Genomic DNA, 55916 nt, shown 5'->3' on the forward strand with positions numbered 1-55916 from the left:
TCTTACGCATCATTGTCTCCCTCTATTCGGAGAGCCGCCTCATTATTCTGAGGATCGTCTCGCTCTATCCGCGTAGCTAGAGGAGAAATCAGTCGTGTAAATGGCGCGTTTATGGGATGTTGCTACGTAAACACGCCAACTATCATTTATGCCAGGGTTTGTTTTACGCAAGCTTGCGACTACCTTTACATTGCCTTTACGCAATTTCGGATCGCAATACGCTTCTAGACTTGCCTGGATAAGCGCGAACTTTCTCGCAAGTCCCAGGCCATGCTGGGGGGAAGGCCAAACTCCTTTTTGAAGGAATGACTGAAGGCGCTCAGATCGGAGAAGCCGAGAAGCACCGACACTTCGGTTGCGGAATGATTGCCGCTCTCCAGCATCGTCTTGGCGAACTCCATCCTCAGCTTGCGGTGATAGCTGGCTGGAGGGACGCCGAAGACCGCGGAGAAATAGCGTGACAGATGGAAGCTCGAAAGGCCGGCGACATCCGACAATTCCGCGAGGGAAATGGCGCGGTTGGTGATTGCATGAAGGTGCGCCCTTGCCATTTCCAGGCGATTGAGGACCTCACGGCGCGTCACTACCCGCTTGAGGCTGAGTTGCTGCATGTGGGTGGAGATGTCTTCCCGCGCTCCCTGCAGAACCGCCGCGGCCGCGGCGGCCAGCGCAGGCGCGTTCGCTTCCCAATTTTGCGGATCCCGGTGCGCGTGCATGGCCGCGTTCACGAAGTCCGAACCCAGCGGCGTGCTCAGCAAGGATCGTATCGCCGTGCGGCCGAGCAGCGAGGATTGCGCCGGGGTGGCTGATCCGGTGGGCAGATAGATACAAAGGCCGCGCGTTTCCTGAACGCGAACCGTCGCTTCATAGCAGTCCCCGCGATCGACCAGCAGCAGCCTGCCGGGGGTCAAGCGATAGGTGCGGCCGTCGACGCGGTATACTTCCTCGCCCTCGAGCAGCAGCTTCAGCGACGGGGCGCCGCCTGTCATCATCGATTCACCCCGTCCGAGGTGCGACAGGACCACGCGTGGCCGCTCGACCGAGGCAAGCGGAGCCGCGGAATGTTTTGACATTCGAACGGCATCGACGCGCATGCAAACTCCCTATCACCGACTTTAGCCGCAGTTGCGCAGCGCGTGGATGAACGCTGGATTACAAAGGGCTAAATCCGCAAGTTTGAGCAAGCCGAAGCAAGAAATTCCTGCTTTTTGCGCGTCTAACGCCCGCTTTCTGTCCGGAAGCGGACAGTCGAGCGGCTCGGAATTTGTCCGATCTTGCGTGATGTCTCCGCAGCCCCGCCGCCAGCGCGAATCCGCAATTCGCAACAACCCCAGCCTCCCGACCCACCCCTAGGCCGAAAGATCGGTGATCCCGATGCAAGGTGTGGAAGTCAATGAACGCGCTCGGACGAATATATCAGCCCGAAGATCTTGAACGTCCGTCGATCCGGCGCGGCAGGCTCACCTTGATCTTCGATCCGCTCGAAATCTGGCTGGGGGACATTCAGGTCAAGCTCTCGCCGCTGGAGAGCGAGTTGATGCTGGTCCTCATGCAGCGCGGGCGCGCAAATTGGGAAACGGTCGACGGCGCCCTGCGCGGCGGCGCATGCAGCGCAACGATCAGGGACGTCCTAGTGCACAGGATTCGCCGCAAGTTCCACGCAGCCGGGGGCAATGATCCTATCGAAACTGTGCGCGGCTGGGGCTTGAAACTGCGCGTCCCACCCGATGATGAGCAGTCTACCAGTGTCTGGATCGGTGTGCGGACTCCGGCCTTCTAAGCCCTCGTTTATTTCACTCGCACGCGGAAGCGGATCGAGAAATTAGTCCCGGCCAGCTGGCTTCCCCCCAGCCGCACGCGGATATTGGTGACGCGGCTGTCGCAGCCATTGGCGTCGCGTGCTCATCGCGTTGGCCGATGGGCGTTCGAACAAGCAGATCGCCGGCGAACTCGGCGTCACCGAAGCCACCATCAAGGCGCATCTATCCGCTACGTTTCGCAAGCTGGGCGTCCAGAACCGGGCGCAGGCGCTGCTGGCGGTGCAGCCCATATTTCAAAACCGCGTTGTGATTCAGAGTTGAGGCCGAAAGTCGGTTCGCTGCGTCGGCTCTTGGTCCCGCCCCGCGCGGCATTCGCCTTGATTCAAGTTAGCCGCAGCAACCAATCCTGCTCCTCATGTTTTCATCGGGCATCGCCACCAGGCGCAACGAGAGGAGAAAGCATGTCGGACGACAAGAACGATCGCGGGCCGCAGGACTCGTCGCGGATCGCGATGGGCGAGGACTATGAGGTCACCTATTGGACCAAGCGCTTCGGGGTTTCGCGTGAGCGGCTCCAGGAAGCTGTCGATGCCGCCGGCAGCGGCGCAGAAGCCGTCGAGCAGTATCTGAAGCGCTGAGCGCGGCGCGGCAGGTCGGCCGAAAGCTTCAGCCGCGGTGTTTTGGCGCTCGCGCCCGCCGGCCGCCCGCTCGCCTTTTTCCTCCGTGAAGAGAATTCAATGACCGATATCCGAGACGCGCATACCGAGCAGCCGAGCCTGAAGGGCCGGCGGGCGATCATCACCGGCGGGACCACCGGGATCGGGCGCGCAATCGCAGTGCTGCTGGCGTCCGAAGGTGTGGACGTCTTCATTTGCGGGCGCGATCCGCAGCACCTTCAGGACGCACTGGAGCGCATTCGTGAAGTAGGGAAGGGCGACGGCTTGAGCCTCGATCTGGCCGAGCCCGATGCCGTCGATCGCTTTGTGAGCGCGGCGCGCGCTTATTTCGGCGATTTCGACATCGCCATCGTCAATGCGGCCATTCCCGCCCAGGGCCTCACGACGATGAGCGCAGACGAACTACGCTATGCCATTGCCGTCGATTTCACAGCCTATCTCGCCACCGCCCATGCCGCTGCCGAGGTGCTGAAGGACAAGGGCGACATCGTCCTGATCGGCTCGGTCTCCGCGCATCTGCTGGGCGCGGAAAGCAGCGTCTATTCGGGAATGAAGGCCGGCATCGCAGGTTTTGCCGAAGCGATCCGCCGCGAGCTGGCGCCAAAGGGCATCAAGGTCGGCTTTATCGAGCCGGCCAAGACCGGCGCCGACTTCCAATATGAGAGCTTCACTGCCGAGGAGCAGGCCGAGGAAATCCTCAAGGAGGCGATGCTGCGCGCCGAGGACATCGCCGTCGCCGCACACTTCATGCTGACCCAGCCGCGCCGCTCCAACGTCCAGCAAATCGTCGTCGCCCCGCGCGCCCGAGGTGACGAGTGAGCGAATTCGCCGTCGATCGGCTCGTGTTCGGGCCGGATGATGTCGATCTGTCGCAATCGCCGATTGCCGGGCATCTCGATGCCGAAACCTATGTTCTCGGCGCCTTCAATCCCGGGCTGACGCGGCTGCCCAACGGCAATCTGCTGATGATGGTGCGCGTGGCGGAGGCGCTGCGCCACCCGATACGCGACGGCAAGGTCCATGCAATCCGCTGGACCGACGGGCGCTACGTACTCGATGCCTGGCCGCTCGAACTCGCCAACACCGCGGACCCGCGCAAATTCCTGCTCCATGGCGGCGGCTGGAAGATCATGGCGCTGACATCGCTCTCCTGGCTGCTCCCGGTTGAGTTGACTCCGAATGGGCTGGAAGTGGTCCGCGTGCATTACGATCGCCCGATCGCGCCGCAGGGCGATTGGCAATGCTATGGCGTCGAGGATGCGCGGATCAGCCGCGTCGGCGACGAATGGCTGATGACCACCTGCTCGGTCAGCCCCGAGCGGCATTCGACCACGCTATACGTGTCGAACGACGGCCTGGATTGGCGCTTCGACGGCATCGTGCTCGATCACCAGAACAAGGACATGCTGATCTTCGAAGGCAAGGTCGGCGGGCAATATTGGGCCCAAACCCGGCCGCTCGGCGATCTCTATTTCGCCTATCCGCCGGGCAGCGAGTGGCGCGCCGGGCCATCGATAAATCTCGCGACTTCACCCGATGCTCGCCATTGGCGCCCGCATTTGAAGCCGGGGATACGTCCACACGCCGGCACCGTCGCCACCGCGCGGATGGGGGGAGGGACCCCGCCGATCCTTACCGATGACGGCTGGCTGACCCTGTGGCACGGCGTTGAGCCCAAGGAGATCGTCGGCATCTATCGCACCTATTGGTCGATCCTCGATTGCGACGATCCCTCGCGGACCGTGCGCACCGATCATGCGCCGCTGCTCGAAGCGGCGCCCGATCTGACTCAGCCGCTGGAAGACAAGATGTACGTCCGCGACGTCGTCTTCACGACCGGCATCGCCGATGCGGGGGATCATTATGTCCTCGCGTCGGGAGAGGCGGATCTCGCCTGCCGGATCACGCACATCCCCAAGAGCCGCTTCGCCGCCTGAGGCTTACCAGCGCTGGACCCGACGGTTCTGCCGGTCGATCGACATCAGGATGCCCAGGCAGATCATGAACGTCATCGTCGCAGTGCCGCCGAAGCTGATCAGCGGCAGCGGCACCCCGACGACGGGCGCCAGACCCATCACCATCGCCATGTTGATCGCGACATAATAGAATATCGTGGCGGAGAGCGCGGCGGCGGTAAGCCGCGCGAAGCGGCTGGTCGAGCGGACGCTGACGCCGATGCCCCATTTGATCAGCAGCCCGAACGCGACGATCAGGAACACGCCGCCCATCAGGCCCCATTCCTCCATCATCGTCGCCAGCGCGAAATCGGTATGCCCTTCGGGCAAATAATCGAGGTGGCTCTGTGTGCCGTTGAGGAACCCCTTGCCGAACCATCCGCCCGATCCGATCGCGATCTTGGACTGGCTGATATGATAGCCGGTGCCCAGCGGATCGCTCTCCGGGCTCATGAAGGTCAGCACGCGCTTGCGCTGATAATCGTGGAGCACATAATTGACGATGATCGGGATCGACACCGCCATCGCCAGCGCGCCGCCGATGAAGAGGCGCAGCGGAATGCCGGCGAGGAACATCACCGTGATCCCCCCGGCGACGATCATCAGCGCCGTGCCCAGATCGGGCTGGAGCATCACCAGGCCCGCGGGCAGTCCGATCAGCACCACAGCGGGCCAGATCGCCCCGAAGCGGCGGATTTCACCCGCCGGCAGCATCTCGTAGAAGCGGGCGCAGGCCAGCACGATCACCGGTTTCATCAGTTCGGAGGGCTGCAACCGGATGATGCCGAGATCCAGCCAGCGCTGGCTGCCCCCCGCGACCGCACCAAGCAATTCGACCCCGATCAGCATCACCAGCGTGCCGATATAGGCAGGAAAGGCGCCGAAAGCCCAGACTTGCTCGGGGATGCGCGAGAGGACGATTGCCATGGCGAGGAAGATGAAGAAGCGTGTGCCCTGGTTAAACGCCCAAGGCCGGATATTCCCGCTCGCCGCCGAATACAGCACAAGCAGCCCGAACATCCCGATCGCGATGACGAGAAAGATCACGCGCCAGGGAAGCTGGGCGAGCTGTGCGGGGACGACGCCGGATGGGCCGATATTGGCGCTTTTCACTCGAGCGGCCCGGTGGCGTTGGTGACCGACGCGTCAGGCTCGATCGCGCTGACCGAGGCGTTGGATGCAGCGGAGACGACGTTCTGCGCCGCTTCGGCAGGATCTTCGGGCACGGGTGCTGCGGCCGCTGGTTGCGGCGCCTGGGCCGTCTTCCATGCCGCGGCGCGGGCCGCCATGCGCTGGTTGATATTGCCGCCCCAGCCGGCCTCGAGCGCGTGGAGCCGAGTCATCGCCTGGGGCCGATCGAACAGGAAGGTGAGCACGTCCTTGGCGATCGGCGCTGCGGCGCGGGCGCCGCCCATGCCATGCTCGATCACCACTGAAGCGGCGTAGCGCGGATTGTCGACAGGCGCGAAGCAGATAAACAGGCCATGGTCGCGATACTTCCATGCGCCGCCCTGGCCGCGATTGGCGTCCATGATCCGGCGGACCTGCGCCGTGCCGGTCTTGCCGCCCATACGCACATCGGGAATCTGCAGCTTGGACGCGCCGGCGGTGCCGTGACCGTTGACCACTTCGTCCATCCCGGCGCGGACGATCTCGACATGCTCGGGCGGGAAGGGCAGGGCAGGATAGGCCTTGGCCGCCTCCAGCAGCAAGGTCGGTTGTACCATCTTGCCCGAAGCCAGCCGCGCCGCCGACAGCGCCAGCTGGAACGGGCTGACCAGCACATACCCCTGACCGATCGCCGCGTTGAGCGTGTCCGACTGGGTCCATTCCTGCTTGTAGCGCTTGAGCTTCCATGCCTGGTCGGGGATCGTCCCGTATCGCTGCGATGGCAGAGGAAGCTCATATTCGGCCCCAAAGCCCAGTGCACGGGCCGCAGCGGCGATGCGATCGATGCCGATTTCGCGGCCGACGGTGTAGAAATAGGTGTTGCAGCTGCGCGCGATGGCCGTGTGCATCGTCATCGGCCCGTGCCGCCCCAGACAGCCATAGCGGCGATTGCCGAGCTGATAGCCGCCATTGCAATAGACCACGCGCGACGGATCGATCCCCGCGCTCAGCGCCGCCAGCGCGGTGGCAGGCTTGAAGGTCGATCCCGGCGGATAGAGGCCCTGGAGCGTCTTGTTCATCAGCGGGATGTGATCGTCCTCCGACAGCATTCGCCATTCGGAGCGGCTGATCCCGTCGGAAAAGGCATTGGGATCATAGGCCGGCATCGAGACCATCGCGAGGATCTGGCCGGTCATGCAATCGAACACGGTGACCGAGCCCGATTCGTCGCCCATGCGCCGCGCAGTATATTCCTGCAGCCCCGCATCGATGGTCAGCTTCACGGTATCGCCCGGGGAATCGGGCCGCGTCGCGAGTTCGCGCACCAGCCGGCCATGCGCAGTGACTTCGACGCGCTTGGCGCCGGGCGTGCCACGCAGCCGATCCTCCATCTGCTTCTCGAGCCCGTCCTTGCCGAGCTTGAAGCCGGGGGTGACGAGCAGCGGGTCCTTTTCCTTCTTGAACTGCTCGGCATTCGCAGTGCCGACATAGCCGACCAGGTGTCCGACTCCGGCCCCGAGCGGATAGTTGCGCGCGAAGCCGCGGGTAGGGGCCACACCCGGCAATTCGGGTAGGCGGACGCTGATCGCGGCGAAGCGCTCCCAGTCGAGATTCTCGAGCACCTGCACCGGCTGGAAGCCTGCCGCGCGCTTGAGATCGGTTTCGATCCGCGCGCGGTCCTCGGGCGTCAGCCCCAGGATTTTCTGCAGCGAATCGAGCGTCTTCTGCTTGTCCTCGACTCGGTCGGGGATAAGGTCGACGCGGAAATCGGTGCGGTTGTTGGCGAGCGGCGCGCCGTTGCGGTCCACGATCCAGCCACGGCGCGGCGGCGTCAGCGTCAGATTGACACGGTTGCTCTCGGCCATGAGTTCGATAGCGCTCGTTCTCGAATACCGAGAGATAGGCCATCCGCCCGGCGAGCACGAGCGCGACGCCGCCCTGCAATCCCCCCAGCACGAGTGCGCGCCGCGAGAAGCTATATGCCTGGGTTGCTTCGGTGATCCGGACCATTACCGCCGCTTTGTATCCCGATCGAGCCACGCGCAGAAGCGGGCAATCACGGGAAAAAGCGCGGCCGATATCAGGATCTGGAACAGCAGCGCGGTATCGACATGCGCATAGAAGGGCGCAGCGACCAGACGGCCGGCGATGAGGCAGAAGGCGATAGCGCCGCTGGCGATCAGCCAGTCCTGCCAAAAGTCACGCCACACCAATCGCGTATCGAACACGTCGATGACGAGCACGCAGATCGTCCAGAAACACATTGCATTGCCGAGCGGCTGGCCGCTCATCGCGTCGTCGAAGAAGCCGAGCAGCACCGGTGCCCAGACCTTCATCGAATCGCCGCGCACCAGCCGCCAGCCGAGCAGCATCATCAGCCCGAAAGGCGGCAGGAAGGGCACAGTGGCGACGACGGGGAGCAGCGTCACCATGGAGCCCAGCATTACCGAAAGCGGGGCGAGCCAGATCGCGCGCGAACGCTTTTCGCTGCGTCCGAGCGGGACCCACTCGATCGGGCTGCTCACTTCTTGGCCTTGGGCGGCGGCGTGGGAGTTGGCAGCGGCGGGAGGAAGCTCACCTGCACGAGCGCGAAATCGAGCGCGTCGGGATTGGCGGCGGGCTCGGCCACGGCGATGTCGCGCGCGGTGCGGATCACCCGCGCTACTGGGATATTGGGCGAGAAGATGCCCCCGGTGCCCGAAGTGATGAACGTGTCCCCTGGCTGGAAGATCATGGTGGCTACGCTTGCGGAGCGGATGTCCATCAGCCCGTCGCCGCGGCCCGCCGCGATGGCGGGCAGCCCGTCGCGCGTCCGGCGCACGGGTACGATACTCTCGGGATCGACGATCAGCAGCACGCGCGAAGTGTTCGGCCCGGTCTCGATCACCTGGCCAATCAGGCCTGTGGGCTCGCGGACCGGCTGGCCGGGCTTCACGCCCTGCCAATTGCCGGCATTGAGCGTTGCGTAGCGCCGCGTGCTCGAGGCCGAGCTATTGACCAGCCGCGCGATCACCACCGCATCGGTCGTCACGTCGCGCAGCTGAAGCATCTCGCGCAGCCGCCTATTTTCCTGGTTGAGCGTGCGTGCGCGGGAGACGATCGTCTCATTGTCGGCAAGCTGCTTGCGAAGCCGCTCATTCTCGGCGCGGACATTGACATAGCTGGAAATGCCTTCGGGCGCCCCCGCCACGCCACCGCGCATCCAGGCAAAGGCGGAGGAAACCGGCGTGGTGATCTCGGCGAAGAAAGCGCGCACCGCCGAATAGGCCGTAGGGTTGAAAGTGGAAAGCAGCAGCAAGGTTGCACCGATCGCCACACCGCCGACCGCCGCCACATATCCCAGGAATAGGCCGTATTGCGCCCGCCGCGAAAACCCCGGGCGCCGGTTTCTTGGCGGCGCCATATCCCCCTTGCCCTTCTTAGACCTGGATCAGCACGCCGCGGAACACTGGATCCTCCAGCGCGCGGCCGGTCCCCAGCGCGACGCAGGTCAGCGGGTTCTCTGCGATCGTTACCGGCAGGCCGGTCTCGTCGCGGAGCACTTCATCGATGCCCTTGAGCAATGCGCCACCGCCGGTGAGCACGATGCCCTGGTCGACGATGTCGGCGGCCAGCTCCGGTGCGGTGTTCTCCAGTGCGATGCGCACGCCTTCGACGATCGTGCCGACCGGCTCCGAAAGCGCTTCGGCGATCTGGCCCTGGTTGATCTGGATTTCCTTGGGCACGCCGTTGACGAGATCGCGGCCCTTGATGTGGATCGTAAGACCAATGCCGTCGAGCGGCGGCTTGGCGACGCCAACTTCCTGCTTGATCCGCTCGGCCGTGGCTTCGCCGATCAGAAGGTTATGGTTGCGGCGCACGTACGAGACGATCGCTTCGTCCATCTTGTCGCCGCCAACGCGGACGCTGGTCGAATAGGCCAGGCCGCGCAGCGAGAGCACCGCCACTTCGGTGGTGCCGCCGCCGATATCGACCACCATGGAGCCGATCGGCTCGGTCACGGGCATGTCTGCACCGATCGCAGCCGCCATCGGCTCCTCGATCAGGAACACCTGGCTGGCGCCGGCGTTCGAAGCCGCGTCGCGGATCGCGCGGCGTTCGACCGAAGTAGAACCGGAAGGCACGCAGATCACGATCTGGGGCCAGCGCATGAAGCGGCGCTGGCCATGCACCTTGCGGATGAAGTGGCTGATCATCTGCTCGGCCACGTCGATGTCCGCGATTACACCGTCGCGCAGTGGCCGAATCGCCTCGATCGAGCCGGGGGTCTTGCCCATCATCAGCTTGGCATCGTCACCGACAGCCTTGACACGCTTGACGCCATTGATCGTCTCGACCGCAACAACCGAAGGCTCGTTGAGCACGACGCCGCGCCCGCGCAAGTAAACGACCGTATTCGCGGTCCCCAGATCGATCGCCATGTCGTGGGACATCATTCGGAAGAAGCGCGAAAACACCATTTAAAGTCCCGTTCTGCCGCGTGCGGCTTTGGGCCGAAGCGGTTCGCAAAAATTCTATCCCGACCCATCCGTCGGCGGACAAGAAATCCGGCCTCGGCCTATCGGTTGTGGGTCGCGGGATGCCGTCGCTTGGGCTAGAGCTTGCCCCATGTCAATACGCCGTCTCCCCGAGCATCTTGTCAATCGGATCGCCGCCGGTGAGGTGGTCGAAAGACCCGCCAGCGCGTTGAAGGAACTTGTGGAAAACGCAGTCGATGCGGGCGCCACGCGTATCGCGATACGGCTGGCCGCGGGCGGCACCGAACTCGTCGAAGTGATCGATGACGGCTGCGGCATGTCCCCACCCGAAATGGCGCTGGCGCTGGAGCGGCACGCCACCTCCAAGCTTCCCGACGATGCTATCGACCAGGTGACGACCTTGGGCTTTCGCGGCGAAGCGCTGCCGTCGATCGCCAGCGTCGCGCGGCTGACGCTGGAGAGCCGGGTGCGCGGTGCGGAGGGCTGGGCGCGCACCATCGACAATGGCGATGTGGTGGCCGAGGGGCCCGCGGCGCTGCCCCCGGGCACGCGCGTGCGGGTCGAGGATCTGTTCGCCCGCGTCCCCGCCCGCCGCAAGTTCCTGCGCACCCCGCGCTCGGAATATGCCGCGTGCATGGACGTCGTGAAGCGCCTCGCAATGGCCCGTCCGGACATCGCCTTCTCGGTCGAGCATGACGGGCGGCGCGTGCTGCAGGTGCAGGGCGGCGAGACCCGCCCTGAGCGCGTGGCCGCGCTCACCGATCGCGCACTCCAGGAAAATAGCGTCGCAGTGGATTTCGAGCGCGAAGGGATCGCGCTCGGCGGCGTCGCGGGTTTGCCGACCTTCAATCGCGGCGTGGCGGACCACCAATATCTGTTCGTCAACGGTAGGCCCGTGAAGGACCGCCTGCTCGCCGGGGCGGTGCGCGGCGCCTATGCCGAAATGCTCGCGCGCGACCGGCACCCGGTGGTGGCATTGTTTCTCGAAGTCCCAGCGGACGCCGTCGATGTGAACGTGCACCCCGCGAAAACGGAAGTGCGCTTCCGCGATCCTGCATTGGCGCGGGGAATGATCGTAAGTGGCTTGCGGCGCGCGTTGGATGAGGCGGGCCACCGCAGCGTGCAACGCCCCAGCGCGTCCGCGCTGGGGATGTGGAGTAGCGAAACAGACCGTCTTCCCCGCGAAGGCGGGGATCCCGCTTCTTCCTTCTTCGGATACCAAGACAGCGGGACCCCCGCGTCCGCGGGGGCGACGTATGGTGTTCAGGAACGTCGCCCTCACTTCCTAGCACCCGCACCCCAAGGCCGAGCCGAACCCGCATATGCCCCGGTCCCCGAAACTAACGACTTCCCCCTCGGGGTAGCCCGCGGCCAGGTCGCCAAAACCTACATCGTCGCCGAAGCGCAGGACGGCCTGGTGCTTGTCGATCAGCACGCCGCGCACGAGCGCCTCGTGCTCGAACGCATGCGCCGTGCAATGGCCGGCGGCGGCGTTCCCAGCCAGCAGCTCCTGCTCGCCGAAGTCGTCGAGCTCGACGAACCCGCCTGCGACCGTCTCGAAGCCCGCATCGAAGAGCTTGCCGCCCTCGGCCTCGAACTCGAGCGCTTCGGTCCCCGGGCCATGCTCGTCCGCGCCACTCCGGCGGCCCTCGGCACAGGCGATGTCACCGGCCTCGTCACCGATCTCGCCGACGAGCTCGCCAGCTTCGACGAAGCGCTATCCCTGAAGGAGCGCCTCGATCACGTCGCCTCGACCATGGCGTGTCACGGCTCGGTCCGCGCGGGACGCATCCTCTCGGTCACCGAAATGAACGCGCTGCTCCGCGAAATGGAAGTCACGCCGCACTCCGGCCAGTGCAATCACGGCCGCCCGACCTGGGTAAAGCTCGCGCATGGCGATATCGAGAAGCTTTTCGGAAGGAAATGAACGACTTGGCCGATGTCGAACGTATCGGAACCTGGAACGAGGTGACGACAGGCGTCGCGCTCGACGCGATCGTTGGGGCGATGGTGGTCGATATATCTGACAGCGCCGCGACGGTGGTTACTCTCGTGGCGGATTATGTGTTCGAGCCGGGGGATGATCAGCAGGCGCGCACGCCAATTTTCTTGATGCCCGAGGTAGCTTTCGCTCCCGGCGTTGGAGCTGCAGCGACAGCGGAAGTCACCGGATGGCTCGAATTGAAGCAGGTGTCGTCACGCAGCAGAATTGAGTTCACCCTGACGGTGCGCTCCACGGATCCGGACGGCACCGACGAACCGGTGATGAGAATGCGGACCGTTGCCGTTCCGCTGGCTTAAGCACGTTGCCATCGCCCGCCCGAGTTACCTCGCTAACGGCGCAGCCCGCGATAAACGAAGGTCGATGCACCCTTGATGCCCACTGATAGGGCGGGGGCGCCGTTCGCTGTGCCACTCAGATCGACAACGCAGATGTGCCGGAAGCGGCGATGTTCGGCACAGCCAATCCCCGCGAAGCGATAATCCGCGGCGAACAGAAGCGCGCGATGTCCGCGGCCGGGAACGCCGTCGTCCACGATCAGGCTGCGCACGACCTGGTCGGCGCGATTGGCGCCATAATAGATGCCTTCGCCGACATAGATGTCGCCACCCCGGCGGCGGACGCGCTCGCCCGGGCCCATGCCATCGTCCGAGACATGGCCCGTAGCCCCGTTTGCGCCCCGGTCTTCGGCGTGATCTCGCGCGGCAAGCATCAGCACCTCGCCCATGCCGAGCGCGGGTAGCGGCGCCTGGTGCTCGAGGAAATCGATCGCCTCATCGACGGCATCGGTGCCTTCGTTGGTGTAGACGCCGTTCTCGTCGCCCGGGAGAAACAATACGCGGCCCTCGAACGCGTTACGATATTCGCGAAGCTGCTCGGCATATTCGCGCGGATACTGACGCGCGAAGTTGATCTCGGCGAGCACATCGTTCTGGAGCAGGCGGCGGCTCTCAGCCCGATCGTTGGCATGCGCAGGTGCGATCGCCAGGCAAGCCGCCGCGAGGGCAGCGAAACAGCGAAGGATCACGAAATTCCCCCCCGGGAATTGGCAGCGCGGATTGCGCCGCCATCGAACGTCTTATGCGTAGCGCACGCTTAACTGCTTGAGAAGGGAAGAGGATAGTGCGGGATTAACCCTAGGGCCTGCCATCCGGCCGGCGCCCCAGATCGGCGACGCACATCACGCGATAAATGCGATGCAGGCCGCAGGCCACGCCGGCATAGCGCATCTCGGCCGCAAACAGCGCCTTGCGGTGCCCGCGGCCCGGCACGTCATCGTCGACGATCAGCTGGCGCACGACTTCGACAGCGCTGGGAGGGCCATAGGTGATCACTTCGGCGACATAATTGCCCCCGCCGCGGCGCTGGACGCGGTCGCGCGGATTGGCCCCGTCCTTCGAGAAATGCCCCGTCCCGCCATGCGGGCCCTGTTCGGCGACATGATCGGCGGCGGCGCGCGCGAGCAGCTGCGAAGCTTCGATCGGGCCCAGCGGCGTCTGTTTCTCCAGGAAGCGGATTGCCTCGTCGACGGCCTTTACGCCTTCGCTAGTGCGCAAGCCTGAGGGGCTCCCCGGATAATAGACGATCTTGCCGCGGAAGAACTTGCGATAGGCGCGGAGCCGCTCGGCGTAACGCCGCGGCTGTGTGCGGGCCGAGTTGATCTCGGCAAGTATCTCGCGCGTCAGGGCAGGCTGGGCGGGAGCGGCTAGCGTCAGGAGCAGGGGGATCAACGGCATCCGGTCTGCCTTAGCCGCCGCCAGCGTGAACGCAGCCCGAACAAAAGATTAATGCTCCGTGCAACCAGCGCAGTGCGCGCACGTTTGATCTCGCAACTGCACCCCACAAGGCTTCCGGCAATGTCCAAGATGCTCCCCGTTTTCTTCGCCCTGATCCCGCTTGCGGCAGTCATCGGCGCTTGTGTCAGCTGCCCCTGAGCCGAAGCCACTGCGAGAGCAAAGAAAAGGGCCGCCCCGGTATCCCCGGAGCGGCCCTTTCTCTTTGCGCGAAACGCGTTGGGCTCAGCCCTCGGCGTTTTCTTCGCTGCCTTCGCCCGCGGCAGGAGCCGACTGGACTTCGGCGGTCGCGCCCGGCTCTGCATTGGGATCGTAATCCTCAACGAAGCCGGCCTCGTCCTTCTCGAACATCGTCGCCATCACGTCGACGCCCTGCGACTGCATCTCGGCCTCTTCAGGCGAGCGGGCGACGTTGACCTTGACGGTCACCGAAACCTCGGGGTGCAGCGCGATATTGACGTCGTACATGCCGATCGCCTTGATCGGCTTGTTCAGCACGATCTGGTTCTTGGCGATCTTGTGACCATCGGCTTCGAGCGCTTCGATCAGATCGCGAACCGCGACCGAACCGTAGAGCTGGCCGGTATTCGAGGCCTGGCGGATCAGCGTGACCGACACGTCCTTGAAGTTGCTCGCTTCCTTCTCGGCCTCGCCGCGGCGATTGGCGTTGTCGGATTCGATACGAGCACGATTGGCTTCGAAAACCTTACGATTGGCTTCGTTGGCGCGAAGCGCCTTCTTGTTCGGAAGCAGGTAGTTACGGGCAAAGCCGTCCTTGACCTTCACCACATCGCCGATGTGGCCGAGCTTCTCGACGCGTTCCAGCAGAATGACATCCATGGATCTGCTCCTTACTTAACGATGTAGGGCAGCAGGCCCAGGTGACGGGCGCGCTTGATGGCCTGGGCCAGTTCGCGCTGCTTCTTCGCACTCACCGAAGTGATGCGCGAGGGGACGATCTTGCCGCGCTCGGACACGAAGCCCTGGAGCAGACGGACATCCTTATAGTCGATCCGGGGAGCATCCTTCGCGGAGAAGGGGCAGCTCTTGCGACGGCGGAAAAAGGGACGTGCCATGATCTATATCTTCCTTATTCGCCGTTGCCGCCGAAGCCGCCTTCGTCGCGATCGCGACGACCACGGCGCTCGCGCTCTGCACCCTTGCGCATCATCACGGTCGGACCTTCTTCCAGCGTATCGACCTTGACGGTCATGTAGCGGATGACGTCTTCGTTAATCTGCGTCTGGCGTTCCAGCTCGGCGACCACGCCAGCAGGCGCGTCGATCTCGAGCATCACGTAATGTGCCTTGCGGTTCTTGGCGATGCGATAGGCGAGGCTGCGCAGGCCCCAGCTCTCGGTCTTGACGACCTTGCCGTTGTTGTCGGTGACGATCTTGGTGGCGGCTTCCGCCAGTGCGTCCACCTGCGCCTGTGCCAAATCCTGGCGCGCAAGGAACGTGTGCTCGTAAAGAGCCATGCCTTCTTCTCACTGTTGGCCGATCGCTGACGCCGTGACCATCACGTGCGCCCCTCCGGCTGTCGTCTCAAATGCAACGCGAGCAAGAAGCAGCGCTCCTCGCTCGCGAAGTGGGGCCTGTAGCGAGTGGGGAAGGGGATAGCAAGCACTCCGATCCTCCCTGGCACGGGGGGATTTTGCTAGTCCTTCCCCGGCTCCGCCGCGCGCAGATCGGTAATCACCCGCCCATCGGCCGTGAACCAGCCCTCGGGATCGTCCTCATCCTCGAGAATGATCGGCAGCGGATCGCCGATCGGGCCGCAATTCGGCCGTCGTGAGGAGGCGATGCACGTGAATTGCCCGCCGTCGAAGCGCACCATCACCCAGCCATTTCCCCCGCCGGGGAGCGGATAATCCGATCGCAGATCATAGACCTTGTTGCGCTTGAACCTTTTGGGAAATTCGGGGGCCGGAAACCGCTCGCCCGAAACGCCGCCGGGAAACCAGCTATACGATTCGAGCTCGGCGGCCGCAAAGAACGCGTCGCGGGGATCGCCATAAAGCTTGCCGCGCAGCGTCTCGATGCGGCCCTCGCGGCGCTGCGCTTCCCATTTCCTGCGGTTGATCTCGCGCAGGTCGCGCATGTGCATTGCAACGGTGTTGAAGCGGATATTGAAAGCGTTGGGGATGCCGTCAGCCGTAGTGATGTCCCCGGTGAATTCCTGGGCACCGCAAATACCCGTCCAGCGGCTGCCATCGGCCTGAAAGAGCTCGCAGCTGCCGTCGCCGACGCGGCGACCGGTGAGGGAGCCGATCTTGAGACCCTCGGGCCCGCGAAAGCCATCGACTGCATAGAAGAAGCCGATCACGCGCGGCCCATGAAACTCTAGCACTACCTTGACGCCGCCGCCGACAGTAGCCTTGCGGCAGCGCTGATCGCGATACGGGCAGGGGACATCCTTCGCGCCGCGAGGCTGCTCGGCGAGTACCGAGGAAGTGCCGGTATAATTGCCGAAATAGGCAACCTTGCCCTCGAAATCGTTTTCCAGAACACCGTCGCGCCCGTCCGGCGCGGCCAATGCAAGCGCGGGCATCCAGAGCAAGGCGAGCAGGGCGATCGTCGCGCGGATCATGGGGGGCATCCTCCGTCGGGTCGTTAACCATATCACTAACGGAGCCGAAACGAAGTGATTCTTGCGCATATATGAAAACGGCGGAGCCGAAGCCCCGCCGTTTTTTCTTAGTCTGCCTTGCCGGCGCTTAGCGCAGCATGTTGGCGAAGATCGCCGCGATCACGCCGCTGGTCACTGCGACCAGGACAGCATCGTTGCCCGACTGGACATAACGGTAGCCGCGCGGCGGGGCCTTGAGGCCGCGATGCTGGCGATAATCGATCTGGCGATAGTTGCGGGCATACCGGCTGTCGAACCGCTGGCCGCGCTGCCAATTGTTGCGATACTGGACCCGCGCGGGCTGGTAGACGGTCTTCTTGACCACCTTCACCGGTTGGTGGCGCTGCCCGTAATTCTGCGGGGCGGCAAGGGCCGGGGTGGCAACGAGCGAAGCGGCGACGGCCGCGAGCAGGAACTTCTTCATGACTGCAACTCCTCTTTAGGAACGCCGTCGTTGGCGTTGAACACTATCTAGAAGCCGGTTGTCGCAGACCCGTGCCGCAAACCCCGCAAAATGGTCGCAAAGTGTGGCGGATGCGAAGGCTGCGTTCAGCTTGCGGGGTTGCGTGGGGCACGACAACGGTTCTAACGCGCGGCCCTCACAAGGAGAGGTCAGATGCGCGCATTCATCTTCCCGGGGCAGGGCAGCCAGGCCGTCGGCATGGGCAAGGCGCTCGCGGATGCCAGCGCCGCCGCGCGCGAGGTTTTCCAGGAAGTCGACGAGGCGCTCGGGCAGTCTCTGTTTAAGCTGATGAGCGAAGGGCCCGAGGACCAGCTTGTCCTCACCGCGAACGCCCAGCCGGCGATCATGGCCAACGCCATTGCCGTGCTGCGCGTGCTCGAGCGGGAAGGCGGCATCCGTATGGCCGACAAGGCCGATTTCGTCGCGGGCCACTCGCTGGGCGAATATACTGCTTTGTGCGCCGCCGGCGCGCTGGACCTGTTGACCACCGCGAAGTTGCTGCGCATCCGCGGCGACGCGATGCAGGCGGCGGTGCCGGTGGGTCAGGGCGCGATGGCCGCCTTGCTCGGCGCCGATCTGGTAAAGGCGCAGGCGATCGCCGACGCCGCAGCCGAAGGCGAAGTCTGCACCGTCGCCAACGACAATGATCCTACTCAGGTCGTGATCTCGGGCGCCCGCGCTGCGATCGAACGCGCCATCGAGATCGCCAAGGACCACGGCGCCAAGCGCGCGCTCCTGCTGCCCGTCTCGGCCCCATTCCACTGCGCAATGATGCAGCCCGCCGCCGACGCGATGGAAAAGGCGCTTGGCGAAGTCGCGATCCAGGCGCCGCTTGTACCGGTCTATGCCAACGTCACCGCCGCACCAGTGAGCGACCCCGACACGATCCGCACGTTGCTGATCGAGCAGGTGACCGGCATGGTCCGCTGGCGCGAGTCGGTGAGCGCGATGTTCGACGCGGGCGTGGTCGACTTCGTCGAACTCGGCGGCAAGGTCCTCGGCGGAATGGTCAAGCGCATCGCCCCCGATGCATCGGTCACCAGCGTGGTGACGATGGACGACATCGAGGCTTTGGCGAAGAGCCTGTAAACTCGCCCGTCATGCTGAACTTGTTTCAGCATCCAACGTGCCACAAGCAACACCATCGCCCGGAGTGGGTTGGACCCTGAAACAAGTTCAGGGTGACGAAGATAGAAGGATCAAACCATGTTCGACCTCACAGGCATGACCGCTCTCGTCACCGGGGCTTCCGGGGGTATCGGTTCATCGATCGCCAAGGCACTGGCGGCGCAGGGCGCGCGGCTCGCGGTTTCGGGCAGCAATGCCGATAAGCTCGAAGCCTTCCGCGCCGAACTCGGCGGCGATCATGTCGCCGTCGTTGCCAATCTCTCCGATGCGGCATCGGTCGACGCCCTCGTCCCGCGGGCAGTCGACGCGCTGGGCGGCAGGCTCGATATCCTTGTCAACAATGCCGGCGTCACCCGCGACAATCTCGCGATGCGGATGAAGGACGAGGAGTGGGACACGGTGATCCGGGTCAACCTTGAGGCCGCATTCCGCCTGATGCGCGCCGCTGCCAAGCCGATGATGAAGGCACGTTTCGGCCGGATGATCTCGATCACGTCGGTAGTGGGCGCTACCGGCAATCCCGGCCAGGCGAATTATGCCGCATCGAAGGCGGGGCTCGTCGGCATGTCGAAGGCGCTCGCGCAAGAGCTGGCCAGCCGCAACATTACCGTCAATTGCGTCGCCCCGGGCTTCATCCGCTCTGCGATGACCGACGTGCTGCCCGAAGCCCAGAAGACGGCCTTGCTTACCCGCATTCCCGCCGGCGATCTCGGCACCGGCGAGGATATCGGCGCCGCCGTGGTCTACCTTGCCAGCAAGGAAGCAGGCTATGTTACCGGCCAGACCTTGCATGTGAACGGCGGGATGGCGATGCTCTGACTTCGAAACCCTGGGGGCAGGAGTGACAAATATGCGTGTTCTCGGACTGACTGCCCTCGCGACGCTGGTGATCGCGATGCCCGCGCACGCCGCGGACCTCGCCACCATCGACTGCGTCATCGGCAAGATCCAGCCCGCGCTGAAGGAGCAAATCGAAGGCGACGTGACTCGCAGCTTCACCGAAAACACGCCGCGCCCGACCTTCGATGCCGTGGTCAACAGTGGGCTTGCCGCCGCAGCCAAGGCCTGCGCGATCGAGCATAGCTGGTCGCAGGCTGCCGCCACAGCCGCGCGCGATTATGCGCTCGCCAAGCTCGGCATGCCGATCGCCGAGAAGTTCGTCGGCGAAAAGGGCTTCGAAGCCGCCGCGCTCGAAACCCAATTCGGCGAGCTGCCCGAGGAAACGCGCAACCGCCAGCTCACCAAGGAGGAGATGCAGCAGCTCGTCATCGCCTCCGTGCCCGAGGAAGCGAAGCAGACCCGCGAAAACGCGGCATTGCTCAACAAATACTATCTGATGCTCAGCACGGTGCAGTTCGCATCCTGGAATTTCTCTCAGGCTTGAGTGCCCGCACCGTTACGGAAACGACGCGCGGCCCCCTTGCAACGGCACCACCAGCAATCTACGTGCGTTCAGCAATATTAGAGCCCAGCTACAAAGGAAAACAGGGACCATGGCCAATCAGGAAGAGATCACCACCCGCGTGACCGCGCTCGTAGTCGATCACCTCGGCGTCGACGGCAAGGAAGTGACGCTGGCATCGAGCTTCATCGATGATCTGGGCGCAGACAGCCTCGACATCGTCGAGCTGGTCATGGCCTTTGAGGAAGAGTTCGGCGTCGAGATTCCCGACGATGCGGCCGAGAAGATCAGCACGGTGGGCGACGCCGTGACTTATATCAGCGAGCATCAGGAAGGCTGATCGCCGCCCAGACCGGTGCCCGCATGGGCCGCCAGTGACGTTCAGCGGCTCCCCGTCCCGGGCTCGTCTTGAGTTGGGCGGGGGGCCGTTTTGTTTATGATTAGCCACGGAGAAACGCGATGCGCCGCGTAGTCGTAACCGGACTTGGCCTCGTCACCCCGCTCGGTGCGGACGTCGAGACTGCCTGGAAGAACATCACCGCGGGCAAATCCGGCGCGGCCACGATTACGCGGTTCGATGCGACCGAATATCACAGCAATTACGCGTGCGAAGTGAAGCCTGCGGACCATGAATATGGCTTCGATCCGAGCAAGCGCGTCGATCACAAGGTCCAGCGCCAGGTCGATCCCTTCATCATTTACGGCATCGATGCTGCCGGCCAGGCGATGGAAGATGCCGGCCTGCTCGATCTGAGCGAGGAAGAGCGCTTCCGCTTCGGCGTCTCGATCGGCTCCGGCATCGGTGGGCTTCCGGGCATCGAGAGCGAATCGCTGGTGCTCCACGAAAAGGGGCCGAAGCGCGTCTCGCCGCACTTCGTTCATGGCCGGCTGATTAACCTGATCTCGGGCCAGGTCTCGATTAAATATGGGCTGATGGGCCCCAACCATGCTGTCGTCACGGCCTGCTCGACCGGCGCGCATTCGATCGGCGACGCCGCGCGGATGATCGCGATGGACGATGCCGACATGATGCTGGCGGGTGGCGCCGAAGCCACGATCTGCCCGATCGGCATCGCCGGCTTCGGCCAGGCGCGTGCGCTGTCGACCAATTTCCGCGACGAGCCGTGGCGCGCGAGCCGGCCCTGGGACCAGGATCGCGATGGTTTCGTCATGGGCGAAGGCGCGGGCATCATCGTGCTTGAGGAATATGAGCACGCCAAGGCGCGCGGCGCCAAGATCTACGCCGAAGTCGTCGGCTATGGCCTGTCGGGCGACGCCTATCACGTCACGGCGCCGCATCCCGAGGGCTCGGGCGCGTTCCGCTCGATGCAGATGGCGATAAAGAAGTCGGGCCTCGACCTGTCCGAGATTGATTACATCAACGCGCACGGCACTTCGACGCCGCTCGGCGACGAGCTCGAACTGGGCGCGGTTCGCCGCCTGTTCGGCAACAATATCGAGACGCTGTCGATGAGCTCGACCAAGTCGGCGATCGGGCATCTGCTCGGTGGTGCCGGCGCGGTCGAGAGCATCTTCTGCATCCTCGCGATGCGCGATCAGATCGCCCCGCCGACGCTAAACCTCGACAATCCGAGCGAGAATTGCGCGGGCGTCGATCTGGTCCCGTTCAAGGCCAAGGAGCGCAAGATCAAGGCCGTGCTGAACAACAGCTTCGGCTTTGGCGGCACCAATGCCAGCCTGGTGATGAAGGCTGTCTGAGGAACCTGCACCGCCGCGACCCCGCCCGCGCCGCCGGATGGGTGGCTGCGCGCTGCTGATCGCACTTCTGCTGGTTCTCGGCGCGGGCTTTTATGCGCTCCAGCTGTGGGGCGGGGCGGGTCCGGCCAAGGCCAATATCAGCGTAATGGTGCCCGAGGGTGCCAGCCTCTCGCGCGCTGCTACCGAATTGGAGAAGGCCGGCGCTATCCGCTCGGCCAGTCAGTTCGTGCTCTTCGCCAAGGTGCTGGGCGGCGGCGAGGCGATCAAGGCGGGCGAATATCGCATTCCTGCCCGCCTGAGCCAGGCTGACGTCCTCAAGCTGCTTCAGGGTGGCAAGACGCTCCAGCGCATGGTGACGATCCCCGAGGGCACGCCTTCGATCATCGTCTTCGAGACGCTGATGAAGGCACCGCAACTCGAAGGCGAGATCCAGGTGCCCGTGGAAGGCACCGTGCTGCCTGACAGCTATGCCTATAATCGCGGCGACACGCGCCAGTCGGTGCTCGATCGGATGCAAAAGGCGATGGTCAATTACCTCGCCAAGGCCTGGGGAAAGCGGAAACCGGGGATCGCTGTGAACACGCCGCTTGAAGCGCTGACGCTGGCGTCGATCGTCGAGAAGGAAACAGGCAAGGACGAAGAACGCCGCACCGTCGCCGCGGTCTATTCGAACCGCCTCAAGCAGAACATGATGCTCCAGGCCGATCCGACGATCATCTACCCCGTCACCAAGGGCAAGCCGCTGGGCCGCCGCATCCTGCAGTCCGAACTGCGTGCCGTGAACCAGTACAACACCTACACGATGACCGGTCTGCCGGCGGGCCCGATCGCCAATCCAGGCCGCGCCAGCATCGACGCGGTGCTCGATCCGGCGCAGTCTTCTGCGTTATACTTTGTGGCTGACGGCACCGGTGGACACGTGTTCGCCGATACCCTTGAGCAGCACAACGCCAATGTGCAGAAATGGTATGCGTTAAGGCGCGCCAAGGGCGAGATGTGAACTCTTCTCCCTCTCCCATCGGGAGAGGGAAGGGGCCCGCTCGCGAAGCGAGTGGGATGGGCGAGCGTCGTGGGAAGGGCAATGCCACCCGCACCCTTCCGCCGACTTTGTCGGCTCCCTCGCTCTCCCGACGGGAGAGGGGATTAGCCCCTCAACCCCGCCGCGTCCCGCGCCAGCTGCTCCACCTCAGCCATGCTCGCGCCCTTCGGCGTCACCCAGCTCCCGCCCACGCACAGCACCGGATCGAACGCGAGCCATTCCGGCGCGCTCGCCAGCGTGATCCCGCCGGTCGGGCAGAACCGCGCCTGATAGAAAGGCGCGGCCAAAGCCTTGAGCGCTTTGAGCCCTCCCGAAGTCTCGGCGGGGAAGAACTTGAAATGCGTCAGTCCCAGATCGAGCCCGCGCATGATGTCACCAGCCGTCGCGGTGCCTGGCAGGAACGGCACGCCGCTGGCGATGATAGGATCGGCTAGGCGCTCGGTAAGGCCCGGCGAGACGATGAACTCGACGTCGGCATCCATTACCTGCGCGAACTGATCGGCATTGACGACGGTCCCGGCGCCGACGATCGCGCCTTCGACCTTCTTCATTTCCTGAATCGCTTCGAGCGCGGCGCCGGTGCGCAGCGTCACTTCGAGCACGCGCAAGCCGCCTTTTACCAGCGCCTCAGCGAGTGGGCGCGCAGTGGCGGCGTCTTCGATCACCAGCACCGGGATCACCGGCGCGACTTGCATGATTTCTTCGATTTTCAACGGGCGTGCTCCTGCGCGAATGCCGCGGCAGCGCCGTAAAGACCCGGTTCGGGATGCGTGATGAGCTTGACGGGAATCGAGGACATCAGACCCTGGAACCGACCCTTGGCGACGAACCGCTGGCCGAAGCCCGATTGCAGCAAATGGTCCTTCAAGCGCAACCCCAGACCGCCGGCAATCACCACGCCGCTCGGACCGTGGGTCAAAGCGAGATCCCCAGCCACCGCGCCAAGGCTGAGGCAGAAGCGATCGAGCGCGGCCACGGCAAGCTCGTCCTTGCCCGCTAGCGCCAGCGCCCACAGCGCCTTGTCGTCGAGGCGATGGACCGGCTTGCCTTCGATTTCGGCGAGCGTTTCGTAGATCGGCACGATGCCGGGTCCCGCTACCACGCGCTCGGCCGACACGCGCGTATAGGTCCTGCGCAGCCGTTGGACGAGCGCATCCTCGATTCCGTCGAGCGGGGCGAAGTCCATATGCCCGCCTTCGGTGGCGATAATGTCGTAACCGGCGCGGTGGCGGAACACCTGCGCGACGCCCAGCCCGGTCCCCGGGCCGCAAACGGTGATCGAGCCTTGCGCGGGAAGCGCCTCGTCGGGGCCGCAGAGATGCAGGAATGAATCGCTATCCAATTGCGCCACTGCATGGCCCACCGCGGCGAAATCATTGACCAGGGTCCAGGTTTCCGCGCCCAGCCGCTCGGCGATCAGCGCCGGACGGATGATCCAGGGATTGTTGGTCAGCTTGATCAGGTCGCCTTTCACCGGCGATGCTACGGCGATTGCGGCAGCGCGGGGCATAGGCCCGCTCAGTGTTTCGCCAAACGCCTGCCAGGCTAGTTGGAGGCTGGGATGCTCAGCCACCTTCTGGGTGACCGGGGAGCTGATCGAGACGACGCGGCCTTCGGCGACTTCCGCGATGGCAAAGCGCGCATGCGTGCCCCCGATATCGACCGCGACCACCTGCATTATCGTTCGTCCTCTCGACGGCCTGTCAACGTTGGCAGCCCTTCTTCGCATGCTTAGCGCGCGTGTAAAGAGCGCGGTGCCGATCTACCAATTAGTCTGAGTATTACAAACCAGCTTGCGCGAGCATCGCCGAGGCACCGAGCTCGGCTTCGTCGCAATCGGTGCGCATCATCGCGAACAATTCCCGCCCGGTGCCGTGGAGGGGCGGGGCTATCACGCTAAGCTCTCGCGCGTCCCATTCAGCGGGATCGACCAGCGCCTCAAGCACGCCTTGCTCGGCGCACAGCCGTACCATGTCGCCATCGCGCAGCTTGCCGATCGGCCCGCCACCCAGCGCTTCGGGCGAGAGATGGATCGCCGCAGGCACCTTGCCGGACGCGCCGGACATGCGGCCATCGGTGACGAGCGCGACGCGGAAGCCCCGGTTCTGGAGTACGCCCAGCGGCGGGGTGAGCTTGTGAAGCTCGGGCATGCCATTGGCCTTCGGGCCCTGGAAACGGACGACAACGATCACGTCGCGGTCGAGTTCGCCCGCCTTGAACGCATCCTGCACTTCCTGCTGGGTCGAGAAGACGCGGGCAGGGGCCTCGATCGTCCAGCGGTCGCGCTCGACGGCGCTTACCTTGATGCAGGCGCGTCCCAAATTGCCCTTGAGGATGCGGAAGCCGCCTTCGGCCGAGAAAGGCGCATCGAGCGTACGGACGATGCTGTCGTCTCCGCTCTGGGCCGGCAGATCTTTCCAGACGAGCTTGTCGTCCTCGATCAGCGGCTTGCGGCCATAGGCTGCCATGCCCTCTTCGGCGAAGGTCAGCACGTCGCCATGCATCAGCCCGCTACGCAGCAATTCGCGGATCACGAACGGCGGCCCGCCTGAATCCTCAAATCCGTTCACGTCTGCGGCGCCGTTGGGATAGACGCGGGTGAGCAGCGGAATGACGCGCGAGAGCCGGTCGAAATCCTCCCAGTCGATCACTACGCCCGCCGAGCGCGCGATCGCAGGCAAGTGGATCAGATGATTGGTCGAGCCGCCAGTGGCGAGCAGCGCGATTGCCGCATTCACGATCGAGCGCTCGTCGACGATGTGCCCGATCGGACGGTAATCACTGCCCGCCCAGCCGATATCCGCGAGCCGGTGGACCGCGGCACGGGTCAGTTCCTGGCGCAGCTTTGTACCAGGATTGGCGAAGGCCGCGCCGGGCACGTGGAGGCCCATCGCCTCCATCATCATCTGGTTCGAATTGGCGGTGCCGTAAAAGGTGCAAGTGCCCTTGCCGTGATAGGCCGAGATCTCGGCGTCGAGCAGTTCCTCGCGCGTCGCCTTGCCCTCGGCATAGCGTTCGCGCACCGCCGCCTTGTCCTTGTTGGCCAGCCCCGATCGCATCGGCCCGCCGGGGACCAGCACCATCGGCAAATGCCCGAAGCGCAGCGCACCCATCAGCAGTCCCGGCACGATCTTGTCGCAAATCCCGAGCAACGCCGCGCCTTCGAAAGTGCGATGGCTGAGCCCAATTGCCGTCGAAAGCGCAATCGTGTCGCGGCTGAACAGCGACAGCTCCATGCCCTCATAGCCTTGCGTCACGCCGTCGCACATCGCCGGCACGCCGCCCGCGACCTGCGCCGTCGCGCCGGCCTCGATCGCCCAGACCTTCATCTGCTCGGGATAGCGGTAATAGGTCGCATGCGCCGAAAGCATGTCGTTATAGGCAGTGACGATGCCGATGTTCATCCGGTTTGCCGGCCGCAACAGGTCGCGCTGCTCGTCGGTCCCAGCATAGGCATGCGCGAGGTTCGCGCAGCCCAGCTTGGGCCGATCCGCCCCCGAATCGCGCTCGCGCTGGATAAGGTCGAGATATGCGGCGCGCTTAGCACGCGAGCGCTCGATGATCCGATCCGTGACGGCCGCGATTTCGGGGTGGAGAGTCATCAGGCCGCCCAGTGCACGTCCACCGGCAGTTCGACATCGGCGAGGATGCGCCCGACCGGATAGTTGGACGACGCACCGCCCTCGACCGCGGCCTCGAGCACTTCCTTCTTCTTGTCGCCGGTGATCGCGATGATCAGCGAACGCGCAGAGACGATCGACGCGCGGCTGAGCGTCACGCGAGCGACCGGCGCTTCGGGAGGCAGCGGATCGGGCATCACGCCCAATGCACGACGCTCCTTGGGGCCGTTCAAGGCTTCGTCATAATCCGGGCCGGGGAAGATCGAGGCGGCATGCCCGTCCGCGCCCACGCCGAGCAGGCATAGATCGAGCGGCCAGTGATGGTCCTGCAGGATAGCATCCGCCGCCCGGCCCGCGGCCTTATAGTCGCTCACGGTCGAGCTGATCAGCGGGATCACCCGCGCGCCCTTGGGGATGAAAATCTTGCCGATCGCGGTCACGTTCGAAAGCGGATCGCCCAGGGGCACCAGCCGGTCGTCGCCCGGCACGATCGTCACGCGCTTCCAATCGATCTTGGCGGCGGCCAGCTTTTCGTAGATCGGCAGCGGGGTCTTGCCGCCAGCGAGCGCAATGACCGCGGCGCCGCGCGCATCGATCGCGCTTTCGATGATGAAGCCGATATCGCCCGCGACGGCATCCGACCATTCGTCGGTATCGTCATAATCCCACCATTCGATCTCGGTCGTCATCACTGCTCCTTGGAATTCTTGTCGGTGCCTGTCTGGCAGATAGGGTGTCGGGGCTATTCGTTCCACGTCACGCCGTCGCGCTCGGTCAGCGCCACGCTCGCGTTAGGCCCCCAGCTGCCCGAGGCATAGGGCTTGGGCGTCACGCCCGCCGCATCCCAGCCACGGCGGATCGCGTCGATCCATTCCCATTGCGCCTCGACCTCGTCACGGCGGACGAACAGCGTCGGATCGCCCTCGATCAGGTCGAGCAGTAGCCGCTCATAGGCGATGCGGCGCCGCGCGCCGGCGAATTCGTGCTCGAGGCTGAGGTTGAGCGGCACTTCGCGCAGCCGGATGCCGTCGCGATCGAGGCCAGGCTGCTTGGCCATCACCAGCAGGCGGACATATTCCTCCGGCTGCAGCCGGATCACCAAGGTGTTCGATTGCAGCTGCCCGCCACGCTCGGCGAAGATCGAATGCGGCACCGGCTTGAACTGGATGACGATCTCGCTGCGTCGCTCCGCCAGCCGCTTGCCCGTGCGCAGATAGAAGGGCACGCCGTGCCAGCGCCAATTGTCGACATGCGCCTTGATCGCAACGAAGGTCTCGGTGTCCGAAGCCTTGCCGAGCTCGGCATCGTATCCCTTGACGATCTCGCCCTTAGAAGCGCCATCGCCATATTGGCCGGTAACGGTCAGCGCCTGGACGTCGGCATCCTTGATCGGGCGCAGCGAGCGTAGCACCTTGACCTTTTCGTCGCGGATCGCCGTGCCGTCATAGCGGGCAGGGGGCTCCATCGCAATCAGCGCGATCAGCTGGAGCATATGGTTCTGGACCATGTCGCGCAGCGCGCCGACATCGTCATAATATTCGGCGCGGCCCTCAAGCCCGACAGTTTCGGAAACGGTGATCTGCACCGACTCGATCCCCTGCGCGTTCCACACCGGCTCGAACAAGGAATTGCCGAAGCGCAGCGCCAGGATGTTTTGCACCGTTTCCTTGCCGAGATAGTGATCGATCCGGAAGGTCCGGTCCTCGGGAAAGGCCTCGGCCACGATGTCGTTGACCTCGCGGCTCGATTCCAGATCGAAGCCGAGCGGCTTCTCCAGCCCGATCCGGACGTTGGCGCCGGTCAGCCCCGCCGATTCGAGACCCTTGATCGTCGGCCCGAACAGCCAGGGGGCAGTCGACAGGAAGATCGCCAGTCCGCCGCCGATGTCACCGATCTTGTCCTTGAGTGCTGCGAAGCCATCGGTCTTCGAAGCATCGAGCGGCTGATAGAAGAGCCGTTCGAGAAAGCTGGCGACAACGCTGTCATTCTTGCGGTCGGCAGTGAGGAATTCATCCAGCGCAGCGCGGGCGAATTCACGAAAGCCGGTATCGTCCTTGTCCGAACGCGCGGTGCCGGTGATCGTCAGGCCCTCGGGCAGCAGGCCATCGGCATGCAGTCCATAAAGCGAGGGGAGCAGCATCCGCTGGGAAAGGTCGCCGGTCGCGCCGAACAACAGCAATTTGCCCACGGGCTGTCGCATGAAATGCCTCTCGTCGTTACGCGTGCGGGAGACACCAAGCGGAGGCAAAGATCAAGGGATAGCCGTCATCCCCGCGAAAGCGGCGACCCAGGTTGCTGAGCAATGTCCTGTTTGGGTCTGTATCCCCGTTTTCGCGGGGATGACGACCTCGAGCTAAAGTACCAACCCCGCCATCGGATCGAACCCCGCCATGATGTTGAGGTTCTGCACCGCGGCACCGGCGGCACCCTTGCCGAGATTGTCGAGCGTCGCGATCAGCCGCGCCTGGCCGATCTCGGCATTGCCGAACACCCGCAGCGAGAGCCGGTCGGAATTGGCATCCTCCTCGATCGTCACCATCGTCGCGTCGGCGTCGAGCACACGGACCAGCGGCGAATCCTTATAGGCCTCACGCAGCACGTTCTCGATCGCCTCGATCGAGGGGCGGCGTGTGAAGGCATAAAGGGGCAGGGGCACTTCGACGACCATGCCGCGATAGGTGTTGGCGACCGCGGGATGGAAGATCGGCGCGTGGACGATCCGCGCATGCTTCTGCATCTCGGGCACATGCTTGTGGGCAAGGCTCAGGCCGTAGGCGCGGAACGCTGTCGGCGTGGCGCTGCCTTCGAACTCGGCGATCATCGATTTGCCGCCGCCCGAATAGCCCGAAGTAGCATTTACACTCAGCGGGAAATCGACCGGGATCAGCCCGGCGCGGACCAGCGGACGAACCAGCGCAAGAAAGCCGGTGGGGTAGCAGCCGGGATTCGATACCCGCGGCGCCTCGGAGATCGCTGCGAAATGCCCCGGCTCGAGCTCGGGGAAGCCATAGGTCCAGCCATCCGCCACGCGGTGCGCGCTCGAGGCATCGATCACCCGAGTCGCGGGATTCTCGATCATGTCGACCGCATCGCGCGCAGCATCGTCGGGCAGACACAGGATCACGAAATCAGAGGCGTTGAGCGCTTCGCTGCGCTTCCCGGCATCCTTGCGCGCAGCATCGTCGAGAACGATCATCTCGATCTCGCTGCGCCCGGCCAGCCGCTCGCGAATCTCCAGGCCGGTGGTGCCGACCGCGCCGTCGATGAAAACGCGAGTCATGCGGTGGGCGCCGCCAGCGCGTCTGCGTCGATATAGCCGACCAGACCGGCCTCGGGCGCGACACCCCAGGCATTGGTTCCGGCCAGTTCGAGCACTTCGAAGCGCGCGCCGGGTGCTAGCTCGGCAAGCACTTCCGAATCGCGCGCAGGTGCAGCACGCAACGCGATCTCGCGCGCAATTTCGCGCAGCATCGGCGCAGCATAATGGGGGGCGAAGACCCGGTCTGCCAAGCGCACATCGGCCAGATCGGGGCGAACGGCATCTACGCGCGAATCGATTGCCGCCGAAGGGCCTGTAAGCTCGAAGCGCTTACGCGTTAGCCCTCCGGGCAATGGGCTCGGCGACGTGGTCGCCTGAGAGGAAATGCCCGAATTCTGCAAGAAACTCTGCCCCTTCAGCGGTCTTGGCGACGAATATGTTTCGTTTGTCGGTATCGTCGCGTTGCCGGCGCAGATAGCCGAGCGCACCCAGTCTGTTCAAGGCGCGCGTCACGACGGGCTTGGACACGTTCAATGCTCGCGCCAGGCCGCGCACTGTATGGGGCCCCGGGTCCAGATATACCAGCATTAGCAGGGCCATCTGCCGGTTGGTGAGATCGGGCTCGCCCGAACGCACATAATCTATCAGTGTATTCTTCCATGAATACAGTGAGCTGTCAGACATCGCGTTCACGGCATCTACTCTGTTGTTACGGCCCCGGCACTCTCGAGGTCCCGGCTTTAAACGCCCGCGATGCGATCGAGTTTCAGTGCGTTCGCGAAATGTTACAACGGCGTTATCCAGGCGGGGCGGCAGCGGCCGGGACCACAAAGGTTGATCACCGCGAACGGGTCCCCTATGTGCCGCCTTTCTTCCAACAGGTCCGGCTATAAATGTTCACCTTCCTGCTCGTCGTCCACGCCATCATCGCGGCGCTTCTCGTCACGGTGATCCTCATGCAGCGCTCGGAAGGCGGCGGTCTCACGACGGGCGGCAGCCCCTCGGGCCTGATGTCGGCACGCGGCGCCTCGGATTTCCTGACGCGCTCGACGGCGATCCTCGCGACCATGTTCATCGTCATGAGCATCGTCCTCGCAGTGATCGCGGCGACGCGTCATTCGACGTCGATCGATACCTCGCTGCAGCGCGCGCCGGCAGCGACTGGACCTGTGGCCGTCCCGACTGCTGCGCCGGCTCCGCTCGGCAACAGCACGGTCCCCGCTGCGGCAGCGCCGGCCAATTCGTCGGTTCCGCTGGCCAACTGATCCGCTTGGCTTTCCCGGCAATCCGCCGGGAACCATATTTTTCTGCGCCGGTCCGGAGTCGGACGCTTGTCGGCGCGTGCATAAACACGTTAGGCCTCTGCTCCCATGGCGCGGTATATTTTCATCACCGGCGGCGTGGTCTCCTCGCTCGGCAAAGGTCTCATGGGTGCGAGCCTCGCGGCTCTGCTGCAGGCACGGGGCTACAAGTGCCGCATTCGCAAGTTCGATCCCTATCTGAACGTCGATCCGGGCACGATGTCGCCACACCAGCATGGCGAAGTCTACGTCACCGACGATGGCGCTGAGACCGATTTGGATCTCGGTCATTACGAGCGCTTCACCGGAGTCGCCTCGCGCCAGTCTGACAACGTCACCTCGGGCCGCATCTACAAGACGATTATCGAGCGCGAGCGCCGCGGCGATTATCTCGGCGCCACCGTCCAGGTGATCCCGCACGTCACCGACGCGATCAAGGCATTCGCGCAGGACGATACCGACGGACTCGATTTCGTTTTGTGCGAAATCGGCGGCACTGTCGGGGATATCGAATCGCTACCCTTCGTCGAAGCTATCCGCCAGCTCCGCAACGATCTTGGCCGCGGCAATTCGTGCAGCGTCCATCTGACGCTGGTGCCGTACATCGCCGCCGCCGGCGAGCTCAAGACCAAGCCGACCCAGCACAGCGTTCGCGAACTCGCCTCGCTCGGCGTTCATGCCGATGTCATCGTCTGCCGCAGCGAGCGGCCGCTGCCGGCAAGCGACCGCGCCAAGATCGCCTTGTTCTGCAACGTCCCGGCCTCGGCGGTCATCCCCGCGCTCGATGCGAGCACGATCTACGCCGTCCCGCTGCAGTATCACCGCGAGGGCCTCGATACCGAGGTCCTCCGCGCCTTCGGCATCGAGCCTGAAGACGCGCCCGATCTCAGCCGCTGGGAAGAGATCGTCCAGCGCGTCCAGAACCCTGAGGGCGAAGTCACCATTGGCGTGGTCGGCAAATATATGGGCGTGCCCGATGCCTATAAGTCGCTCACCGAGGCGCTCACCCATGGCGGCATCGCCAATCGGGTGAAGGTCAATATCCGCTGGCTCGATGCCGAACTGTTTGAGCAGGACGACGAGAACGAAGTCACTGCCACGCTCGAATCGATGCATGGCATCCTCGTCCCCGGCGGGTTCGGCGAGCGCGGCAGCGAAGGCAAGATCGCCGGCGTCCGCTTTGCGCGGCAGCACAAGGTGCCGTTCTTCGGCATATGCCTCGGCATGCAGATGGCCTGCATCGAGGGTGCCCGCGCTGAAGGCGTCGAGGACGCCTCGACCACCGAATTCGGCACGACCGACGAGCCCGTGGTCGGCATGATCACCGAGTGGATGACATCCGAAGGCCTGCAGAAGCGCGAGGCCGGCGGCGATTTGGGCGGCACGATGCGGCTCGGGGCCTATCCCGCAAGGCTGGGCGGCAACAGCGTCGTCGCCTCGATCTATGGGTCCGAAGAGATCAGCGAGCGCCACCGCCACCGCTACGAGGTCAACACGCACTACAAGACCGTGCTCGAAGAGGGGGGGCTGGTCTTCTCGGGAATGTCACCCGATGGCGCGCTGCCCGAGATCGTCGAGCGGCCCGATCATCCCTGGTTCGTCGGCGTCCAGTTCCATCCGGAACTCAAGTCCAAGCCGTTTGAACCGCACCCGCTGTTCGCGAGCTTCATCCAGGCAGCGGTCCGCCAATCCCGTCTGGTTTAGGCTCGGCTAGTCTAGGCTCTGACTGCGCGCGAGGCCGAATAGCCGGCGTCGCGCTCATATTCGTCGGCGAGCGCCTTTAGCGCAGTCGCGGTCTGCCTATCGGAAATCCCGATCGCCATGCGGCGGCACTCGGCAGCCCGGTTCCGGAGCCTTGCGGCATCTTCGTCCGGCAGCTCTTCGGTCTCGTAAAAATTCTTGTGCATCTACGCCCATCACCCGCTTACGCGGTCGTTAACGTTGATCCAGATCAAGGGTTCCGGCCGATGTGGGAGTTGTAAGAAAAAAGCAAAGGGCGCCCGGACGGTTCGTCCGAACGCCCCCCGCCGCGGCATCCAAAGGGAGGAAGACGCCGCTAGCCTTGTCTGGTCTCAGGCTGCTGCCTGATGCGTGATCGCCTCGGGCGCGCTGGCGCCGTTCACTGCGATCTTCTTGGGCTTCATCGCCTCGGGTATCTCGCGGACCAGCTCGATGACGAGCAGGCCGTCCGCCAGGTCGGCGCGATCGACGCGGACGAAGTCCGCGAGTTCGAAACGGCGCTCGAAGCTGCGCGTGGCGATCCCCAGATGCAGATAATCGCCCTGGTTATTCTCATTCTCGCCGCCCTTGCGGCCGGCGACGAGCAGCAAATTCTGCTGCGCGGTGATATCGATTTCCTCGGGCCTGAAACCGGCAACGGCCAGCGTGATCCGGTAGCGGTCATCGGCGACGCGCTCGAGGTTGAACGGTGGGTAATTTTCCGTCGCCGACTGGCGTGCGCTGGCTTCGAGCAAGTCGAACAGGCGATCGAAACCGATCGTCGAACGGCGGAAGGGAGTGAAATCGAACTGACGCATTTCAAAGCCTCATCATGAGCGAGTTGAAGATTGCCAAGAGTGTCCGGAACGTCCGCGACACTCCGACCGCGACCCGTTCCGGCGCCGCGGTATCCCCAATCTGGGTAATGGGCAGAATGGTTTCAAGTGTCACCAACGCTACGGATTCTGCGCCTGGCAATTCGAACTAGGCCGTTCCCAAGATTCGCTTTGTCGCTAACTCCCATCGAATGAGTGGAGATTAAGGGCGAAACGAAAAGGGAAACACCATGAGCCTCGCCGCGCTATCGCTCTCGCTCCTCGCCAGCGTCTCGCCGCTCGCCACCGACCCGCCCGTGCGGCCCGATCCGGTGGTCGCGCCCGCTGCGGACGATCCCACCGAAGACCCGCAGGTCGCGCAGCAGGATTCGGGCGAAGTCTTCGTCACCGCCCGCCGCCGCTCGGAGCGCGTCCAGGAAGTGCCGATCGCCATGTCGGTGATCGGGGGCGAGGATCTGGAAGAGAAGGGCGCGTTCAACGTCAACCGCCTCCAGCAGCAACAGCCCGCGCTGCAATTCTATTCGAGCAACCCCCGCAATTCGGCGATCAACATCCGCGGCATCGGCGCGCCGTTCGGGCTAACCAATGACGGCATCGAGCAGGGCGTCGGCTTCTATGTCGACGGCGTCTATATCGGCCGCGTCGGCGCCTCTACCTTCGATTTCGTTGATGTCGAGCGCGTCGAAGTGCTGCGCGGACCCCAGGGCACACTCTACGGCAAGAACACCACTGCCGGCGCGCTCAACATCACCACCCGCGCGCCCAGCTTCACGCCCGAAAGCAAGGTCGAGCTAAGCGTCGGCAATTATGAATTCCTCCAGGGCAAGACCTCGGTCTCCGGCCCGCTCAGCGACAAACTCGCGGTCCGCCTCTCGACTTCGGCGACGACCCGCAAGGGCACGATCTACAATGTCCGCAGCGGGGAATATCTGCATCGCCAGCGCAATCTCGGCATCCGCGGCCAGGCGCTGTGGCGCGTCACGTCCAATCTCGATCTGACGCTCTCGGGTGATTTCAACGTCCAGAGCCCCGATTGCTGCGTGCAATACTTCGCGCGCGTCGGCGCCACCCAGCGCCCGCTCAATCGCCAATATACCGCGCTCGCCGCCGCCTTCGGCTATGCGCCGCCGAGCACCAATCCGTTCGATCGCGTCACCGATCTCGATGCCAGCATCAATTCGCGCCAGGAAGTAGGCGGCGCATCGCTGGTCGCCAATTGGGATATCGGCCCGGCGACGATCACGTCGGTGACCGCATGGCGCTATTGGGACTGGCAGCCGCAGAACGATCGCGATTTCATCGGCCTGCCGATCACCACGGTCTCGCAGAACCCCTCGCAGCAAAAGCAGTTCTCGCAGGAATTGCGGATCGCATCGAACGGTGATGGCCGCCTGGGCTACACTGCCGGCGCCTTCTTCTTCCGCCAGACGATCAACACCCAGGGCTCGCAGGTGCAGGGCCCGGCCGCCAGCCGCTGGCTGCTCAACCCGACCGGCGCGAACGCGAACAACCCGGCAGTCCTTAACGGTCTGACCTCGACCAACACGATCAGCTTCGGCAACACCAGCTTCGCGGTGTTCGGCAAGCTCAATTGGGAAGTGCTGGACGGCCTCCACATCCAGCCTGGGCTCCGGCTGAACTACGACAAGAAAAGCGGCTCCTATCTCTCCGTGGTGCGCACCGGCGCGGGCAGCGCGACGCTCAATGCCGATCAGGCCGCAACGCTCGCCCCGCAAAGCTATGCGCCGGAATTCAGCGACTGGAACGTCTCGGGCGACGTGACCCTGTCCTATGCCTTCTCGCGCGACGTTCACGCCTACGCGACCTACGCCAAGAGCTTCAAGTCGGGGGGCATCAATCTCTCCGGCCTGCCGCTAAACGCCGCGGGCACCGGCGTCGATCTCTCGACCCAGACGGTGAAGCCCGAACAGGTCAATCATTACGAGATCGGCGTGAAGACCCAGTTCCTCGATCGTCGCTTCACTCTCAACCTGGCGGGGTTCTGGACCGAGATCGCCGATTATCAGGCGACAGTGAACAACGGCCAGCTCACTGTGATCCGCGGCTATCTCGCCAACGCCGGCAAGGTGCGCTCGCGCGGCTTCGAATTCGACGCATCCTTCCGCCCCAGCCAGCGGCTCAATCTCTATTTCAACGGCGCCTATACCGACGCGATCTATTCCGATTTCAAGAACGCCCCGTGCCCGCCCGAGCTTTCGGGTGGAACGGTGACGACGGGCACGCCTTCGGCGCCCGGCACGCCCGGCCTCAGCCCCATAGTCTGCGACATTTCGGGCCAGGTCCTTCCCGGCATCTCGAAATGGGCTTTCTCTTATGGCGGCGAATTCAATCTGCCCGCGGGCGGATCGGGCGGCGAAGTCTATTTCGGCTATGACGGAAATTACCGTTCGCGCTTCTCGTCCAACCCTTCGCCATCGGCCTATACGTGGATCGAGGGCTATTCGCTCTCCAACTTCCGCGCCGGTTATCGCAAGGCCGATTTCAACGTCTACGGTTGGGTGCGCAACGCGTTCGGCAAGGATTATTTCGAATTGCTCTCGGCGCAGTCGGGCAGCACCGGCCTGATCATCGGCCAGCCCGCGGACCCGCGCACCTATGGGCTCACCATCAGCAAGAGCTTCTAAGTCATTGCGTTTTTCGATCTCCTGCCATGGCCGGGGGAGATCGGAAGGGGAAGGGGAGGCGGAGCACGCACCGCCTCCTCTTTTTTCGCCAGTTAAACTTCTGTTAACGCGCAATAATCGCGAATTGCATAGAAGCGACTCTCAACCCTCAGATGGGCAGGTGGGATGAGCGACAGGGACTATTTCAAGGCACGGGCGGAAGCCGAGCGACAGGCCGCGATCAAGGCAGAGGATGTCAGCGCTTCGCGGGCACATTTTCAGCTGGCGCGCGAATATGAGTGGCGCATGCTGAGCGAGCCGCGGCCCAAGCAGAACTGATCGAAAGACTGCGCGCCGGAATGTTCCCGGCGCCACCGGCCCAATGCGAAACGGCCGGACTGTTTCCAGCCCGGCCGCCTGCGTGACGACTGCTCGTCAGCCCCCTTTGTCAGGCCTCGCCCACGCGCTCGTTCTTGCCAACAAGCGGGACTAAGCCCTCCCCGAACCACGGCCATTGCTGCCTGCGTTTCGATTTGGGCGTGCTACGGGCGCTCGCCGCCTTTGTCACCGGCTTTGCGCGCCGCCGCGGCAGTTTGACGTCACCCTGTGTCGATTCCGCAACATACCTATGCGCGATAGGAATTGGCGCGGACGCATTGCCAGCCGCGGCGAAGGTGCCCTAGAGCAGCCGCACGATGGATAGAGCGGCCCCGAGCAAGCAATGCTGATTTCGCGCTACGAGCGGATGATCGCCAAACGCTATCTGCTGCCGGGGCGCAGCGAAGCGTTCATCGCCGTGGTCGCCGGGTTCAGCCTCATCGCCGTTATGCTCGGCGTCGCCGCGCTGATCGTGGTGATGAGCGTGATGAACGGCTTCCGCGCCGAACTCTTCGACAAGATCACCGGATTGAACGGCCATGCCGTGGTCCAGGGCTATGGCGGGCAATTACGCGACTGGCGCCAAGTCGTCGCCGACGCCAAAGCCACGCCGGGGGTGACGGACGCAACTCCGCTGATTGAGCAGCCCTTGTTCGCCAGCAACAACGGCCGCGTCGAATTCGCCCAGGTCCGCGGCATGCGGATCGAGGACATCCAATCCAATCCTTCGCTCAGGGGCAAGGAAGTGCTGGGCAAGCTCTCCGATCTCAAGCCCGGCGGCGAGCAAGTCGCGATCGGCAGCCGCCTCGCCCAGTCGCTCGGCGCGACCATCGGCAGCGAGATCGCTATCATCAATCCCCAGGGCGCCGCCACACCCTTCGGCACGATGTTCCGCACCGTGAGCTACAAGGTCGCGGCGATCTTCGAGGTCGGCGTCTACGACTTCGACAAGATCTTCGTGATCATGCCGATGGAAGACGCGCAGACGCTGCTCCTGCTCGGCGACGGCGTCTCGATGGTCGAGCTTGAGACCAGGGACGCCGATCAGGTCGCCACGATCCTCGCGCCGCTGGCCGAAAAGGTCGGCGAGCGGGGGCAGATCACCGACTGGCGGATGATGAACCGCGAGTTGTTCGAAGCGCTGTCGGTCGATCGCGTCGTGTCGTTCACCGTCCTCTCGATCATTCTCGTCGTCGCCTCGTTCAACATCGTTTCGTCGCTGATCATGCTGGTCCGCGCCAAGACTCGCGACATCGCAGTGCTTCGCACGATGGGCGCGACGCGCAGCGGGCTGATGCGCATCTTCGTGACCGTCGGCACTGCCATCGGCGCAGTTGGCGTCGCCGCGGGCGGCGTGCTCGGCTTCCTGTTCATTACCTTCCGCGCGCAGGTCGTGCAGTTCATCGGATTGGTCACCGGCCAGCAGATCTGGGACCCGTCGATGCGCTTCCTCACCGAGCTTCCGGCCAAGACAGATCCGTTCGAGACGATCGGCATCTGCGTAATGGCCTTGCTGTTCTGCTTCCTCGCCACGCTCTATCCGGCGTGGAAAGCGGCGAGCACCGATCCGGTCCAGGTGCTTCGCTATGAGTGAACCGATCCTCCAGACCCGCGGCCTGCAGCGCAGCTTCACGCAGGGTGAGGCAGTCATTCACGTCCTTCGCGGCGTCGATCTCGACGTGCGCCCGGGCGAAATCGTCGGGCTGCTCGGGCCCTCGGGCGCGGGCAAATCGACTCTGCTCCAGGCAGTCGGCCTGCTCGAGGGCGGGTTCGAGGGCTCGATCCGCATCGCCGGCAAGGAAGCCGCGCAGCTCGACAATGGCGGCCGCACCGAAGTGCGCCGCGACAGCCTCGGCTTCATCTACCAGTTCCATCATCTCCTGCCCGATTTCAACGCGCTCGAGAATGTCGTGCTCCCGCAGATGATCCATGGCGCCGAACGCCGCGATGCCGATAGGCGCGCCGAGCATCTCCTCACCACGCTCGGCCTTGGCGGCCGTCTCACGCACCGGCCGAACCAGCTTTCGGGTGGCGAGCAGCAGCGGGTTGCGGTCGCCCGAGTGCTGGCCAATCGCCCGGCGCTCGTCCTTGCCGACGAACCCACCGGCAATCTCGACGAGGCGACCGCCGAAAAGGTCTTCGCCGAATTCCTTAACCTCGTCCGCGGCGAAGGCTCAGCCGCGCTGATCGCGACGCATAACGAGCGCCTCGCCGAACGGATGGACCGCGTCGTGCGGCTGCACGAGGGCGTGCTGGAGTGAACGCCTGGACGGAGACGCCGACCTTCTCCGGCCGTCACGTCACCCTGCGCCCGATGGTCTGGGAGGATCGCGCCGAACTGCTGGCGGTCTTCGCCGGGCTGACCGACCAGTTCACCACCACAGTCCCCGACGAGGCGAGCTTCGATCCATGGTTCGAACGCATCGAATTCGATCGGCAAGCGGGGAGGGCGATGCCCTTCACCGTGCTCGACCGCGACGGCAGTATCTCGGGCGTCACGCGCTTCCTGCGAATGGCCAAGGCGCATCGCCGGGTCGAGATCGGCGGCACGCTCTATGCGCCCCGCGTCCAGCGCACCGGGCTCAACACCGAAGCGAAGCGCTTGCTGCTCGGCCATGCCTTCGAAGCGCTCGGCGTCAATGTCGTCCAGATCCGCACCGATTTCCTCAACCACCCGTCGCGCCGCGCGATCGAGCGGCTCGGCGCGCGGCTCGATGGCGTGCTGCGCGGGCACCTCATCATCGGCGAGCATTTGCGCGACAGCGCGGTCTATTCGATCATGGCGCACGAATGGCCGGGTGTGCGAAGTAACCTCGACCGGCTGATGGCCCGATATGACGGAGACGGCGCATGACCGCGATCACCGAGATTCCCGTGAGCACTGCAACGGGCGAGGCCGATCTCTCGGCCTATGCCGGCCAGGTGCTGCTCATCGTCAACACCGCCTCCAAATGCGGCTTCACGCCGCAATATGAAGGGCTCGAGGCGCTTCACCGCAAATATAAGGATCGCGGCTTCGCGGTGCTGGCCTTCCCGTGCAACCAGTTCGGCGCGCAGGAGCCGGGCGATGCCGCCGAGATCGCGAACTTCTGCTCGCTCACATACGACGTGACCTTTCCAGTTTTTCCCAAGGTGGACGTAAACGGCCCCCAGGCCGCACCCCTGTTCGAGCATCTCAAGGCCGAGGCGCCGGGCCTGCTGGGGTCGAAGGGGATCAAGTGGAACTTCACCAAGTTCCTGGTCGATCGTGCGGGCAAGACCGTCGAGCGCTATGCCCCCACCACCAAGCCCGAGGCAATCGAAGCCGATATCGAAAAGCTGCTCTGAGCCTCAGCCGTCGCAGGCGCAGCCGCGCGGTTTGTGGCATTTGAGGTGCCGGGCGATGCAGCTGTCGCCGCACGCCTTGCCCTTGGTGCACACGCGGCAACAGCCCGCAGCGGAACCGCTGGCGCTGCACGGGTTCACTGCGGGGCCGATCGCGAGCAGGGCGGCGAGCAACAGAATGCGCATCGCATCAGGCTGGCGCGGTCAGCGCCCGCGGCCAGCACAAGCGTCTCCGTTATGGAGACCGGTGCCTAAGCCGCACCGAAATCCGCGGCCATTTGCTCCATTTCCGATCGATGACGCGGCGGTGGGGCGGGAGGAGGCGCCCCACCACCGCGTTTGGGGAGACAGCGTGCGCGGCAAAACGCACCCTTGAGGCTGTCCCCCTTACCGGTTGCCCGCATATGGCAGGCAGATCACATATTGGCCGCTGGCTTCCATGCCCCGCGCTTCCTTGTCCTCATCGCCCTCGATCAGCTTGCCGAGCCCGGCGAACAGCCCGAGCATCGATGCCGCGCCCTTGATCGGCCGTCCGCGCGGGTCACGGCGCGGTTTGGGCCGGGCGTTTCGCGGATCGCGGCGGCGCGGCGGCGCCAGGCGCTGCATCCGGGCCGCCACCGAAGCGGCATCGCCCGTCCGCCCGAACTCGCGCCAGACGACGCGGAAGCCCTTGGGCACTTCGGTCCAGTCCTCGCCCTCGGCGCGGATCAGGTCGCAGCCGCATTGGTGGCAGATCGCGAATTCCAGCCCCTGGTTATGGTGGTGCGCGGTGCCGGCGCTGTGCCCGGTCAGCTTGCAGAAGATCGTCATGTCAATGCACTCCCTCGGCGCCCAATGCCCCCATGCGGTAGGCCACCAGGTCGCGAAATTCTTGGTCGTCGCTTTGCAGTGCGAGTTCGGGGTTCCAGATCTCGAAGCTGTCGCCCGCGCCGACGAACAGCGCGTGGCGGCCGATCCGCCCCAGATGCCGCATCGCCGCCGAAATCGTGATCCGTGCCGCATCGCGCGGCATCCGGTCGGTGAGCGCGAAGCTGCGCCGCATGCGATGATAATGCGCGCGGGCATCATCGCCGCGGATTTCCTCGGCGAGCCGCCGGCGCTCGTTGCGCGTTGCCAGCGTAGCGAGATGCTCGCGTCCATAGCCGATCAGGCAGGTATCGGCCTCATGCTTCGCGAGCAGCAATTCGCAGGGCTCGCTGGCACTCAGCGCTTCGCTCAGAAATGCGGGGATCTCGACGCTTCCGTCCGAATCGACCTCGCAAAGTTCGCTACCGTGAAACAGGGCACTCATACCAGCCTCGACTCGCTTCGCACTCTGGCTAACCCCTTGAAACGCCTATCAGCATCAAGATTCGCCTTATTCGTGCCTTATTAACGCCTGATTCTGGCCCTCCGATGAACCGTTCCGTTCTGTCGACGAAACGTGTTAACCATGATTTGGAGCAATCTAGATCAAGCCGCCACTCCGGGCGGTCCCCATCCGCGTCTCGCCGCTAAGGGGCGGACCGGAGTAATGCACAGAGATACAAAGGGTATTCCAAATCCTGTGGACGAAATCCCGCGCGGCTCTGGCTATCGCGGGCGCCAAACTTTAGGCTGGGCCCATGTCGCATTCGGGATTCGTGCCGCTTCGGGTTTTTTCGTGTTTCACCATGCTCGAAGGTGCGATCGAGCCCAAGGCGATCGCCAAGCGCGCCCGCGAACTTGGCTTCCCCGCCGCGGCGCTGGTCGATCGTAACGGGCTGTATGCGGCGATGCCGTTTTCCGAAGCGTGCATGAAGGCGGGCGTCCAGCCGGTCATCGGGACGCTGCTGGCGGTCAAGCGCCCCAACATGCCCGATGGCGTGGCCGCCCCGATCGATTGGCTCGCCCTCTATGCCCAGGATCAGGTGGGCTATGAAAATCTCTGCAACCTGGTCTCGATGGCCCATCTCGACCGTCCGATCGAGGAAGACGCCCATGTCAGCTTCGAACAGCTCGACGGCCGCACCGACGGACTGATCTGCCTGACCGCCGGCGCCGAAGGCGCGCTCGCGCGGCTCTATGCCGAGCAGCAGGATATGGCCGCCGAGGCCTATGCGGCGCTGCTCGCGCGCCTGTTCCCCGATCGGCTCTATATCGAGATCGTCCGCCGGCTTGATGAAGTCGAAGGCCGCGCCGAGCCCAAATTGCTCGATTACGCCTATGCCCGCGATCTTCCTCTGGTCGCGACCAATCCCAGCTGCTTCGCCGAAGACACGTTCCACGAGGCGCATGACGCGATGCTGTGCATCGCCAATTCCTCCTACATCGCCAGCGAAGAGCGTCCGCGCTCCTCGCCCGATGCCTGGATGAAGCCGGCCAATGAAATGAAGTCGCTGTTCGCCGATCTGCCCGAGGCAATCGCGAACACGATGGTCGTCGCCCAGCGCTGCGCCTTCGCCGCCCCCAAGCGCAAGCCGATCCTGCCCAGCCTCGCCGGCGATCGCGAAGGCGAAGCGGCGATGCTGCGGGAGCTGAGCTGGCAGGGCCTCGATGCCCGCCTCGCCAAGGCCGGCATTACGTCCGCTGAAGCCCGCAAGCCCTATGAAGACCGGCTCGAATTCGAGCTCGACGTCATCATCCAGATGGGGTTCCCCGGCTATTTCCTGATCGTCGCCGACTTTATCCAATGGGCGAAATCGCACGACATCCCGGTCGGCCCGGGCCGCGGCTCGGGCGCCGGCTCGGTGGTCGCCTGGGTGCTCACCATCACCGATCTCGATCCGCTCAAGCTCGGCCTGCTGTTCGAGCGCTTCCTCAACCCCGAACGCGTGTCGATGCCCGATTTCGACATCGATTTCTGCGAAACCCGCCGCGGCGAAGTCATCCGCTACGTCCAGCAGAAATACGGCCGCGACACCGTCGCCCAGATCATCACCTTCGGGACGATGAAGGCACGCGCGGTGCTCAAGGACGTCGGCCGCGTGCTCCAGATGAGCTATGGTCAGGTCGATCGCCTCGCCAAGCTGATCCCCAATCACCCAACCGATCCCTGGACGCTCGAGCGCACCATCAACGGCGTCAGCGAATTCCATGCCGAGTATAAGAACGACAAGGGCGTCCGCCACTTGATCGACCTGTCGATGCGGCTCGAAGGCTTGCCGCGCCACAGCTCGACTCACGCGGCCGGTGTCGTCATCGGCGATCGCCCGCTCGCCGAGCTGGTGCCCCTATATCGCGATCCGCGATCGGACATGCCCGTCACCCAGTTTGACATGAAATATGTCGAGGCGGCCGGGCTGGTGAAGTTCGACTTTCTCGGCCTCAAGACGCTGTCGGTCCTCAAAAAGGCCGTCGAGCTGCTCGGCGATCGCGGCATAGAAGTCGAACTCGAAACGCTCGGCTGGGACGATCCCGAAGTCTATGATCTGCTCCAGCGTGGCGAAACCGTTGGCGTCTTCCAGCTGGAATCGGAGGGCATGCGCCGGACGCTGACCGCGGTGCGCCCCACCAATTTCGGCGACATCATCGCGCTCGTCTCGCTCTATCGCCCGGGCCCGATGGACAACATTCCCAGCTTCGGCCGCCGCAAGCAGGGCACCGAAGAGATCGTCTATCCGCACGCGCTGCTCGAGCCGATCCTCAACGAGACCTACGGGATCTTCGTCTATCAGGAACAGGTCATGCAGGCCGCGCAGATCCTGGCGGGCTATACGCTCGGCGGCGCAGACATGCTCCGCCGCGCCATGGGCAAGAAGATCAAGGCGGAGATGGACGCCCAGCGCGAAACCTTCGTCAAGGGCTGCGCCGAGCACAACAAGATCCCCGCGCAAAAGGCCAACGAGCTGTTCGACTTGATCGACAAGTTCGCGGGCTACGGCTTCAACAAGTCGCACGCCGCGGCCTATGCGCTGCTCGCCTATCACACCGCCTGGCTCAAGGCGCATTACCCCCACGAATTCTTCGCCGCATCGATGGCCTACGACATCCACCAGACCGACAAGCTCGCGATTTTCGCCGATGACATGCGCCGGTTGAACGTCGAATGCCTGCCGCCCGACATCAACAAGAGCCTCGCCGATTTCTCGGTGGAAAAGGGCGAGGAAGCCTATGCCGTGCGCTATGCCCTCGGCGCGCTCAAGGGCGTCGGCGAAAAGGCGATGGAGCAGCTCGTCGAAGAACGCGAGGCAAAGGGCCGCTTCAAGTCGCTCGACGATTTCGCCCGCCGCGTCGATCCGCGCATCCTCAACAAGCGCCAGGTCGAGACGCTGGCTGGGGCGGGGGCGTTCGACAGCGTCGAGGCCAACCGCGCCGGGGTGTTCGCCGCCGCCGAGACGATCCTCGCAGTCGCGCAGCGCACGCATGAAAGCAGGATCAGCGGCCAGCGCGGCCTGTTCGGCGAATCCGAACCCGGCGGCGGCGCCATCGCGCTCCCCAAGAGCGCGCATTGGTCGATGGCCGATCGCACCGGCGCCGAGAAGGAAGCGTTCGGCTATTATTTCGAGGCGCACCCGCTCGATCGCTACGAGCATCTCGCCAAGCTCCACGGCGCGCGTCTCATCGCCACGCTCGGCGAAATTCCGATTCCCGAAGGCGCCCGAATCGGCGCCACCGTCGCCGCCCTGATCGAGGACGCCCGCTGGCGCACTTCCGCGCGCGGCAACCGCTATCTCATGGCGACGATCTCGGACACCAGCGCGCAAACCCCGGTCACCTGCTTCGATGAAATGGTCGCCAAGGACATGGAAGAAGCCGGGCGGGCAGGGGGCTGCGGCATCCTCACCGTCGAGCTCGACAAGCGCCCTGGCGAAGACACGCCACGCGTCACGGTCCGCCGCGTCCAGCCGTTCGAGAGCCTGGCGAACAACGCCCAGCTGGTGCTCGATGTCGCCATCGACGATCCCCGGGTCCTGCCCATTCTCGCCGGCATCGTCGGAGATCAGCGCGGCGGCCGCGGCCAGATCCTGGTACGCGCGCCGATCTCCGGAGGCGAAGCCGAACTGATCCTCGGCCGCGACTTCCGCCTCGACGGCGAGCTCGCTCAGAAGATCGAAAACCTCGCCGGTATTCGCTCGGCCCTGCTCAAATCGGCGGACAATCCCCGGCTGGCTGCCGCCGCTTGAGGCCCAGCCGCCGACCCAACATATCCGTCATCCCCGCGAAAGCGGGGACCCAGCGTTATCTGCGATGCGCTGCGCAGCTCCAGGTCGCCGCTTTCGCTGGGATGACGATTTGAGATTCCTGATGCCGGTTCAGGTGAACCCACAAGCGCCCGCCTCGGCATGGCCAAAACGGCGGGAGCAGGTAGCTAATTACCGTTTGCCTAGCTGTATGCCCAGATCACCAATAAGCCGACGAACAGACAGAAGACCGCGAACAGAGGCCAGAAAACCTTTTCTGGCAGCAGCACGATAAGGTCGGACCAATCCACCATCTGGCAAGCATGACCGATGGCCGGTTCGCCCGCAACGGGGTCGTTTGCGGCTGCCCGCCGAAACAACATGGCGCCCAGCCCTGGCGCGGCCCTCCCCGGCGGGCTCCATAAAGTGGCTGGAAAGCATACGCTCGGCGGGCAACAAGCAATGGCCATGAGAGAGCTCGATGCCTTGCCTGCCGCCTATTCACATTATCGTGATGCTGGTGGCGTTCTGGAGTTCAAGGTCTTCAAGGTCGAGGAGGCCAGCGAAGCGACTGTCGCCGAGGCGATCATGAAGGTCATTTGGGAACCGCAGACCGCGGCTGACACCCTCCTGGAACTCGGAAATATCCCCATCGGCCGGGAAGATCTGTTCGGTGATTGGTATGATCCATCGACCGGGCTGTTGATCAAGCGCGGTGAGTGGACGTTCGCCGACGGAACCGTGTTGATCGATCCGCCGCTCGAAGCGACCGATGGCAACATTGTAAGGTCTCGCTCGCTCGTTAGAAATCCAGACTTGGGCAGCGACTTGGCGTTCGCCTTTGCGCTGCCGATTGACGGCTTGAGGCTTTGGCGGAGCGAGATCCAGCCATTGTTCGACGAGATAATGGCCTATGTCTTGCCCGAAGGCGCCGATTCAGAAATCCGCGACTGGCATTCGCCCGAGCTTCCTCGACATTTCAGCTATTTTGTAGGCGGGCCGAGGTCATGGGGTCTGTTTCTCTTCAGCATATACCTGCCAGCCTTTAACCGTCTCACGATCGTGATGGGCGCTCCAGGGGACTAGATAGCTTGGATGGCGCTCCGGTTGTCCGCAATTGGGCCGGCAGCGGAAATGACAGCGCCCTAGCCACCATTCAGCTGCTGCAGCGTCAGCCGTATCAGCGCCCATTGCACGGTCTTGGTCCGAAAACTGACCGCAGGCTGGCCCTTTTTGTCGATCGCCGGCGCATAGCGGCCGCGCTCGGTGATGAAGCGGCAGGACGTCTCGTCGAGCACCTTGAACCCGCTCGACTGGACGATCGCACAATCCTTCACTCGGCCATCCACATCGACGGTCCAGCGGAACCGAACGCTGCCGGATTGGGAGCGCGTCGTTGCGTGCGCGGGATAATCATCGCCCTTCAGCCAGGTCGCTTCCGGCGTCAGCGGCTTGGCCGGGGTAGCGAGATTGCGCATTGCTTCGGGATCTATCCCCCAGCCGCGCAGCATTTCGTCCTCGCAGCCATGGATCGCCTTCAGCGCCTCCGCCGCGCGGGTCAGCGCCAGATGCCGGATCTCCTTGTCGAGCGTGATCCGCAGCGAGGTCGAGGCGGGCAGGTCGCCGATATCGCTGCGCTTGACGAAGAAGCGCACCATCCGCTTCCCGCCGCCCGCCATCGTATAGTCGCGATAATAGGGCTCCACGCTCTGGCCGCTTGGCAGCAATTCCAGCTTGGCCTTGCCGACGCGCGAGAACGCTTTCTCGGCATTGGGCGTAATGAGGACGATTTCGATGAAGTCGTCGCCGGGCATCGGGCGCAGCGCGAATTGCAGCTTGGCGGGATCGGCCCCGTAGGCGCGCGAGAGGACGCACATCTGCTCCTCATATTTTGAAACCCACGGCCCGCTGCTCTTGACCGGATCCGAGTCCTGACCGGTGGCGAATGCGGCCAATCCCAGCAATAAAAATGTCATCAGCGCTCCTCTCCACGATGATTGTGAGCGCTACCATAACAGCTTCGAAAGCGTTCGCCACGCCACGCGCCGCTCGTCACCTGTTGAGCCGGGCCGTTGGTCCGCTCTTAGGGTGCCGTCCGCGGCTCGCTCATAGACAAAGCACGGGCTCGCGCTCATCCACTTCTCCAGGAGACGGAAATGGGTATCGCGGCAGTGGCGGCAAGTTTGGCATTGGCATTGGTTTCTCAACCGGCCGTCGTACATGCCGAGGCAGAAGTCACCGTTTCGAACGGCCGCAACTTCACGGCCGTCATGCGCTACGCTGCCCCCAATGATGCCGAATATGTGCGCCGCATGCCCGATGGCGACAGCCGCTACACCATCGATCGCGAGGGCGTCTGGCTGACCAGCGCGAAGGGCCGCGAGAAACTCGATGCGGAATTCGGCCTGTGGGTACTCAGCCACAATTTCCACGCGCACATACTGGATTTCGAAGCACTTAATGGGGGCTCGACGCGCCATCCGTTCGTCGAGCCGGGCTGCGATTGCGAGGAGGTCCGCGGCAAGCGTTCCGCGCCCGCGCTGGGCATCGAGCACGTCTCGATGATCGTCGAGCGCAAGGGCGGAAAGGCGCGCAAGCTGCTGATCCGCCGCAAGGGCGCAGAGCCGGTCAGTTCCGTATATTCGGACTGGCGCAACGCCGGCGGGCGAAACCTGCCCTTCTCCGTGGATGTGGACGACGGCAAGGATCGCTACGCCTTCCGCTTCACGCGCATCGCAGTCGAATAAAAAGCTTCAAATGTAGGATTTCGCCTGCTCTACCCTGCCAGATGCAGCCGCCAGCACTGTCCGCGTCACGCTCGCTATCAGGCATAGGCCAGAAGTTTGGCCGCATCGGTGGCGCGTCGGCGTCGCTTGGGTACCGCGAAGGCGTCGCGCGACTGACGCGAACGTGGCGCGTAGGTGTAGCGTCCCAGGCGCTTCATGGGCGCAAATCGCGCCCGACCCCCAAAAACACTAAACTTCCTCAACATTCTCGCCCGGCGTCCGCCAGCACGGCCCTCTCGACACGCCGCTGCATCCAAGGTTACGCTCTCGAAAAATCGGGTTGGAGAGCATGATGCTGGGTGGGATGCAGGATTTCGAGCTTCGGGTTCCGCGGTTGCTCGATCACGCAGCGCGCGAGCATGGGGGCCGCGAGATCGTCAGCCGCTGGGCAGACGGCAGCGAGACCCGCACCAGTTGGGCCAGCATTTCCCGCGATGCCCGCAAGCTGGCACAGGCGCTCGAACGCCTCGGGCTCAAGAAGGGCGACCGCGTCGCGACGCTGGCCATGAACCACAGCCGCCATCTGGTGGCCTGGTATGGTGCGATCGGGATGGGCGGGCTGATCCATACCCTCAATCCGCGGCTGTTCGACGATCAGCTCGCTTTCATCGGCAACCATGCCGAGGACAAGGTGCTTTTCTACGACAAGGCCTTCGCTTCGATCGTCGAGCGGATGAAGCCGCAATGGACCACCATCGAGCATTATTACTGCTTCGATGGCGACGATGCCGGCACCTTCGAAGCGCTGCTGGCGCAGGAAGACGGCAACTATGCCTGGGTGGAGGGCGACGAGCGCGACCCATGCATGCTCTGCTACACCAGCGGCACCACCGGCAATCCCAAGGGCGTGGTCTACACCCACCGCTCGACCGTGATCCACGCGATTACCGAATTGCAGCCCGCCGAGTTCGATCTTTCGACGCAAAGCGTGGTGCTGCCGATCGTGCCGATGTTTCATGCCGTCGGCTGGGGGCTGCCCTTCGCCTGCGCCGCGGTCGGCGCCAAGTTTGTGTTCAGCGCGGTCAACGAGCCCAAGATCCTGTGCGAACTGATGAATCGCGAGAAGGTCACGCATTCGGCAGGCGTGCCTACCGTCTGGTTCGGCATGTTCCAGCATATGGACGCGACCGGCGATGCGCCTGAGCATCTCCAGATCGTCACCATTGGCGGCTCGGCCGCCCCGCGCGCGATGATCGAGCGGCTGATGAATATGGGCGTCCGCGTTAATCATGCATGGGGGATGACTGAAACCAGCCCGATCGGTACGATGGGGGCGCCTTCGCACGATTGGGACGATCTCAGCTTCGAGCAGCAGGTCGAACAGGTCAGCAAGCAGGGCAAGGTGCCGTTCGGCGTCGAGCTGCGCGTCGTCAACGATAAAGGCGAGCTGCAGCCGCGCGACGGCGTCAGTTCGGGCCGCCTCCAGGTCCGCGGACCCTGGATCATCCGCCAGTATTTCCAGGACGAAGCCGGGCCCTGCGTCGACAAGGACAATTGGTTCGACACTGGCGACGTCGCTGTGCTCCACCCAGACGGCGTGATGCAGATCACCGATCGCGCCAAGGACGTGATCAAGTCGGGCGGCGAATGGATCAGCTCGGTCGAGCTCGAGAATGCCGCGGTCGGCTGTGCCGGTGTGGCCGAGGCGGCGGCGATCGGCGTGTATCACCCCCGCTGGGACGAGCGCCCGATCCTGCTCGTCATCCGCAAGCCGGGCAGCGAAGTGACCGCCGACGAAATCCAGGCGCACCTCGCAAAGCATGTCGCCAAATGGTGGCTGCCCGACGAGGTCCATTTCGTCGAGTCGCTGCCGCACACCGCCACCGGCAAGCTGCTCAAGATCGCGATCCGCGAGCAGTATAAGGACTTCAAACTCGCCGCCGCCTAGGCGGCGAGCCGGGTCCGGTTGCGCCCGCTATGCTTGGCCTCATATAGCGCCTCGTCGGCGCGGATGATCAGCCGATCGCGTTCCTCGCCGGTCTTGAAGTGCGCGACGCCAACGCTGATCGTCACCGGGCAGAGGGCCCCGGTCGACAGCACCACGCGCCGCCGCGCGATCGCGTCGCGAAGCCGTTCGCCGGCGATGCCCGACTGGACCTGGTCGGTATCGGGCATGAGCACTCCGAATTCCTCGCCGCCTAGCCGCCCGACAACATCACCCGCCCGCATCGTCTCGCGCACCGTATCGGCAAAGCGGCGCAACACCTCATCGCCGCCGGCATGGCCGAACCGGTCATTGACGCTCTTGAAATGATCGAGGTCGATCAGCGCCAGCGCCAGCGGCGATCCGCTTCTCGCCGAACGCGACAGTTCCGCATCGAGTGCCGCCAGAAAGGCGCGGCGATTGAGTAAGCCGGTCAACTCGTCGGTCGTCGCGGCAAGGCGCAGTTGCTCCTCCATCGTCAGCGTCGTCATCCGCGCCTGCGAAGCCCGCACCCCCGCCCAGCCCACGATAATCAGGAAGATCAGTGCTAAAGCGGCGAGCGTGTAATCGGCAAATTCGGTGGCCAGCGCTGCGCTTGCATTGGCGGTCTCGCGCTCGGTCAGCAGCCGTCTTTCCTCGGCCTCGATCCGATCGATCAGCGCGAGCAGCGCTTCGATCTCGCGTCGGCCCGCACCGGTCTTGACCACGCCGACCGCGTCCCCGCTACGCCCCCCGCGAACCAGCGACACGGTGCGATCGAGCACATCGAGGTAGCGCTTGATGCGCCCATCCAGCGTCGCGATCAGCGGCCGTTGGACGGCATTGTCCTGGGTGAGCTCGCGGAGTTCCGCGGCGAGCCTGGGCGTTTCACGGCTGCCCTTGATATAGGGCTCCAGAAACTGCTGATCGCCGGTGATCAGATAACCTCGCTCTCCCCGCAATGCGAGATTGGCGGCGGAGCGCACTTGCTCGGCAGTCAGCAACACCTTCATCGTGTGCATCTGCCAGCCCTCCGCAGTCTTGCGCATGCGCCCGGCGTGGAGCGCGTTGAAGGTGATGGCGATCAGCATCAGCGCCAGGGCGATCACCGCGCTGAAGCCAAAGAGATGGCGGCGGCGGCTGGCCTGCTGGTCATTCAGCGGCAGTTGGTTGCGACTCACGAGCGTCCTCTTCGGTCCGCCCCCCAACCGCAGGGCTTAATTCAAGGAAGTAAACAGGTGCTTGCGGCGGCGCGGCCGCTGGTCCACCTTTCTCCGCTGGCAGGGGTGAGATGATGGATCAGGCGGCGATTGCAGTGGGCTCGGCAGGCCAAAGCCAAGTGGCGGTGACGCTGCCGGCGCGCCCAGAACCGATCCGCGTGGTCCCGGCCGAAACCGCGATCGTCGTGATCGACATGCAGAATGCCTATGCTTCGCCCGGTGGCTATGTCGATCAGGCCGGGTTCGACATTTCGGGCGCCGCGGGCACGATCGGGCAGATCGCCAAGGTGCTGGAAACGGGGCGCAATGCGGGCGTCCAGATCGTCTATCTGCAGAATGGCTGGGATTCGAATTATGTCGAGGCGGGCGGTCCTGGCTCGCCAAATTGGCACAAGTCGAACGCGCTCAAGACGATGCGCAAGCGGCCGGAGCTTTCGGGCAAGTTGCTGGCCCGCGGCGGTTGGGATTATGACTTGGTCGATGTCCTCAAGCCGCGGGATGGCGACATCGTCATCGGCAAGACGCGCTATTCAGCCTTCTTTAATTCGCAGCTCGACAGTGTCCTGCGTTCGCGCGGCATCAAGACGATCGTATTCGTCGGGATCGCCACCAATGTCTGCGTCGAGAGCACGCTTCGCGACGGCTTCCACTTGGAATATTTCGGCGTGATGTTGGAGGATGCGACGCATCATCTTGGCCCGCCCGCGATGCAGGACGCGACGGTCTACAATGTCGAGAAATTCTTCGGCTGGGTGAGCAACACGCAGGATTTCTGCGGCTCGTTCGGCCAGATGCCCAAGGAGTGAGTGGATGCCTTTCGAACCGATCAACCCGCCGCAATTCCCGACTCCGATCGCGCCCTATTCGGCTGGCGCCAAGGCCGGCAACACCGTTTATGTCTCGGGCGTGCTGGCGCTGGGCGAGGGCGGGGCGGTGCTCCATGTCGGCGACGCCGCGGCGCAGACTCGCCATGTGCTGGAAGTGATCAAAACCACGCTGGAGGCGGGCGGCGCGACGCTGGCCGACGTGGCGATGAACCACATTTTCCTCAAGGACCTCGCCGACTACGCGGCGTTCAACCAGGTCTATGCCGAGTATTTCCCGGGTGCGAAGCCGGCGCGCTACTGCATTAAGTGCGACTTGGTGAAGCCCGATTGTCTGGTCGAGATCGCATCGGTTGCGCACATTGGGTGAAGCCGCGGGCCTCTATTACGAACTGCACGGACCGGCAGACGCACCGCCGCTTATCCTCTCCTCGGGCCTCGGCGGCTCGGCGAGCTATTGGCAGCCCAATCTGGAAGCGCTGAGCCGCGATCATCGCGTTCTGGTCTACGATCATCGGGGGACTGGCCGGAGCGACCGAGCGCTGCCCGAGACCCATTCGGTCGAGGATATGGCAGCCGATGTCCTTGCTCTGATGGATGCACTCGGAATTGAGACGGCAGGGTTTATAGGCCACGCGCTAGGCGGGATGATCGGCATCGAACTGGCGATTGTGACCACGCGGATCGAGCCGTTGATCATCATAAACGGCTGGCGTCATCTTGATCCCCATACGAAGCGCTGTTTCGATGTGCGGCTGGAGTTGCTGCGCAAAAGTGGACCCGAGGCTTACATCCACGCGCAGCCGCTGTTCCTGTTCCCGCCTGACTGGATATCCGGTCACGATCAAGAACTCCGCGAAGAGGCGCGCCATCAGCTCGCGGTCTTCCCGGAAAACGCTACGGTTGAGAAGCGTATCGCCGCAGTCCAGTCCTATGAGCCCGAGCTGATCGATCTCACCGCAACGTCAGGTTGGCTGGTAATTGGTACGCAGGACGATATGCTCGTGCCTGTCGCTCGCGTCCGCGAGCTGGCGGAGGCCGTGCCTTGGGCGAAGTTTGTGCCGCTTGCCTGGGGCGGTCATGCCTGCAACGTTACTGATCCAGAACGTTTCAATTCCATCGTGCTCGATTTTCTCAGGAGCTAACACCATGCAGGTCGGCGTCTTCGTCCCCATCAACAATAATGGCTGGCTGATCAGCGAGAACGCGCCGCAATACCATCCCAGCTTCGACATGAACAAGGAGATCGCGCTTGCCGCGGAGAAGCACGGCCTCGATTTCCTGCTCTCGATGATCAAGCTGCGCGGCTTTGGCGGCAAGACCGAGTTCTGGGAATATGGCCTGGAGAGCTTCACGCTGATGGCCGCGCTCGCGGCGGTGACCAGCAAGATCAAGATCTATGCGACCTGCCCGACGCTGGTCATCCCACCCGCCTTCGCGGCGCGGATGTGCAACACGATCGACAGCATCAGCCATGGCCGCTTCGGGCTCAATCTGATCACTGGCTGGCAGCGCCCCGAATACTCGCAGATGGGGATGTGGCCGGGCGACGAGCATTTCCGCAACCGCTACCAGATGCTCGACGAATATGCCGGCATCCTGCGCGAGCTGTGGGAGACCGGAACGTCCGACTTCAAGGGCGAATATTACCAGATGGACGACTGCCGCGTGAAGCCCACGCCGCAGGGCGACATGAAAATCATCTGCGCGGGATCGTCGGACGAGGGGCTCGCCTTCTCGGCCAAGTGGGCGGACTATGCCTTCTGCCTCGGCAAGGGCGTCAACACGCCGACAGCCTTCGCCTCCAACAACGAGCGGCTCGCGGTGGCGACCGAGAAGACCGGCCGCGACGTGTCGGTCTTCGTCCTCATCATGGTCATCGCCGCCGAGACCGATGAGGAGGCGATGGCCAAGTGGAAGTCGTACAATGACGGCGTCGACCACGAAGCGATCGCCTGGCTCGCCAATCAGGGCGCGGCGGACAAGCACAACCCGACCACCAATGTCCGCCAACTTGCCGCGCCCGAGGGGGCGGTGAACATCAACATGGGGACCTTGGTCGGGTCCTACGAAAGCATCGCGCGGATGCTCGACGAGATGGCCGAAGTGCCGAACACCGGCGGTGTGCTGCTGACCTTCGACCACTTCCTGGAAGGCGTCGAGAATTTCGGGACGCGCATCCAGCCGCTGATGAAGAGTCGCCAGAAATAGCGGTCATGGCCGCGAATGTTCCCAATGTTCGCACTGACCATGGGGGTTCGCGAAAGACGGTTCGACACTGTAAAAGATCGGTTCGCGCGGAGACGAACTGCGCCGGTCAAGCATCTCAAATCCTACATTGCAAGGATCGCATTCGATCGCGAAACCTTGCGCGCCCGCAATGATTGCTTTAGGGGCCCGCGTCGCTGCGGGCTCAGGCCCGCACATATTCGGAGAAATGGATTGTTGGACTTCAACTTCATAGCCGGGACTGCCCGGGGAAGCGTCCGCACTCTCCCATAAGCGCCTGCCCAGGCGCCGCGGGGCGTGACGAGCACTCCCGCGGAAATCCCACAACTGACTGACAAGCCCGTCGGGTAGCCGCGCGTCCGCGCGTCCGCCCCGCGAGCCGGGATGGGTACATGATGCACGAACATGATGTGGTCCGGGCGATGCTGCTCCGGATCGGCCGGGATGCGCCCGGCACTTCGCCGCTGGCAAAGGCGGTACTTGGCTGGGCGCGTCCGCACGCGCGCTGGCTGCTGGGCGATGCTGCGACCAAGCGGCTCGGCTGGCGTACGCTTCAAACGCTACTCGCCGGCGCGTTGCCGGGCGACGAGGCACAGCCGCGCGCGATCGGGATCGCGGCGCAAGTCGCGGAAGCATTGGGCTTCGACGCGGCGGACACGCGCGTGCTCGCCTCGGCGGTGGTGATCGAGCATTGCCTGCGAGCGCGCACGCTGGCGCGCCTGATGCTCGATCACGAAGCCGATCTCGGCGACGTCCTCGCGGATGTCGCGGGGATCGAGCCGCATGGCCTGCGCCACAGCCAGGCGCTGCGACTGAACCTGGTGCGCACCTTCGCGCGGCGGGGCGGAGGCATGGATATCGAGATCGGCTGGACGCTGGAACGGGTGCTCACCCGCCCGGTTTGTCATAACGGCGGCTTGCTCGACGCGCTGGTCGGACCGCGCCAGAATGCCACGCTCGCGCTCGACGATTTCGCCGGGCACGAAGCCGATATCGCCTTGCTCGTCCGCCTGCTGCGCGGCGCGCTGAAAGAGCGGGCCGAGGGAGTCAATATCGTGCTCCACGGGCCGCCGGGCACTGGGAAGACCGAGCTGGCGCGGACGCTGGCCGAGGCGGCGGGCGCGGTGCTTCACAGCGTTGGCGAGGCGGACGATGATGGCGACGAGCCGACGCGCTTCGAACGCGTCACGGCGCTCAAGCTCGCACATCGGATGCTCGCCGGCCGCAGTGGCACGCTGCTGCTGTTCGACGAGATGGAGGATATGATCGGCGATGCCAGGCATGACGAAGGGGATCGCACGCGCGGCCGGCAGGGATCGAAGCTGTGGGTCAACCGCCTAATCGAGACCAACCCGGTGCCCGTAATCTGGACGACCAATGCGATCGACAATGTCGATCCGGCGATCCTGCGGCGGATGAGTTTCGTGCTAAAGCTGGATCGCCCCTCGCGTCGCGCGGCGGGGCGGCTTGCCGACCGCGTGGCGCGCGACGAGGGCGTTGTGTTCGCTTCCGCGGTCCGCAATCTGGTCGAGGCGGCGCCCGAAGCGGCGTCGGTGCTCCGCGTTGCGGCGCGCACCGGGCGGCTGGCAGGTGTCGGCAGCGACGTGGCGCAGGTGGCGGAATCGCTCGTCCTCGCGCTACGAGGAGGCGTGCCGCTGACGGTGGCGCAGGAAGGCGAGGTAGATCTCGACCTGTTCGAGACCGATCGCGATTTGCCTGCTCTGTTCGAGCGGATCTCCGTACCCGGCGCGCCTGCCGATATCTCGTTGCTGCTTACCGGCCCGCCCGGCACTGGCAAGACCGGCCTTGCGCATCATCTGGCGCGTGCGCTCGATCGCCCGTTGATCGTCAAGCGCGCTTCCGATCTGCTCTCCAAATGGGTCGGCGGGACCGAGGCGCGCATCGCCGAGGCGTTCCGCGAGACCGAGCGGCAAGGCGGGGTGCTGCTGTTCGACGAAGTGGATTCGCTGCTCTTCGATCGCAGCACTGCGCGCAACAGCTGGGAAGTCACTCAGGTCAACGAGCTGCTGACCTGGCTCGACCGGCACCCGCTGCCGTTTGTGGCGGCCACCAACCATGCCGGTCGGCTCGACCCCGCGGCGCTGCGGCGTTTCGTGTTCAAGCTGGAGCTCAAGCCGCTGGGCGCGGCGCGGGCAGCGATGGCATTCAGGCGCTTCTTTGGGGTGGCGGCGCCGGGCGAACTTGCGGAGATCGCCGGGCTGACTGCGGGCGATTTCGCAGTGGTGAAGCGGCAGATGCGCTTCACTGGCGACAGCGTCCCCACGATCCTCGCGATGCTCCGTGGGGAGGCGGATGCGAAGCCGGGGGCGAGCGGGCGGCTGGGGTTCTGACCCTCGGCCGCTTGCCATCGCGCGCGCAGCCCTTATGGTAACGCTACCACAAGCATAGGGTGGGAAGCGGGATGAGGATGAAGCGCGCCCTTTGGGCAATGGTCCTGCTGTGCCTCGTGCCCGCAGCACAAGCGCAGGAGCGGCCGCATTGGGTCGCCAGCTGGGCGACCGCGCTGATGGTGCCGACCGGCGAGAATATTGCCGCCGATGCCGACCTCACCGATGCGACGCTGCGCCAGGTGATCCGCATTTCGCTTGGCGGCAAGCAGCTCCGCTTGCGCCTGTCCAACGTCTTCGGCAATGCGCC

Annotated in this window: 59 protein-coding genes and 1 pseudogene (2 of these 60 running past the window's edge); 31 read left to right on the plus strand and 29 right to left on the minus strand. The window is 64.2% G+C overall.

Annotated features, from left to right (window positions below):
* Positions 1 to 10: the 5' portion of a TonB-dependent receptor plug domain-containing protein gene (locus ACZZZM_RS10465; RefSeq protein ID WP_463595042.1), read on the minus strand. It extends 3098 nt beyond the left edge of the window; 10 of the gene's 3108 nt are visible here — the first part of the coding sequence; the start codon lies at positions 8 to 10; its stop codon lies beyond the left edge, outside the window.
* Between the two features lie 214 nt (positions 11 to 224).
* Complete coding sequence (locus tag ACZZZM_RS10470; RefSeq protein ID WP_463595043.1) at positions 225 to 1094, minus strand: helix-turn-helix domain-containing protein; 870 nt, start codon at positions 1092 to 1094, stop codon at positions 225 to 227.
* Positions 1095 to 1393: 299 nt separating this feature from the next.
* On the opposite strand from ACZZZM_RS10470, the gene ACZZZM_RS10475 reads away from it, so the two are divergent.
* From ACZZZM_RS10475 to ACZZZM_RS10495, 5 genes are all read left to right on the plus strand, one after another.
* On the plus strand, positions 1394 to 1780 hold the full coding sequence (locus tag ACZZZM_RS10475) for a hypothetical protein (protein ID WP_463595044.1): 387 nt from the start codon (positions 1394 to 1396) through the stop codon (positions 1778 to 1780).
* A 118-nt stretch (positions 1781 to 1898) separates the two neighbouring features.
* Positions 1899 to 2081, plus strand: coding sequence for a response regulator transcription factor (locus ACZZZM_RS10480; RefSeq protein WP_463595045.1), 183 nt, complete (start codon positions 1899 to 1901; stop codon positions 2079 to 2081).
* Positions 2082 to 2221: 140 nt separating this feature from the next.
* Positions 2222 to 2398, plus strand: coding sequence for a DUF3606 domain-containing protein (locus ACZZZM_RS10485; protein ID WP_463595046.1), 177 nt, complete (start codon positions 2222 to 2224; stop codon positions 2396 to 2398).
* Between the two features lie 99 nt (positions 2399 to 2497).
* Positions 2498 to 3256, plus strand: coding sequence for an SDR family oxidoreductase (locus ACZZZM_RS10490; protein ID WP_463595047.1), 759 nt, complete (start codon positions 2498 to 2500; stop codon positions 3254 to 3256).
* The gene (locus tag ACZZZM_RS10495) at positions 3253 to 4374 is read left to right on the plus strand and encodes a glycoside hydrolase family 130 protein (protein ID WP_463595048.1); all 1122 of its coding nucleotides are present in this window, start codon (positions 3253 to 3255) and stop codon (positions 4372 to 4374) included. The genes ACZZZM_RS10490 and ACZZZM_RS10495 overlap by 4 nt, the downstream gene beginning before the upstream one ends.
* A gap of 3 nt (positions 4375 to 4377) precedes the next feature.
* Here ACZZZM_RS10495 and rodA read toward each other — a convergent pair whose 3' ends face one another.
* The 5 genes and pseudogenes from rodA to ACZZZM_RS10520 all read right to left on the minus strand — a co-directional run bounded on the left by rodA (position 4378) and on the right by ACZZZM_RS10520 (position 9962).
* Entirely contained in the window at positions 4378 to 5505 is a 1128-nt protein-coding gene (gene rodA, locus ACZZZM_RS10500) for a rod shape-determining protein RodA (protein WP_463595049.1), read from the minus strand.
* A pseudogene (gene mrdA / locus ACZZZM_RS10505) lies at positions 5502 to 7512 on the minus strand (penicillin-binding protein 2). The gene rodA and the pseudogene mrdA overlap by 4 nt, the downstream one beginning before the upstream one ends.
* The gene (locus ACZZZM_RS10510) at positions 7512 to 8027 is read right to left on the minus strand and encodes a rod shape-determining protein MreD (protein ID WP_463595050.1); all 516 of its coding nucleotides are present in this window, start codon (positions 8025 to 8027) and stop codon (positions 7512 to 7514) included. The pseudogene mrdA and the gene ACZZZM_RS10510 overlap by 1 nt, the downstream one beginning before the upstream one ends.
* Positions 8024 to 8836, minus strand: a complete 813-nt coding sequence (mreC, locus tag ACZZZM_RS10515) for a rod shape-determining protein MreC (RefSeq protein WP_463595051.1) — start codon at positions 8834 to 8836, stop codon at positions 8024 to 8026. The genes ACZZZM_RS10510 and mreC overlap by 4 nt, the downstream gene beginning before the upstream one ends.
* Positions 8837 to 8921: 85 nt before the next feature.
* A complete protein-coding gene (locus ACZZZM_RS10520; RefSeq protein ID WP_463595052.1) occupies positions 8922 to 9962 on the minus strand; it encodes a rod shape-determining protein in 1041 nt (346 codons plus the stop codon).
* A 148-nt stretch (positions 9963 to 10110) separates the two neighbouring features.
* Between ACZZZM_RS10520 and mutL the strand changes: the two genes are divergently transcribed.
* Together mutL and ACZZZM_RS10530 are read left to right on the plus strand one after the other, a co-directional pair.
* Complete coding sequence (gene mutL / locus ACZZZM_RS10525) at positions 10111 to 11907, plus strand: DNA mismatch repair endonuclease MutL (RefSeq protein ID WP_463595053.1); 1797 nt, start codon at positions 10111 to 10113, stop codon at positions 11905 to 11907.
* The gene (locus ACZZZM_RS10530; protein ID WP_463595054.1) at positions 11904 to 12281 is read left to right on the plus strand and encodes a hypothetical protein; all 378 of its coding nucleotides are present in this window, start codon (positions 11904 to 11906) and stop codon (positions 12279 to 12281) included. Before mutL ends, ACZZZM_RS10530 begins: the two co-directional genes overlap by 4 nt.
* Positions 12282 to 12313: 32 nt before the next feature.
* Here the strand turns inward: ACZZZM_RS10530 and ACZZZM_RS10535 are convergent, their stop codons facing one another.
* From ACZZZM_RS10535 to ACZZZM_RS10565, 7 genes are all read right to left on the minus strand, one after another.
* Entirely contained in the window at positions 12314 to 13009 is a 696-nt protein-coding gene (locus ACZZZM_RS10535) for a CAP domain-containing protein (protein WP_463595055.1), read from the minus strand.
* Positions 13010 to 13118: 109 nt separating this feature from the next.
* Positions 13119 to 13718, minus strand: coding sequence for a CAP domain-containing protein (locus tag ACZZZM_RS10540; protein ID WP_463595056.1), 600 nt, complete (start codon positions 13716 to 13718; stop codon positions 13119 to 13121).
* A 282-nt stretch (positions 13719 to 14000) separates the two neighbouring features.
* Complete coding sequence (gene rplI, locus ACZZZM_RS10545; RefSeq protein WP_463595057.1) at positions 14001 to 14615, minus strand: 50S ribosomal protein L9; 615 nt, start codon at positions 14613 to 14615, stop codon at positions 14001 to 14003.
* An 11-nt stretch (positions 14616 to 14626) separates the two neighbouring features.
* A complete protein-coding gene (rpsR, locus tag ACZZZM_RS10550) occupies positions 14627 to 14851 on the minus strand; it encodes a 30S ribosomal protein S18 (RefSeq protein ID WP_010543816.1) in 225 nt (74 codons plus the stop codon).
* Between the two features lie 14 nt (positions 14852 to 14865).
* On the minus strand, positions 14866 to 15252 hold the full coding sequence (rpsF, locus tag ACZZZM_RS10555) for a 30S ribosomal protein S6 (RefSeq protein ID WP_463595058.1): 387 nt from the start codon (positions 15250 to 15252) through the stop codon (positions 14866 to 14868).
* Positions 15253 to 15431: 179 nt separating this feature from the next.
* Positions 15432 to 16364, minus strand: coding sequence for a hypothetical protein (locus tag ACZZZM_RS10560; RefSeq protein ID WP_463595059.1), 933 nt, complete (start codon positions 16362 to 16364; stop codon positions 15432 to 15434).
* Positions 16365 to 16491: 127 nt separating this feature from the next.
* On the minus strand, positions 16492 to 16827 hold the full coding sequence (locus ACZZZM_RS10565) for an RcnB family protein (RefSeq protein WP_463595060.1): 336 nt from the start codon (positions 16825 to 16827) through the stop codon (positions 16492 to 16494).
* Between the two features lie 192 nt (positions 16828 to 17019).
* Here ACZZZM_RS10565 and fabD point away from each other — a divergent pair, with 192 nt between their 5' ends.
* The 6 genes from fabD (at position 17020) to mltG (ending at position 22115) form a co-directional block, all read left to right on the plus strand.
* Complete coding sequence (gene fabD / locus ACZZZM_RS10570) at positions 17020 to 17955, plus strand: ACP S-malonyltransferase (protein WP_463595061.1); 936 nt, start codon at positions 17020 to 17022, stop codon at positions 17953 to 17955.
* A gap of 117 nt (positions 17956 to 18072) precedes the next feature.
* The gene (gene fabG, locus ACZZZM_RS10575) at positions 18073 to 18813 is read left to right on the plus strand and encodes a 3-oxoacyl-[acyl-carrier-protein] reductase (protein WP_463595062.1); all 741 of its coding nucleotides are present in this window, start codon (positions 18073 to 18075) and stop codon (positions 18811 to 18813) included.
* A 31-nt stretch (positions 18814 to 18844) separates the two neighbouring features.
* The gene (locus ACZZZM_RS10580) at positions 18845 to 19378 is read left to right on the plus strand and encodes a hypothetical protein (protein ID WP_463595063.1); all 534 of its coding nucleotides are present in this window, start codon (positions 18845 to 18847) and stop codon (positions 19376 to 19378) included.
* 109 nt (positions 19379 to 19487) lie between these two features.
* Entirely contained in the window at positions 19488 to 19736 is a 249-nt protein-coding gene (locus ACZZZM_RS10585; protein ID WP_463595064.1) for an acyl carrier protein, read from the plus strand.
* Between the two features lie 119 nt (positions 19737 to 19855).
* Entirely contained in the window at positions 19856 to 21115 is a 1260-nt protein-coding gene (gene fabF, locus ACZZZM_RS10590) for a beta-ketoacyl-ACP synthase II (protein ID WP_463595065.1), read from the plus strand.
* A 37-nt stretch (positions 21116 to 21152) separates the two neighbouring features.
* On the plus strand, positions 21153 to 22115 hold the full coding sequence (gene mltG, locus ACZZZM_RS10595) for an endolytic transglycosylase MltG (RefSeq protein ID WP_463595066.1): 963 nt from the start codon (positions 21153 to 21155) through the stop codon (positions 22113 to 22115).
* A 143-nt stretch (positions 22116 to 22258) separates the two neighbouring features.
* On the opposite strand, the gene eda is transcribed toward mltG, so the two are convergent.
* The 8 genes from eda to ACZZZM_RS10635 form a co-directional block, all read right to left on the minus strand.
* Positions 22259 to 22849, minus strand: a complete 591-nt coding sequence (gene eda / locus ACZZZM_RS10600; RefSeq protein WP_463596423.1) for a bifunctional 4-hydroxy-2-oxoglutarate aldolase/2-dehydro-3-deoxy-phosphogluconate aldolase — start codon at positions 22847 to 22849, stop codon at positions 22259 to 22261.
* 14 nt (positions 22850 to 22863) lie between these two features.
* Positions 22864 to 23832 carry a glucokinase gene (glk, locus tag ACZZZM_RS10605; protein ID WP_463595067.1) on the minus strand — a complete coding sequence of 323 codons (969 nt, stop codon included), beginning with the start codon at positions 23830 to 23832 and terminating at the stop codon, positions 22864 to 22866.
* A 103-nt stretch (positions 23833 to 23935) separates the two neighbouring features.
* On the minus strand, positions 23936 to 25756 hold the full coding sequence (gene edd / locus ACZZZM_RS10610; protein ID WP_463595068.1) for a phosphogluconate dehydratase: 1821 nt from the start codon (positions 25754 to 25756) through the stop codon (positions 23936 to 23938).
* On the minus strand, positions 25756 to 26463 hold the full coding sequence (gene pgl / locus ACZZZM_RS10615) for a 6-phosphogluconolactonase (RefSeq protein WP_463595069.1): 708 nt from the start codon (positions 26461 to 26463) through the stop codon (positions 25756 to 25758). Before pgl ends, edd begins: the two co-directional genes overlap by 1 nt.
* A gap of 53 nt (positions 26464 to 26516) precedes the next feature.
* Positions 26517 to 27974, minus strand: a complete 1458-nt coding sequence (gene zwf, locus ACZZZM_RS10620) for a glucose-6-phosphate dehydrogenase (protein ID WP_463595070.1) — start codon at positions 27972 to 27974, stop codon at positions 26517 to 26519.
* Positions 27975 to 28127: 153 nt separating this feature from the next.
* On the minus strand, positions 28128 to 29054 hold the full coding sequence (gene argC, locus ACZZZM_RS10625; RefSeq protein WP_463595071.1) for an N-acetyl-gamma-glutamyl-phosphate reductase: 927 nt from the start codon (positions 29052 to 29054) through the stop codon (positions 28128 to 28130).
* Positions 29051 to 29290 carry an SH3 domain-containing protein gene (locus tag ACZZZM_RS10630; RefSeq protein ID WP_463596424.1) on the minus strand — a complete coding sequence of 80 codons (240 nt, stop codon included), beginning with the start codon at positions 29288 to 29290 and terminating at the stop codon, positions 29051 to 29053. Before ACZZZM_RS10630 ends, argC begins: the two co-directional genes overlap by 4 nt.
* Before the next feature lie 73 nt (positions 29291 to 29363).
* Complete coding sequence (locus tag ACZZZM_RS10635) at positions 29364 to 29717, minus strand: MarR family transcriptional regulator (protein WP_463596425.1); 354 nt, start codon at positions 29715 to 29717, stop codon at positions 29364 to 29366.
* Positions 29718 to 29926: 209 nt separating this feature from the next.
* Here ACZZZM_RS10635 and secG point away from each other — a divergent pair, with 209 nt between their 5' ends.
* Both secG and ACZZZM_RS10645 read left to right on the plus strand, forming a co-directional pair.
* Positions 29927 to 30298 carry a preprotein translocase subunit SecG gene (gene secG / locus ACZZZM_RS10640; RefSeq protein ID WP_463595072.1) on the plus strand — a complete coding sequence of 124 codons (372 nt, stop codon included), beginning with the start codon at positions 29927 to 29929 and terminating at the stop codon, positions 30296 to 30298.
* Positions 30299 to 30403: 105 nt separating this feature from the next.
* Positions 30404 to 32038 (plus strand): CTP synthase, encoded by a 1635-nt coding sequence (locus tag ACZZZM_RS10645; protein WP_463595073.1) that lies wholly within the window; start codon positions 30404 to 30406, stop codon positions 32036 to 32038.
* A gap of 11 nt (positions 32039 to 32049) precedes the next feature.
* On the opposite strand, the gene ACZZZM_RS10650 is transcribed toward ACZZZM_RS10645, so the two are convergent.
* Both ACZZZM_RS10650 and ACZZZM_RS10655 read right to left on the minus strand, forming a co-directional pair.
* The gene (locus tag ACZZZM_RS10650; protein ID WP_463595074.1) at positions 32050 to 32241 is read right to left on the minus strand and encodes a hypothetical protein; all 192 of its coding nucleotides are present in this window, start codon (positions 32239 to 32241) and stop codon (positions 32050 to 32052) included.
* Between the two features lie 165 nt (positions 32242 to 32406).
* The gene (locus ACZZZM_RS10655; protein ID WP_463595075.1) at positions 32407 to 32871 is read right to left on the minus strand and encodes an Hsp20 family protein; all 465 of its coding nucleotides are present in this window, start codon (positions 32869 to 32871) and stop codon (positions 32407 to 32409) included.
* A 248-nt stretch (positions 32872 to 33119) separates the two neighbouring features.
* Between ACZZZM_RS10655 and ACZZZM_RS10660 the strand changes: the two genes are divergently transcribed.
* The 6 genes from ACZZZM_RS10660 (at position 33120) to ACZZZM_RS10685 (ending at position 39218) form a co-directional block, all read left to right on the plus strand.
* Positions 33120 to 35534: a TonB-dependent receptor gene (locus tag ACZZZM_RS10660; RefSeq protein WP_463595076.1), complete on the plus strand. Its 2415-nt coding sequence runs from the start codon at positions 33120 to 33122 to the stop codon at positions 35532 to 35534.
* 165 nt (positions 35535 to 35699) lie between these two features.
* Positions 35700 to 35852 carry a hypothetical protein gene (locus ACZZZM_RS10665; RefSeq protein WP_463595077.1) on the plus strand — a complete coding sequence of 51 codons (153 nt, stop codon included), beginning with the start codon at positions 35700 to 35702 and terminating at the stop codon, positions 35850 to 35852.
* A 382-nt stretch (positions 35853 to 36234) separates the two neighbouring features.
* Positions 36235 to 37485, plus strand: coding sequence for a lipoprotein-releasing ABC transporter permease subunit (locus tag ACZZZM_RS10670; RefSeq protein WP_463595078.1), 1251 nt, complete (start codon positions 36235 to 36237; stop codon positions 37483 to 37485).
* A complete protein-coding gene (locus ACZZZM_RS10675; RefSeq protein WP_463595079.1) occupies positions 37478 to 38152 on the plus strand; it encodes an ABC transporter ATP-binding protein in 675 nt (224 codons plus the stop codon). The genes ACZZZM_RS10670 and ACZZZM_RS10675 overlap by 8 nt, the downstream gene beginning before the upstream one ends.
* Positions 38149 to 38745: a GNAT family N-acetyltransferase gene (locus tag ACZZZM_RS10680; protein WP_463595080.1), complete on the plus strand. Its 597-nt coding sequence runs from the start codon at positions 38149 to 38151 to the stop codon at positions 38743 to 38745. The genes ACZZZM_RS10675 and ACZZZM_RS10680 overlap by 4 nt, the downstream gene beginning before the upstream one ends.
* Positions 38742 to 39218, plus strand: coding sequence for a glutathione peroxidase (locus tag ACZZZM_RS10685; RefSeq protein WP_463595081.1), 477 nt, complete (start codon positions 38742 to 38744; stop codon positions 39216 to 39218). The genes ACZZZM_RS10680 and ACZZZM_RS10685 overlap by 4 nt, the downstream gene beginning before the upstream one ends.
* Positions 39219 to 39221: 3 nt before the next feature.
* Here the strand turns inward: ACZZZM_RS10685 and ACZZZM_RS10690 are convergent, their stop codons facing one another.
* From ACZZZM_RS10690 to ACZZZM_RS10700, 3 genes are all read right to left on the minus strand, one after another.
* Complete coding sequence (locus ACZZZM_RS10690) at positions 39222 to 39401, minus strand: hypothetical protein (protein ID WP_463595082.1); 180 nt, start codon at positions 39399 to 39401, stop codon at positions 39222 to 39224.
* A gap of 201 nt (positions 39402 to 39602) precedes the next feature.
* The gene (locus tag ACZZZM_RS10695) at positions 39603 to 40025 is read right to left on the minus strand and encodes a hypothetical protein (RefSeq protein WP_463595083.1); all 423 of its coding nucleotides are present in this window, start codon (positions 40023 to 40025) and stop codon (positions 39603 to 39605) included.
* A gap of 1 nt (position 40026) precedes the next feature.
* The gene (locus ACZZZM_RS10700; RefSeq protein ID WP_463595084.1) at positions 40027 to 40506 is read right to left on the minus strand and encodes a hypothetical protein; all 480 of its coding nucleotides are present in this window, start codon (positions 40504 to 40506) and stop codon (positions 40027 to 40029) included.
* Between the two features lie 313 nt (positions 40507 to 40819).
* Here ACZZZM_RS10700 and dnaE point away from each other — a divergent pair, with 313 nt between their 5' ends.
* Together dnaE and ACZZZM_RS10710 are read left to right on the plus strand one after the other, a co-directional pair.
* Complete coding sequence (gene dnaE / locus ACZZZM_RS10705; protein WP_463595085.1) at positions 40820 to 44299, plus strand: DNA polymerase III subunit alpha; 3480 nt, start codon at positions 40820 to 40822, stop codon at positions 44297 to 44299.
* Between the two features lie 327 nt (positions 44300 to 44626).
* Positions 44627 to 45382, plus strand: coding sequence for a hypothetical protein (locus tag ACZZZM_RS10710; protein ID WP_463595086.1), 756 nt, complete (start codon positions 44627 to 44629; stop codon positions 45380 to 45382).
* Positions 45383 to 45441: 59 nt separating this feature from the next.
* Here the strand turns inward: ACZZZM_RS10710 and ACZZZM_RS10715 are convergent, their stop codons facing one another.
* A complete protein-coding gene (locus ACZZZM_RS10715) occupies positions 45442 to 46272 on the minus strand; it encodes an energy transducer TonB (RefSeq protein ID WP_463595087.1) in 831 nt (276 codons plus the stop codon).
* A 180-nt stretch (positions 46273 to 46452) separates the two neighbouring features.
* Between ACZZZM_RS10715 and ACZZZM_RS10720 the strand changes: the two genes are divergently transcribed.
* Entirely contained in the window at positions 46453 to 47043 is a 591-nt protein-coding gene (locus tag ACZZZM_RS10720) for a hypothetical protein (RefSeq protein WP_463595088.1), read from the plus strand.
* Between the two features lie 331 nt (positions 47044 to 47374).
* Complete coding sequence (locus tag ACZZZM_RS10725) at positions 47375 to 48970, plus strand: long-chain fatty acid--CoA ligase (RefSeq protein WP_463596426.1); 1596 nt, start codon at positions 47375 to 47377, stop codon at positions 48968 to 48970.
* Here the strand turns inward: ACZZZM_RS10725 and ACZZZM_RS10730 are convergent.
* The gene (locus tag ACZZZM_RS10730; protein ID WP_463595089.1) at positions 48967 to 50166 is read right to left on the minus strand and encodes a diguanylate cyclase; all 1200 of its coding nucleotides are present in this window, start codon (positions 50164 to 50166) and stop codon (positions 48967 to 48969) included. The two genes, ACZZZM_RS10725 and ACZZZM_RS10730, sit on opposite strands and share 4 nt — an antisense overlap.
* A gap of 113 nt (positions 50167 to 50279) precedes the next feature.
* Between ACZZZM_RS10730 and rutB the strand changes: the two genes are divergently transcribed.
* The 6 genes from rutB to ACZZZM_RS10760 all read left to right on the plus strand — a co-directional run.
* A complete protein-coding gene (gene rutB, locus ACZZZM_RS10735; RefSeq protein WP_463595090.1) occupies positions 50280 to 51011 on the plus strand; it encodes a pyrimidine utilization protein B in 732 nt (243 codons plus the stop codon).
* Positions 51012 to 51015: 4 nt separating this feature from the next.
* Entirely contained in the window at positions 51016 to 51399 is a 384-nt protein-coding gene (rutC, locus tag ACZZZM_RS10740; protein WP_463595091.1) for a pyrimidine utilization protein C, read from the plus strand.
* Positions 51392 to 52174 carry a pyrimidine utilization protein D gene (rutD, locus tag ACZZZM_RS10745; RefSeq protein ID WP_463595092.1) on the plus strand — a complete coding sequence of 261 codons (783 nt, stop codon included), beginning with the start codon at positions 51392 to 51394 and terminating at the stop codon, positions 52172 to 52174. The genes rutC and rutD overlap by 8 nt, the downstream gene beginning before the upstream one ends.
* A 4-nt stretch (positions 52175 to 52178) precedes the next feature.
* Positions 52179 to 53240, plus strand: a complete 1062-nt coding sequence (gene rutA, locus ACZZZM_RS10750; RefSeq protein WP_463595093.1) for a pyrimidine utilization protein A — start codon at positions 52179 to 52181, stop codon at positions 53238 to 53240.
* A gap of 410 nt (positions 53241 to 53650) precedes the next feature.
* Positions 53651 to 55609, plus strand: coding sequence for an AAA family ATPase (locus ACZZZM_RS10755; RefSeq protein ID WP_463595094.1), 1959 nt, complete (start codon positions 53651 to 53653; stop codon positions 55607 to 55609).
* Between the two features lie 77 nt (positions 55610 to 55686).
* Positions 55687 to 55916, plus strand: the beginning of a protein-coding gene (locus tag ACZZZM_RS10760) for a GDSL-type esterase/lipase family protein (protein ID WP_463595095.1). The gene runs 1870 nt beyond the window's last position; the window shows 230 of its 2100 coding nt (coding positions 1–230); the start codon lies at positions 55687 to 55689; its stop codon lies off the right edge, out of view.

This window comes from Sphingomonas sp. AC522, assembly GCF_979258125.1.

Coding starts and splice junctions, on each gene's coding strand:
- ACZZZM_RS10635 (WP_463596425.1), bottom strand. CDS start 29,717: ATGTCTGACAGCTCACTGTATTCATGGAAGAATACACTGATAGATTAT.
- ACZZZM_RS10690 (WP_463595082.1), bottom strand. CDS start 39,401: ATGCGCATTCTGTTGCTCGCCGCCCTGCTCGCGATCGGCCCCGCAGTG.
- ACZZZM_RS10655 (WP_463595075.1), bottom strand. CDS start 32,871: ATGCGTCAGTTCGATTTCACTCCCTTCCGCCGTTCGACGATCGGTTTC.
- ACZZZM_RS10725 (WP_463596426.1), top strand. CDS start 47,375: ATGCTGGGTGGGATGCAGGATTTCGAGCTTCGGGTTCCGCGGTTGCTC.
- eda (WP_463596423.1), bottom strand. CDS start 22,849: ATGCAAGTCGCGCCGGTGATCCCGGTGCTGGTGATCGAAGACGCCGCC.
- ACZZZM_RS10665 (WP_463595077.1), top strand. CDS start 35,700: ATGAGCGACAGGGACTATTTCAAGGCACGGGCGGAAGCCGAGCGACAG.
- rutB (WP_463595090.1), top strand. CDS start 50,280: ATGGATCAGGCGGCGATTGCAGTGGGCTCGGCAGGCCAAAGCCAAGTG.
- ACZZZM_RS10585 (WP_463595064.1), top strand. CDS start 19,488: ATGGCCAATCAGGAAGAGATCACCACCCGCGTGACCGCGCTCGTAGTC.
- secG (WP_463595072.1), top strand. CDS start 29,927: ATGTTCACCTTCCTGCTCGTCGTCCACGCCATCATCGCGGCGCTTCTC.
- ACZZZM_RS10580 (WP_463595063.1), top strand. CDS start 18,845: ATGCGTGTTCTCGGACTGACTGCCCTCGCGACGCTGGTGATCGCGATG.
- glk (WP_463595067.1), bottom strand. CDS start 23,832: ATGCAGGTGGTCGCGGTCGATATCGGGGGCACGCATGCGCGCTTTGCC.
- ACZZZM_RS10720 (WP_463595088.1), top strand. CDS start 46,453: ATGGGTATCGCGGCAGTGGCGGCAAGTTTGGCATTGGCATTGGTTTCT.
- ACZZZM_RS10520 (WP_463595052.1), bottom strand. CDS start 9,962: ATGGTGTTTTCGCGCTTCTTCCGAATGATGTCCCACGACATGGCGATC.
- fabF (WP_463595065.1), top strand. CDS start 19,856: ATGCGCCGCGTAGTCGTAACCGGACTTGGCCTCGTCACCCCGCTCGGT.
- ACZZZM_RS10475 (WP_463595044.1), top strand. CDS start 1,394: ATGAACGCGCTCGGACGAATATATCAGCCCGAAGATCTTGAACGTCCG.
- fabG (WP_463595062.1), top strand. CDS start 18,073: ATGTTCGACCTCACAGGCATGACCGCTCTCGTCACCGGGGCTTCCGGG.
- ACZZZM_RS10490 (WP_463595047.1), top strand. CDS start 2,498: ATGACCGATATCCGAGACGCGCATACCGAGCAGCCGAGCCTGAAGGGC.
- ACZZZM_RS10710 (WP_463595086.1), top strand. CDS start 44,627: ATGGCCGGTTCGCCCGCAACGGGGTCGTTTGCGGCTGCCCGCCGAAAC.
- ACZZZM_RS10675 (WP_463595079.1), top strand. CDS start 37,478: ATGAGTGAACCGATCCTCCAGACCCGCGGCCTGCAGCGCAGCTTCACG.
- rutC (WP_463595091.1), top strand. CDS start 51,016: ATGCCTTTCGAACCGATCAACCCGCCGCAATTCCCGACTCCGATCGCG.
- dnaE (WP_463595085.1), top strand. CDS start 40,820: ATGTCGCATTCGGGATTCGTGCCGCTTCGGGTTTTTTCGTGTTTCACC.
- ACZZZM_RS10715 (WP_463595087.1), bottom strand. CDS start 46,272: ATGACATTTTTATTGCTGGGATTGGCCGCATTCGCCACCGGTCAGGAC.
- fabD (WP_463595061.1), top strand. CDS start 17,020: ATGCGCGCATTCATCTTCCCGGGGCAGGGCAGCCAGGCCGTCGGCATG.
- ACZZZM_RS10470 (WP_463595043.1), bottom strand. CDS start 1,094: ATGCGCGTCGATGCCGTTCGAATGTCAAAACATTCCGCGGCTCCGCTT.
- ACZZZM_RS10560 (WP_463595059.1), bottom strand. CDS start 16,364: ATGATCCGCGCGACGATCGCCCTGCTCGCCTTGCTCTGGATGCCCGCG.
- rpsF (WP_463595058.1), bottom strand. CDS start 15,252: ATGGCTCTTTACGAGCACACGTTCCTTGCGCGCCAGGATTTGGCACAG.
- ACZZZM_RS10695 (WP_463595083.1), bottom strand. CDS start 40,025: ATGACGATCTTCTGCAAGCTGACCGGGCACAGCGCCGGCACCGCGCAC.
- argC (WP_463595071.1), bottom strand. CDS start 29,054: ATGACTCGCGTTTTCATCGACGGCGCGGTCGGCACCACCGGCCTGGAG.
- rpsR (WP_010543816.1), bottom strand. CDS start 14,851: ATGGCACGTCCCTTTTTCCGCCGTCGCAAGAGCTGCCCCTTCTCCGCG.
- ACZZZM_RS10540 (WP_463595056.1), bottom strand. CDS start 13,718: ATGCCGTTGATCCCCCTGCTCCTGACGCTAGCCGCTCCCGCCCAGCCT.
- mutL (WP_463595053.1), top strand. CDS start 10,111: ATGTCAATACGCCGTCTCCCCGAGCATCTTGTCAATCGGATCGCCGCC.
- ACZZZM_RS10755 (WP_463595094.1), top strand. CDS start 53,651: ATGATGCACGAACATGATGTGGTCCGGGCGATGCTGCTCCGGATCGGC.
- ACZZZM_RS10685 (WP_463595081.1), top strand. CDS start 38,742: ATGACCGCGATCACCGAGATTCCCGTGAGCACTGCAACGGGCGAGGCC.
- ACZZZM_RS10645 (WP_463595073.1), top strand. CDS start 30,404: ATGGCGCGGTATATTTTCATCACCGGCGGCGTGGTCTCCTCGCTCGGC.
- zwf (WP_463595070.1), bottom strand. CDS start 27,974: ATGCGACAGCCCGTGGGCAAATTGCTGTTGTTCGGCGCGACCGGCGAC.
- ACZZZM_RS10565 (WP_463595060.1), bottom strand. CDS start 16,827: ATGAAGAAGTTCCTGCTCGCGGCCGTCGCCGCTTCGCTCGTTGCCACC.
- rplI (WP_463595057.1), bottom strand. CDS start 14,615: ATGGATGTCATTCTGCTGGAACGCGTCGAGAAGCTCGGCCACATCGGC.
- ACZZZM_RS10700 (WP_463595084.1), bottom strand. CDS start 40,506: ATGAGTGCCCTGTTTCACGGTAGCGAACTTTGCGAGGTCGATTCGGAC.
- edd (WP_463595068.1), bottom strand. CDS start 25,756: ATGACTCTCCACCCCGAAATCGCGGCCGTCACGGATCGGATCATCGAG.
- ACZZZM_RS10660 (WP_463595076.1), top strand. CDS start 33,120: ATGAGCCTCGCCGCGCTATCGCTCTCGCTCCTCGCCAGCGTCTCGCCG.
- ACZZZM_RS10650 (WP_463595074.1), bottom strand. CDS start 32,241: ATGCACAAGAATTTTTACGAGACCGAAGAGCTGCCGGACGAAGATGCC.
- pgl (WP_463595069.1), bottom strand. CDS start 26,463: ATGACGACCGAGATCGAATGGTGGGATTATGACGATACCGACGAATGG.
- mltG (WP_463595066.1), top strand. CDS start 21,153: ATGGGTGGCTGCGCGCTGCTGATCGCACTTCTGCTGGTTCTCGGCGCG.
- rutA (WP_463595093.1), top strand. CDS start 52,179: ATGCAGGTCGGCGTCTTCGTCCCCATCAACAATAATGGCTGGCTGATC.
- ACZZZM_RS10530 (WP_463595054.1), top strand. CDS start 11,904: ATGAACGACTTGGCCGATGTCGAACGTATCGGAACCTGGAACGAGGTG.
- ACZZZM_RS10670 (WP_463595078.1), top strand. CDS start 36,235: ATGCTGATTTCGCGCTACGAGCGGATGATCGCCAAACGCTATCTGCTG.
- ACZZZM_RS10485 (WP_463595046.1), top strand. CDS start 2,222: ATGTCGGACGACAAGAACGATCGCGGGCCGCAGGACTCGTCGCGGATC.